The organism is Pseudomonas sp. WS 5532 (genome assembly GCF_012985445.1).
GTDB lineage: Bacteria > Pseudomonadota > Gammaproteobacteria > Pseudomonadales > Pseudomonadaceae > Aquipseudomonas > Aquipseudomonas edaphica.
In genome coordinates, this window is the sequence record NZ_JAAQWK010000021.1 from 1 (window position 1) to 57,671 (window position 57,671).

The 57,671-nt window shown below is 60.2% G+C and carries 46 protein-coding genes and 8 pseudogenes (1 of these 54 running past the window's edge); 26 read left to right on the top strand and 28 right to left on the bottom strand.

The window, feature by feature from the left end; translation table 11 throughout:
- Positions 1-170: 170 nt before the first annotated feature.
- The 5 genes from HBO23_RS26735 to phnC are packed head-to-tail and all read right to left on the bottom strand — an operon-like array spanning position 171 to position 4,576.
- Positions 171-1,040, bottom strand: a complete 870-nt coding sequence (locus HBO23_RS26735) for a LysR family transcriptional regulator (protein WP_010466239.1) — start codon at positions 1,038-1,040, stop codon at positions 171-173.
- Positions 1,034-2,044 (bottom strand): phosphonate dehydrogenase PtxD, encoded by a 1,011-nt coding sequence (ptxD, locus tag HBO23_RS26740; RefSeq protein WP_003118429.1) that lies wholly within the window; start codon positions 2,042-2,044, stop codon positions 1,034-1,036. The genes HBO23_RS26735 and ptxD overlap by 7 nt, the downstream gene beginning before the upstream one ends.
- Positions 2,045-2,052: 8 nt before the next feature.
- Positions 2,053-2,880: a phosphonate ABC transporter, permease protein PhnE gene (phnE, locus tag HBO23_RS26745; RefSeq protein ID WP_010466252.1), complete on the bottom strand. Its 828-nt coding sequence runs from the start codon at positions 2,878-2,880 to the stop codon at positions 2,053-2,055.
- 8 nt (positions 2,881-2,888) lie between these two features.
- On the bottom strand, positions 2,889-3,752 hold the full coding sequence (phnD, locus tag HBO23_RS26750; RefSeq protein WP_010466255.1) for a phosphate/phosphite/phosphonate ABC transporter substrate-binding protein: 864 nt from the start codon (positions 3,750-3,752) through the stop codon (positions 2,889-2,891).
- Positions 3,749-4,576 carry a phosphonate ABC transporter ATP-binding protein gene (gene phnC / locus HBO23_RS26755; RefSeq protein WP_003118432.1) on the bottom strand — a complete coding sequence of 276 codons (828 nt, stop codon included), beginning with the start codon at positions 4,574-4,576 and terminating at the stop codon, positions 3,749-3,751. Before phnC ends, phnD begins: the two co-directional genes overlap by 4 nt.
- A gap of 461 nt (positions 4,577-5,037) precedes the next feature.
- Between phnC and HBO23_RS26760 the strand changes: the two are divergent.
- The 5 genes and pseudogenes from HBO23_RS26760 to HBO23_RS26780 all read left to right on the top strand — a co-directional run.
- Positions 5,038-5,550: pseudogene (locus HBO23_RS26760) on the top strand (IS5-like element ISPre1 family transposase); the annotation flags it as partial.
- A gap of 519 nt (positions 5,551-6,069) precedes the next feature.
- A complete protein-coding gene (gene ltrA, locus HBO23_RS26765) occupies positions 6,070-7,338 on the top strand; it encodes a group II intron reverse transcriptase/maturase (protein ID WP_010466266.1) in 1,269 nt (422 codons plus the stop codon).
- A 59-nt stretch (positions 7,339-7,397) separates the two neighbouring features.
- Positions 7,398-7,868: pseudogene (locus tag HBO23_RS26770) on the top strand (IS5 family transposase); the annotation flags it as partial.
- A gap of 167 nt (positions 7,869-8,035) precedes the next feature.
- Positions 8,036-8,518 (top strand): annotated as a pseudogene (locus HBO23_RS26775) (OprD family outer membrane porin); the annotation flags it as partial.
- A 355-nt stretch (positions 8,519-8,873) separates the two neighbouring features.
- Positions 8,874-9,111: pseudogene (locus HBO23_RS26780) on the top strand (transposase); the annotation flags it as partial.
- 46 nt (positions 9,112-9,157) lie between these two features.
- Here the strand turns inward: HBO23_RS26780 and HBO23_RS33975 are convergent.
- The 3 pseudogenes from HBO23_RS33975 to HBO23_RS33980 all read right to left on the bottom strand — a co-directional run.
- Positions 9,158-9,376, bottom strand: a pseudogene (locus HBO23_RS33975) (site-specific integrase); the annotation flags it as partial.
- Positions 9,370-9,585: pseudogene (locus tag HBO23_RS26785) on the bottom strand (chromate transporter); the annotation flags it as partial. The pseudogenes HBO23_RS33975 and HBO23_RS26785, both read right to left, overlap by 7 nt.
- Positions 9,586-9,682: 97 nt before the next feature.
- Positions 9,683-9,811: pseudogene (locus HBO23_RS33980) on the bottom strand (Na+/H+ antiporter NhaA); the annotation flags it as partial.
- 289 nt (positions 9,812-10,100) lie between these two features.
- On the opposite strand from HBO23_RS33980, the gene HBO23_RS26795 reads away from it, so the two are divergent.
- From HBO23_RS26795 to HBO23_RS26820, 6 genes are all read left to right on the top strand, one after another.
- The gene (locus HBO23_RS26795) at positions 10,101-11,096 is read left to right on the top strand and encodes a zinc-dependent alcohol dehydrogenase family protein (protein WP_032902064.1); all 996 of its coding nucleotides are present in this window, start codon (positions 10,101-10,103) and stop codon (positions 11,094-11,096) included.
- A gap of 189 nt (positions 11,097-11,285) precedes the next feature.
- Complete coding sequence (locus tag HBO23_RS26800; RefSeq protein ID WP_170040370.1) at positions 11,286-11,588, top strand: antibiotic biosynthesis monooxygenase; 303 nt, start codon at positions 11,286-11,288, stop codon at positions 11,586-11,588.
- 166 nt (positions 11,589-11,754) lie between these two features.
- A complete protein-coding gene (locus tag HBO23_RS26805) occupies positions 11,755-12,879 on the top strand; it encodes an alkene reductase (protein ID WP_032902060.1) in 1,125 nt (374 codons plus the stop codon).
- 106 nt (positions 12,880-12,985) lie between these two features.
- On the top strand, positions 12,986-13,291 hold the full coding sequence (locus HBO23_RS26810; RefSeq protein WP_017735055.1) for a helix-turn-helix transcriptional regulator: 306 nt from the start codon (positions 12,986-12,988) through the stop codon (positions 13,289-13,291).
- Between the two features lie 64 nt (positions 13,292-13,355).
- Positions 13,356-14,324 (top strand): LLM class oxidoreductase, encoded by a 969-nt coding sequence (locus tag HBO23_RS26815; protein ID WP_044275553.1) that lies wholly within the window; start codon positions 13,356-13,358, stop codon positions 14,322-14,324.
- A 44-nt stretch (positions 14,325-14,368) separates the two neighbouring features.
- Positions 14,369-15,451, top strand: coding sequence for an MDR family oxidoreductase (locus tag HBO23_RS26820; RefSeq protein WP_170040372.1), 1,083 nt, complete (start codon positions 14,369-14,371; stop codon positions 15,449-15,451).
- Here HBO23_RS26820 and HBO23_RS26825 read toward each other — a convergent pair.
- The 7 genes and pseudogenes from HBO23_RS26825 to HBO23_RS26850 all read right to left on the bottom strand — a co-directional run.
- A pseudogene (locus tag HBO23_RS26825) lies at positions 15,358-15,684 on the bottom strand (erythromycin esterase family protein); the annotation flags it as partial. The gene HBO23_RS26820 and the pseudogene HBO23_RS26825 overlap by 94 nt on opposite strands.
- A gap of 141 nt (positions 15,685-15,825) precedes the next feature.
- On the bottom strand, positions 15,826-16,053 hold the full coding sequence (locus HBO23_RS33695; protein ID WP_222938113.1) for a hypothetical protein: 228 nt from the start codon (positions 16,051-16,053) through the stop codon (positions 15,826-15,828).
- Positions 16,054-16,164: 111 nt separating this feature from the next.
- On the bottom strand, positions 16,165-16,530 hold the full coding sequence (locus HBO23_RS33700) for an NAD(P)H-dependent oxidoreductase (protein WP_222938114.1): 366 nt from the start codon (positions 16,528-16,530) through the stop codon (positions 16,165-16,167).
- Positions 16,527-17,330, bottom strand: a complete 804-nt coding sequence (istB, locus tag HBO23_RS26835) for an IS21-like element helper ATPase IstB (RefSeq protein ID WP_010466203.1) — start codon at positions 17,328-17,330, stop codon at positions 16,527-16,529. The genes HBO23_RS33700 and istB overlap by 4 nt, the downstream gene beginning before the upstream one ends.
- Complete coding sequence (gene istA, locus HBO23_RS26840; protein ID WP_170040466.1) at positions 17,323-18,822, bottom strand: IS21-like element ISPman1 family transposase; 1,500 nt, start codon at positions 18,820-18,822, stop codon at positions 17,323-17,325. The genes istB and istA overlap by 8 nt, the downstream gene beginning before the upstream one ends.
- A 395-nt stretch (positions 18,823-19,217) precedes the next feature.
- Positions 19,218-19,769, bottom strand: a complete 552-nt coding sequence (locus HBO23_RS33645; protein WP_178131764.1) for a hypothetical protein — start codon at positions 19,767-19,769, stop codon at positions 19,218-19,220.
- 86 nt (positions 19,770-19,855) lie between these two features.
- Positions 19,856-21,310, bottom strand: a complete 1,455-nt coding sequence (locus HBO23_RS26850; protein WP_170040374.1) for a site-specific integrase — start codon at positions 21,308-21,310, stop codon at positions 19,856-19,858.
- Positions 21,311-21,723: 413 nt separating this feature from the next.
- Here HBO23_RS26850 and HBO23_RS26855 point away from each other — a divergent pair, with 413 nt between their 5' ends.
- Positions 21,724-22,365, top strand: coding sequence for a glycoside hydrolase family 25 protein (locus HBO23_RS26855; RefSeq protein ID WP_170040376.1), 642 nt, complete (start codon positions 21,724-21,726; stop codon positions 22,363-22,365).
- 5 nt (positions 22,366-22,370) lie between these two features.
- Here HBO23_RS26855 and HBO23_RS26860 read toward each other — a convergent pair whose 3' ends face one another.
- Positions 22,371-23,000, bottom strand: coding sequence for a CatB-related O-acetyltransferase (locus tag HBO23_RS26860; protein WP_017138700.1), 630 nt, complete (start codon positions 22,998-23,000; stop codon positions 22,371-22,373).
- 167 nt (positions 23,001-23,167) lie between these two features.
- Here HBO23_RS26860 and HBO23_RS26865 point away from each other — a divergent pair, with 167 nt between their 5' ends.
- The 13 genes from HBO23_RS26865 (at position 23,168) to HBO23_RS26925 (ending at position 40,985) form a co-directional block, all read left to right on the top strand.
- Positions 23,168-25,573 (top strand): TonB-dependent receptor, encoded by a 2,406-nt coding sequence (locus tag HBO23_RS26865; protein ID WP_170040378.1) that lies wholly within the window; start codon positions 23,168-23,170, stop codon positions 25,571-25,573.
- Positions 25,574-25,849: 276 nt separating this feature from the next.
- Positions 25,850-26,770: a Fe(3+) dicitrate ABC transporter substrate-binding protein FecB gene (locus HBO23_RS26870; RefSeq protein WP_170040380.1), complete on the top strand. Its 921-nt coding sequence runs from the start codon at positions 25,850-25,852 to the stop codon at positions 26,768-26,770.
- A 2-nt stretch (positions 26,771-26,772) separates the two neighbouring features.
- Positions 26,773-27,762 carry an iron-dicitrate ABC transporter permease FecC gene (fecC, locus tag HBO23_RS26875; RefSeq protein WP_170040382.1) on the top strand — a complete coding sequence of 330 codons (990 nt, stop codon included), beginning with the start codon at positions 26,773-26,775 and terminating at the stop codon, positions 27,760-27,762.
- Complete coding sequence (locus tag HBO23_RS26880; protein WP_138450896.1) at positions 27,759-28,727, top strand: iron chelate uptake ABC transporter family permease subunit; 969 nt, start codon at positions 27,759-27,761, stop codon at positions 28,725-28,727. The genes fecC and HBO23_RS26880 overlap by 4 nt, the downstream gene beginning before the upstream one ends.
- Before the next feature lie 4 nt (positions 28,728-28,731).
- A complete protein-coding gene (fecE, locus tag HBO23_RS26885) occupies positions 28,732-29,523 on the top strand; it encodes a Fe(3+) dicitrate ABC transporter ATP-binding protein FecE (protein WP_170040384.1) in 792 nt (263 codons plus the stop codon).
- A 488-nt stretch (positions 29,524-30,011) separates the two neighbouring features.
- Complete coding sequence (locus HBO23_RS26890) at positions 30,012-32,405, top strand: TonB-dependent receptor (RefSeq protein WP_170040386.1); 2,394 nt, start codon at positions 30,012-30,014, stop codon at positions 32,403-32,405.
- Between the two features lie 25 nt (positions 32,406-32,430).
- Positions 32,431-33,396, top strand: coding sequence for an amino acid ABC transporter permease (locus HBO23_RS26895; protein ID WP_017138707.1), 966 nt, complete (start codon positions 32,431-32,433; stop codon positions 33,394-33,396).
- Entirely contained in the window at positions 33,389-34,162 is a 774-nt protein-coding gene (locus HBO23_RS26900) for an amino acid ABC transporter ATP-binding protein (RefSeq protein WP_138450888.1), read from the top strand. The genes HBO23_RS26895 and HBO23_RS26900 overlap by 8 nt, the downstream gene beginning before the upstream one ends.
- Positions 34,163-34,180: 18 nt before the next feature.
- Entirely contained in the window at positions 34,181-35,104 is a 924-nt protein-coding gene (locus tag HBO23_RS26905) for an ABC transporter substrate-binding protein (protein ID WP_099549947.1), read from the top strand.
- A gap of 10 nt (positions 35,105-35,114) precedes the next feature.
- Positions 35,115-36,698: an FAD-dependent oxidoreductase gene (locus tag HBO23_RS26910; RefSeq protein ID WP_170040388.1), complete on the top strand. Its 1,584-nt coding sequence runs from the start codon at positions 35,115-35,117 to the stop codon at positions 36,696-36,698.
- Positions 36,699-36,709: 11 nt separating this feature from the next.
- Positions 36,710-37,132, top strand: a complete 423-nt coding sequence (locus tag HBO23_RS26915) for a RidA family protein (RefSeq protein WP_017138711.1) — start codon at positions 36,710-36,712, stop codon at positions 37,130-37,132.
- A 358-nt stretch (positions 37,133-37,490) separates the two neighbouring features.
- Positions 37,491-39,641 carry a phospholipase C, phosphocholine-specific gene (locus tag HBO23_RS26920; RefSeq protein WP_170040390.1) on the top strand — a complete coding sequence of 717 codons (2,151 nt, stop codon included), beginning with the start codon at positions 37,491-37,493 and terminating at the stop codon, positions 39,639-39,641.
- 159 nt (positions 39,642-39,800) lie between these two features.
- Complete coding sequence (locus HBO23_RS26925) at positions 39,801-40,985, top strand: EAL domain-containing response regulator (RefSeq protein ID WP_170040392.1); 1,185 nt, start codon at positions 39,801-39,803, stop codon at positions 40,983-40,985.
- 32 nt (positions 40,986-41,017) lie between these two features.
- On the opposite strand, the gene HBO23_RS26930 is transcribed toward HBO23_RS26925, so the two are convergent.
- Both HBO23_RS26930 and HBO23_RS26935 read right to left on the bottom strand, forming a co-directional pair.
- Positions 41,018-41,584, bottom strand: coding sequence for a hypothetical protein (locus tag HBO23_RS26930; protein ID WP_017138715.1), 567 nt, complete (start codon positions 41,582-41,584; stop codon positions 41,018-41,020).
- Positions 41,581-42,495, bottom strand: coding sequence for an NAD synthetase (locus HBO23_RS26935; protein WP_170040394.1), 915 nt, complete (start codon positions 42,493-42,495; stop codon positions 41,581-41,583). The genes HBO23_RS26930 and HBO23_RS26935 overlap by 4 nt, the downstream gene beginning before the upstream one ends.
- Positions 42,496-42,680: 185 nt before the next feature.
- Here HBO23_RS26935 and HBO23_RS26940 point away from each other — a divergent pair, with 185 nt between their 5' ends.
- Entirely contained in the window at positions 42,681-43,169 is a 489-nt protein-coding gene (locus HBO23_RS26940; RefSeq protein ID WP_170040396.1) for a type VI secretion system tube protein Hcp, read from the top strand.
- Positions 43,170-43,184: 15 nt separating this feature from the next.
- Here the strand turns inward: HBO23_RS26940 and HBO23_RS26945 are convergent, their stop codons facing one another.
- The 10 genes from HBO23_RS26945 to HBO23_RS26990 all read right to left on the bottom strand — a co-directional run.
- Positions 43,185-44,021: an HAD family acid phosphatase gene (locus HBO23_RS26945; protein WP_170040398.1), complete on the bottom strand. Its 837-nt coding sequence runs from the start codon at positions 44,019-44,021 to the stop codon at positions 43,185-43,187.
- 245 nt (positions 44,022-44,266) lie between these two features.
- Positions 44,267-46,777, bottom strand: coding sequence for a fimbria/pilus outer membrane usher protein (locus HBO23_RS26950; protein ID WP_170040400.1), 2,511 nt, complete (start codon positions 46,775-46,777; stop codon positions 44,267-44,269).
- 85 nt (positions 46,778-46,862) lie between these two features.
- Positions 46,863-47,603 carry a molecular chaperone gene (locus tag HBO23_RS26955; RefSeq protein ID WP_170040402.1) on the bottom strand — a complete coding sequence of 247 codons (741 nt, stop codon included), beginning with the start codon at positions 47,601-47,603 and terminating at the stop codon, positions 46,863-46,865.
- Positions 47,604-47,678: 75 nt separating this feature from the next.
- A complete protein-coding gene (locus HBO23_RS26960) occupies positions 47,679-48,281 on the bottom strand; it encodes a fimbrial protein (protein WP_017139590.1) in 603 nt (200 codons plus the stop codon).
- 194 nt (positions 48,282-48,475) lie between these two features.
- Positions 48,476-49,123: a response regulator gene (locus tag HBO23_RS26965; protein WP_099549954.1), complete on the bottom strand. Its 648-nt coding sequence runs from the start codon at positions 49,121-49,123 to the stop codon at positions 48,476-48,478.
- Between the two features lie 23 nt (positions 49,124-49,146).
- The gene (locus HBO23_RS26970) at positions 49,147-52,320 is read right to left on the bottom strand and encodes a hybrid sensor histidine kinase/response regulator (RefSeq protein WP_017139587.1); all 3,174 of its coding nucleotides are present in this window, start codon (positions 52,318-52,320) and stop codon (positions 49,147-49,149) included.
- 82 nt (positions 52,321-52,402) lie between these two features.
- Positions 52,403-53,596: an EAL domain-containing protein gene (locus HBO23_RS26975; RefSeq protein ID WP_017139586.1), complete on the bottom strand. Its 1,194-nt coding sequence runs from the start codon at positions 53,594-53,596 to the stop codon at positions 52,403-52,405.
- Positions 53,583-56,381 (bottom strand): ATP-binding protein, encoded by a 2,799-nt coding sequence (locus tag HBO23_RS26980; protein ID WP_170040468.1) that lies wholly within the window; start codon positions 56,379-56,381, stop codon positions 53,583-53,585. The genes HBO23_RS26975 and HBO23_RS26980 overlap by 14 nt, the downstream gene beginning before the upstream one ends.
- 59 nt (positions 56,382-56,440) lie before the next feature.
- On the bottom strand, positions 56,441-57,424 hold the full coding sequence (locus HBO23_RS26985) for a fimbrial protein (RefSeq protein ID WP_026013883.1): 984 nt from the start codon (positions 57,422-57,424) through the stop codon (positions 56,441-56,443).
- 23 nt (positions 57,425-57,447) lie between these two features.
- On the bottom strand, positions 57,448-57,671 hold the end of the coding sequence (locus HBO23_RS26990) for a molecular chaperone (RefSeq protein WP_225933001.1). The gene runs 460 nt beyond the window's last position; only the last 224 of its 684 coding nucleotides appear in the window; its start codon lies beyond the right edge, outside the window — the gene reads right to left on this strand; the stop codon is at positions 57,448-57,450.

Below are 57,671 nucleotides of genomic sequence, written 5' to 3' on the forward strand. Positions count from 1 at the left end.
CTCCTTGCGGGTTTGCTTGCGCTTGCCAGCGTACTCGGCGTCGGCGAAGGTCATCTGCTTCATCGGGAAACTCGGTGGGTGGGGTCGCGGTATTTTGCCAAATCAGAAAGTCTTTTTCAGAGTTTCCCTAGGCTGACAAGCCAAGCGCTGGATCGCAACCATCCATCACCTTATCCAGCTAGATCTGCCTCCTCCAATAAGTGCCGCACAAATCCCGGCGGGTGCAGATTTCCGGGAGGTTTGCGCCAGATCAGTTGGAGACGCTTTTCAAGCCCCGGGATGGGAAGAGCTACCAGCGCGCCACTGCGAACTTCGTCTTGTACTGCGGAAGCCATCACCAACGACACGCCGAGTCCCGCCCTCACTGCTTGTTTGACTGCCTCGGTGCTGCCTAGCTGCATACCGCTGCGAGGCACGCCCAGTTCGCCAAAGTATTCGGTCAGAAGCCGTCCGGTACCGCTACCCGGTTCACCTCCCAGCATCGGCAGGTCCACCAGACGATCACGTTCTATGCACCCTGCTTCAGCCAGCGCATGGTCGGGGCTGACGATAAGCACCAGCGGCTCGACCCGCCAGAGGCGGTGTTCGAAGTCGGGGTGAGGTAGCCACCATTCCATGATCGCGGCGTCGAGCTGGCCCGCCAGTAGCTGGTCGGCCACATCCGGGTTGGCGGCGATGCGCAGATCCACCTCGCCCCTCTCATTTGCGGTCGTCAGATAGTTGCGCACGAATGGCTGGAGAAGGTAGGTGCCGATGTTGGAGCTGGCCCCGACGCGCTCACGATTGCCATGCAGGGCTTCTAGCGCCCGGGCGTGCATGTCGAGCAAGGCGGTCGCATGCGGCATGAAGGCCAGCGCCCGTGTGGTAGGCTGGCAGCCGCTACGACTGCGCTGCACCAGCGTTACGCCGACCTGCTCTTCAAGCTTCTGCAAGTGCTGCGACACCGTCGGCTGGGCCAGCCCCAACGCCCTCGCCGCGCTCTGAAAACTGCCTGTTTGAACGATCGCTACCAGGCTCTTCAGCCAGACCGGATTCAACATGCGGCAGGCTCGGCCTTGGGCAGACGGTTCGCAGCGTTGATTGGGCGCGCACCTGCCAATACCTGGATGATGTTCTGCGCTGCACAACGTTCAATCTCCAGGCGCACCGCGCGCACTGCCGACCCTATGTGCGGAGTGAACAGCGTATTCGGATGCGCGAGCAGCGCAGGATCGATCAGCCGCGGCCGGTCCGCGCGAGCCCAGTCTTCCATTTCGAATACATCCGCCGCATACCCGCCGAGCTGGCCTCGCTCAAGCGCCGCGAGCACGGCGGCTTCATCCACTACCGAACCACGACAGGGGTTTACAAGCAGAGCGCCCGGCCGTACGAGGGCAAGCAGCTCGGCGTTGACCAGATGCTGGGTATCGGCATTCAAGGGAAGCGCCAGCAGGATGAAGTCCGAGCTGGCGAAGAGTTCGCTGCACGCCACCTGGCGCAGGCCGAGCCGTTGCTCGGTTTGTGTATCCAGAGCCTTCGCCTCGTGGTACTGCAGGGTCGCGCCCCATCCCTGCAAGCGATCAGCCATGGCCAGTCCGATGGCGCCCATGCCAAGGATGCCGACCGTAGCGTTATCCAGCCCCGTGCCGTAGAACTGTGGTTGCCAGCCCTGGAACTCGCCAGAGCGGACGAACGCATCTGCTGCCCGCAGATGCCGCCCCAGCCCCACCGCCAGTCCGATCGCCAGCTCGGCAGTCGGGACCGTCAACAGATCAGGCACGAAGGTCAGCCAGACCCCGCGGGCAGTACAGGCGTCCACATCGAAATTGTCGAAGCCCTTGAGCGCGCAGCCGACTACACGCAGCTCAGGGCAGGCTTGAAGAAAGTCTGCATCGACCCGATCGGGCATGAACGCCATCATCGCCTGGGCATCGCGGCAGCGGCGCAGAATTTCCTCGCGCGTCAGCGTGCTGTCGGTCTGGTTGGTCATCAGCTCGCAATGTGGCGCCAGCAGTTGCAGGATCTCATCGTGTACTCGGTGAGTTATAACGAGTTTCGGCAGCATGGTTTGTCCTATTTGAAACGTTTGCGCAGCACGCCACTGAAGGCGTCTACTAGCGTGACCATGGCCAGGATGACCAGCAGGATTGCTGCAACCTCCTGGTACTGCATGATGCGCAGCGAGCCCATGAGTTCGAAGCCGATACCGCCGGCGCCAACCATGCCCATCACGGTGGAGGCGCGAAAGTTGTATTCCCAGCGGTAGATCGCCACGTCGGCGAACTGCGGCGTCACCTGTGGCAAAACCGCGTGCAGCAGCACTTGCATCGGCGTAGCCCCCGCCGCCCGAGCGGCTTCCACCGGCGCTTCGTCGACGTGCTCGATGGCCTCGGCGAAGAACTTGCCGACCATGCCGACCGAATGCAGACCCAGGGCAAGCACGCCCGGCAAGGCGCCGAACCCTACGGCTGCAACGAAGATGATGCCCATGATCAGCTCCGGCACCGACCGCAGGGCATTGAGCAGCACCCGGGCAACACCGAACACAAGGGGGTGCGGCGCCGTATTGCGCGCTGCAACGAAGGCCACCACCAGCGAGAACACCACTGCGATGGCCGTACCGGCGATGCTCATCGCCAAGGTGTCGATCAAGGGGCGAATCCAGCTTCGATAGCCCGAAAAGTCTGGCGGCATGGCCTCGCCTGCCAGGGTCGCGATGGAGGGCAGCCCGTTCAGCAGCGTGGTGGCATCGAGCAGCCCCACGTACCAGCAGGCCAACAGCACCACTCCGAATACAATCGCCACCTGCCCCAGCTGGCGCCACCAACCGAGGCCGAAGCCTCGAAGGATGTGCTCGCGTTGCTCTGCAGGCAGCGCCTGCACGTCGTAATGAGTAGACATATCGGTGCTCACATCGTGGCGAAGTCGAGGCCGAGCAGCGATCCCATGTTGCGGATCACATCGTAGTCGGCGTCGGTGATTGGCGCGAAGGCCTCGGCCTTGAAGTTGCGCAGCACTTCGGGATCGTCGATACCGACGAATACATCCCGCACCTTGGTTTTCAGCTCGGGGCTCAGGTTCGAGCGCATCGCCCAGGGGTACTGGGGGTATTCGCCGCTGTAACCAAGTACTTTCACCTTGCTCGGATCGATTAGGCCACGTTCGGCTACGTGATTGAAAATTACCTCCGACAGCCCACCCGCATCGGCGTTGCCGTTCGCCACGTTGACGGCAACGGCGTCATGCGTGCCCACAAAATGTTGTTCGTAGTCCTGCCCACCCGTCAAATCGGCCGTCTCAAGAAGCACGGTTTTGGGAATCAAATGGCTGGACGTCGATGCCCGGTCACCATAGGCCATCTTCTTGCCCTTAAGGTCGGCATACTCATTCACGCCTGACGCCACATTGGCGATAATCACCGAGCGATAGGTCGGCTTGCCGTCGATGACCATGGCAGCGAAGGGCTCGATGTCGCTTTTGCTTTTGGCCATGACGTAGGACAGCGGACCGAAATACGCCAGGTCGATACGGCCAAAGCGCATCGCCTCAATCATCGAGGAATAGTCGGTGGTTACGATCAGCTGCACCTTCTTGTCCAGATGCTCTTCCAGATAATCCTTCAGCGGCTGGTTACGCTTGATCAGCTCGGAGGCGTTTTCGTCCGGCAGCAGGGCAACCTTTAGCACATCCGGATCGGCATCGGCCGCTAGGGCGGACAAACTTGAAACAGCGGACAGCAAGCAAGTCAATAAGAGCGCGGATAAGCGTTTCATCGGGACATCTCCAGTGAAGGTTCGAGCATGACAGGTGGTTCAGCCGGAGCATTCGCTGGCTGAGTCGTAGAGCGGCCTGCATAGATGCGCTCAAGCTGCGCATCGGTGAGTTCCGAGGGCGCGGCATCGAAAACAATCTGAGAATCGGCCAGCCCGACGACGCGATCGGCGAAGCGGCGGGCATATTCGAGTTGATGCAGCGAAACGATGGCGGTGATGCCGTCTTCCTTGCAGATGTCGCGCAGCAATCCGAGAACACGGACCGAAGTGGCCGGGTCGAGACTGGCTACCGGCTCATCGGCCAGAATGATCGCCGGCTGTTGCGCTAGCGCACGCGCGATGCCTACCCGCTGCTGCTGGCCACCGGACAGTTTGTCCACCCGGCTTAGCGCCTTGTCTGCCAGACCGACCCGAGCGAGGCAACTGAGCGCAATCTCCTGATCGGCACGCGGCAGAGGAAACAGCGAGCGGAGCGTGTTGTGAAAGGCCAGCCGACCGGTAAGCACATTAGCCAGTGCGCTTTGACGTTCGATTAGCTGGTGGTGCTGAAAGATCATGGCGGTACGCCGACGATGCTGACGCAAGGCCGAGCCGCTGCCGAGTTCACCGAGTTCGCTGGTGACACTGCCGCCAGTGGGCGTGACGAGTCGATTGAGACTACGGAGCAAGGTCGACTTGCCTGCGCCCGAGAGACCAAGCAGCACGGTGAACTCACCACGCCGAAATGCAATCGAGGTATCGCGTAGGGCTGTCACGCCGCCTGGATAGACGACGCTCAACCGGTCGACCCGCAGCACGGCGTCCTGTATCGGATGGGGCGTCATTTGATCACCTTTCGCAATATTGCTGGCCGCACAATTGCGGTTCGCGATGCAAAGGGTAGAAATTCCTTGTTACCGCACTGCTTCTAAAGGATGACATTTCGATGAATACTTCGAATCTGCCGTAGCGGGGCGGCAAGCGAAGCCGTGGAAGAACGGGCGCAACGTAGCGTCTTTCTTCACGCGGGATACAGGAGGCTTTGATTGATACTGCTGCGGATTCGCTACAGTAACGTTGGGCCAGAACGTAATGCCATCCAAGCAAGAGAGCGCACACTAGCGGACTATAGGAGACATTCTATTCTTGCCCGTCGATTGACCTAGGCCGTTATGTGGCTGGTCGAAACCTTCAGGTGCCGCCCAACTAGACGTCTGTTGTCGCGCCCAGCTTAATGCTAGGGAAACTCTGAAGAAGACTTCCAGATTTTGGCAAAATACCCGGATTCCACCCACCGAGTTTCCCGATGAAGCAGATGACCTTCGCCGACGCCGAGTACGCCGGTAAGCGCAAACAAACCCGCAAAGAGTTGTTCCTGATCGAGATGGATCGGGTGGTGCCGTGGAAGGGTTTGATTGCCTTGATCGAGCCGCATTATCCCAAGGGTGAAGGCGGTCGTCCGGCCTATCCGCTGATGGCGATGCTGCGCGTGCACCTGATGCAAAACTGGTTCGGTTACAGCGATCCAGCGATGGAAGAGGCGCTGTACGAGACCACCATCCTGCGCCAGTTCGCGGGGCTGAGCTTGGAGCGTATCCCCGATGAAACCACCATCCTCAACTTCCGTCGTTTGCTGGAGAAGCACGAACTAGCCGCCGGCATCTTGGCTGTCATCAATGGCTATCTGGGCGACCGAGGGCTGTCGCTGCGCCAAGGCACGATCGTCGATGCCACGCTGATCAATGCGCCGAGTTCGACCAAGAACAAGGACGGTAAGCGCGACCCGGAAATGCATCAGACCAAGAAGGGTAACCAGTACTGTGTGTCACGAACACAGGTCAGATGACCTGTGCTGCTGTGCCGAAGATGGAAGTAGGCCTTCCGAAGTCGGCTTGCAGGAGCGGACTTCAAACCACCCGGTGCTGCGGCATCCAAAAGGTGTGGTGGTGAGCGACCGAGGAAAAGTCATCCCTGAGGATGGCAGGTGAGTATGGAGAAGATGAGCGAAAGCAAACCGTCCGATGACGCATCGTTATGCCCAAGGTGCTGCCGAAACTGAGGTGGAGTACTGGCTTCAGGACAAGTCGGGGCGTTACCTGCTTACGGACCCGATGGCAGCCGGTGTATAGGCGGCATGATCTTCATACAGGCTTTGGTACGGAACGTGAGAACCTTGTTCCAGATGCGAAGGAAAATGACAAATGGCCAACACCATGAGGAAGAATACCGATGCTGGAACGAGGGGCGGAGCCTCCCGTAGTAGCGATGAAGCCTCTGTAATGGAGGTGGAGCGAAGGGGCGGCGTTATCCGGCCGACGAGCGTTGCCAACCTCCGGGGATGAGTGGCGTGAGCTCGGCGAAACCTTATGACATAGCGAAACGCACGGTATGGGACGCCTACCAGCAGGTCAGGGCCAACCGCGGTGCTGCCGGCATCGACGATGAAACCATCGCCGATTTCGAGCGGGATCTGTCTAAGAATCTCTACAAGCTGTGGAATCGGATGTCGTCGGGGTCGTACTTCCCGCCTCCGGTCAAGCAAGTAGAAATTCCCAAGGCATCGGGAGGCACGCGCAAGCTGGGAGTGCCCACGGTTGGTGATCGTGTCGCGCAAACCGTGGTCAAGCTTCTCATCGAGCCGGAGCTGGACTCGATCTTCCACTCGGACTCCTATGGGTACCGGCCGGGACGATCAGCGAAGCAGGCGGTGGCGATCACGCGTGAGCGCTGCTGGCGATACGACTGGGTGGTGGAGTTTGATATCAAGGCAGCCTTCGATCAGATCAATCATGGGTTGCTGATGAAGGCGGTGCGCCTGCACATCAAGGAGGACTGGATACTTCTGTACATCGAGCGGTGGCTGGTTGCGCCGTTCGAAACGGATCACGGTATGCGCGTCCGACGCGAACGCGGCACCCCGCAAGGTGGAGTGATCAGTCCCCTCCTGATGAATCTGTTCATGCACTATGCCTTCGACACCTGGATGCAACGTACCAGCCCCAACTGCCCGTTTGCCCGCTACGCCGATGATGCGGTGGTGCACTGCCGCAGTCGAAAGCAAGCGGAGTACGTGATGCGCTCCATTGCTTCACGGCTGGCTGCCTGTGGCTTGACGATGCACCCCGAGAAATCGAAGGTCGTGTACTGCAAGGACAGTAACCGTCGCGCAGGTTATCCGCATGTGAGCTTTACCTTCCTCGGCTTCACCTTTAGGCCGAGGAAGGCGCTCAGCAAACAAGACCAGCTCTTCACGAGCTTCCTTCCGGGAGCGAGTGCGGATGCCTTAAAGCGGATGCGGCAAGCGGTACGCAGGTGGCGACTCAATCGCCAAACCCACGTGACGCTGGTCGACGTGGCTCGGCTCTACAATCCAGTGATACAGGGGTGGTCGCAATACTATGGCTCGTTCTATCGGACAGCCATGCTTGGCATCTTCCAGCACATTGACCGCGCGCTTGAACGCTGGGCCCGACGAAAATACAAGGCTCTTCATAGGCGCAAGCGGCGCATTAGCCAATGGCTGGACAAGATGCGGACTGTGGTACCCCGGCTGTTTCATCACTGGCGAGTGACCGGGCAGCAAGGTTGGATAACGGGAGCCGTATGACGCGAGAGTGTCACGTACGGTTCTGCGAGCGGCTGCGGGGGCAGTTCCCGCGGCCGACTCACCACTTCGGCATGAAGGCGCACATCGGTGTCGATGATGAGTCGGGCTTGGTGCACAGCGTGGTGGGCACGGCGGCCAACGTGGCCGATGTCACCCAGGTCGATAAGCTGCTGCACGGCGATGAGAACATGGTCGGTGCCGACGCGGGTTACACCGGCGTCGAGAAACGCCCTGAACATGAAGGCCGGGGGGTCATCTGGCAGATCGCCGCCCGCCGTAGTACTTACAAGAAGCTTGATAAGCGCAGTGCTTTGTACAAAGCCAAGCGCAAGATTGAGAAGGCCAAGGCTCAGGTACGAGCCAAGGTCGAGCATCCGTTCCGGGTGATCAAGCGCCAGTTCGGTTATGTGAAGGTGCGCTTCCGTGGTCTGGCGAAGAACACGGCGCAACTGATGACGCTGTTCGCGCTGTCGAACCTGTGGATGGCGCGCCGACATTTACTGGCGAATGCAGGAGAGGTGCGCCTGTAATGTGGAAAATGGCTGCCGCGAGGTGCTCGCGGCGGCTAAAAACACAGAAATAAGCGGGTGATCTGAGCGTTTTTGATCGATTTGCCGCTTTTAAAATCGGCAGGGGCTGAAGTCAGCCAGAAATACACAACTACTTCAGACCATCCCTAAGCGGTACGTTGGCACAGTATGATGCTGTTGAAGATGGTGATCACCTAATCGGGAAGGTCGATAACCGCGCTCTGTATGGCACACTCGGGGTGGCAAGGTCCGGGCATGCTGTGACCGTAGGGTACCAAAGAATGTACGGTGACACCGCGTTCCCCCGGGTGTTCGCCAATATTGCGCCCTTGGCCAATGAACTGCCCACTTATGACTTTTCATCACAAGACGAGGTGTCTTATCAGGTGCGTTACGACTATGACTTTGCGGCGGTGGGGGTACCGGGCCTGCTGTTTTCGACTAGATACGTCGTGGGGAACAACGTTGAGACAGGGCGCGGCTATGAAGGTAAAGACAGCGAACGCGATATCGATATGTCTTATGTTTTCCAGAGCGGGCCTGTCAAGGGATTCGGCATCAGGCTTCGCGACGCGGTAGCGCGGTCTAATTACAGAACTGATATTGACGAGTATCGCGTCGTCCTCAGTTATACCTGGAAGCTCCTATAGCGTTGCGTTCGCCCCAGCCCTGCGTGCCAACATCAGGCTTAACCCCAGGACCCGTGCGCGGTCACTGTGGGTCTTCTGCTCAGCCCCCCCCCCTCGCGGCTGCACCCCACTACTTAGTGGGGGGAAGGTTTTGCAGGAGCTTGACCTTGCTTGTTAGCACGGTCAGTACAGTCGATATCCACGCGCGATCCTGGGACACCCAAGGAAACTGTGAGCACTGTCTGGATGTGTTATCCCACAAAGTTTTGACTGGCTCTGGTACGAGTTCCGGGGGAAACACGACCCAAGAATGGCAGTCGTGGATTTCACGCTAGATGTCCGCTTCTCGCGGATTTCTATAGCTAGATAGGCCGTCCGTCCGTCGATTGATCTTGAACTGATGATCTGCATGCTGGACGTGGGCTATTGCTACGGCATTCGCTCAGAGCCGCGATTGTGCGAAGGCCCATTGAATATGGCGTATCGCTGGTTCTGCCGGTTGAGCCTTGAAGATGAAATACCCAATCATTCGACGTTTTAAAAATCCACACGGCCGTTTTCGCGACAGCGATCTCTTTCGCTGGTTGTTTAATGAAGTGCTGGGTCGCTGCATGGACGTAATCTACGAATCTATGAGAACTCAGCACTAATGATGCCGGCTTATGAAAGTGGTAGTGATCCAGTGGCGGCGTACGCTGGAAAAGACATCATTGATTCGGTCGGTTGATGATCGTAAGTGGAGGACAAAACTGCACTGGGTCGATCACCCAGCAGGTTCCAAGCGCGCTTCTTTTCTTCGGCGTAATCATGATACAGGTAGTGACGTCTCACCCGAGATCCGGCCAGTACATGGTTTTGGCACCGATCGATAACATCCAGATCTGACTGCTTGCAGGCCCTGGCAGGAATTGGCACAGTGCCAACAAGTCTGCATAACTGCGTTCGGACAACCAGCGCCGTCGTGTGACGAACTCGTCACGGAAATAGCCTAAGTGCACGATGGGGCCGCCGAAGGAGCTCAGTCCAAGGCGCAGAAAGATGAGAAAGACAGACCACGGGCTGTGGTGGTCAGTGTGGGTGTTTGTCATGCGTTTGCCTTCGTGCATGAAAGTAGCCGAAGGTTTGCCAGGTACCCGGCCGTCCGAGTGAGGCAAACCTGCTGGGCTGAATAGCTGGCGCTCTTGCGCCCAGGAGCAGTGCCAACGACACACCGAGCATGACCGTCAAAGAGCCTTCATTGGCCAGATTGACGCCATCAAGGCTTACGCCGGCATTGGCGAGCGCAAATAACGGCATGATTACATAGGCGACCCAGATGACCGGCGAAGAGCGAACCACGCCGTGGCGCACTTAGCGGATGGCAGCATTTTTTTCGACAGGGAGAGTTCATAGGCAGCGTAGATAGGGGGAGCAGGGACGGGCATAAAATTATTAAAATTACATATTTACAAATCTATATATGGCGAATAGCATTTGCATGTCCGTGAAGTAGCCACGCACCGGACACACAGACCGAAGCGACGTTGTAACGCGCGGGGCGGCTAACCTGCGCCAGCCAAGGGCTGGCTCGCTGCTCCCATCCCTCAATAGAAGGAGACCCAAAATGACCCGTGTTGTCCGTTTTCATCAGATCGGCGGCCCCGAAGTCTTGCAGATCGAAGAGCTCGAAGTTGGCGCACCGGGCTCCGGCGAGCTGCGCATCCGCGTCGAGGCGATCGGCCTGAATCGCGCGGAAGCCATGTTCCGCTCGGGTGTGTACCTGGAGCCGACGCATCTGCCGGCCCGGCTCGGCTACGAAGCTTCCGGCATCGTCGAGGCGCTGGGCAGCGGCGTTCACGGCTTCGAGGTTGGCGAAGCGGTCAGCGTGATTCCGGCTTTTTCCATGAACAAGTTTGGCGTCTATGCCGAGCAGGCGATCGTGCCGGCCACGGGGGTTCTGAAGCGGCCGGCGGGCGTCGGCGCGGTGAAGGGGGCGGCGATCTGGATGCAGTATCTGACCGCCTATGGCGCACTGATCGAGATTGCCCAACTCAAGCGCGGTGATGCGGTGATCATCACGGCGGCTTCGAGCAGCGTCGGCTTGGCCGCGATCCAGATCGCCAACAGCGTCGGCGCCATTCCGATCGCGACGACCCGGACGCGCGCGAAGGAGGCGGCGCTACGCGAGGCGGGGGCGGCGCATGTGATCGCCACCGAGGAGCAGGACCTGGTCGCGGAGGTAATGCGGATCACCGACGGCCGCGGCGCGCGCATCGCCTTCGACCCGGTCGCGGGGCCGCAAGTCGAAACACTGGCGCAAGCGATGAGTCAGCAGGGCCTGCTTTTCATCTATGGCAATCTCAGCGGTCAGGAGACGCCGTTCCCGGCCTTGGTAGCGATGAACAAGGCCCTGAGCGTGCGCGGCTACACGCTGTTCGAACTGACCGGTGATCCGCAACGCTTGGCGCCTGCGCAAGCCTTTATCACGCGCGGCCTCGAGGCCGGACAGCTGAAGCCGATCATTGCCAAGACCTTCCCCTTCGAGCAGATCGTCGAAGCGCACCGTTACATGGAATCGAACCAGCAGTTCGGCAAGATCGTCGTCACGGTATCTCGGTAGAGGCAGTTCGTGAAAGACCAGGAGAGGGCAGAGTCGCCTTTCCCGCGACTGCGGAAATGACTCGACGCTGCCCCTTCATCCCCGCCACGCTGGAGCTGGGCGGCAAATCGGCAAATCGGCGAATATCGCGTTGGGCTTACTGGAATACGTCACGCATGGTGATGTCGTCGTAACAACAGGAGGTACGTCATGGTCAAAGTAGCGTTGTTCGTTCGTCTGGAAGCAAAGCCTGGGAAAGAGAAAGAGGTAGAGAACTTTCTCTTGGAAGGCCTTCCAATAGTGGAGGAAGAGCCAGCCACTACGGCGTGGTTCGGAATCCGCTTGGGGCCGTCCACCTTTGGCATCTTTGACGCCTTCCCGGATGAAGCAGGTCGGCAGGCTCATCTTTCGGGCAAGGTCGCAGCGGCGCTTATGGCAAAGGCTGCCGAGCTGTTTGCCAAACCGCCGTCAATCGAGAAGGTTGACGTCCTGGCGGCCAAGCTACCCGGCTAAGCAAACCCAACAAGGCGCTCCAGTCGCGTCCCTGCCGCTTTGCGGCGGCAGGGACGCGACTGAGCTTGGACGTCCACCGGCCTGTTCTAAACGGAGCGCTCGAGAGGTGCCTGTCCAGGCACTAGCATCTATTTATCTACAAACGCAAATATATAGGTAGTTACACATGAAAGATTCCATTCTTTTCGAAAGCACCACGCTGGGCCCCTACAGCCTGAAAAACCGCATCGTCCTGCCGCCGCTGACCCGTTCGCGTAGCTCGCAGCCAGGCAACATTCCCAATGACCTGATGGCGACCTACTACCGCCAGCGTACCGGTGCCGGCTTCATGGTCACCGAGGGCACCCAGATCGAGCCGCGCGGCCAGGGCTACGCCTGGACCCCGGGCATTCACAGTGCCGAACAGATCCTCGGCTGGCGCAAAGTGACCGATGCGGTACACGCCGAGGGCGGCACCATCTTCGCTCAGCTCTGGCATGTCGGCCGGGTCTCGCACACCTCGTTGCAACCCAATGGCGAAGCCCCGGTGGCGCCATCGGCGATCCCGGCCGAGGGCGTCAGCGTATTCATCGAGACAGGTCCCGGCACCGGCGCCCTGGCGCCGCCTTCGATGCCACGTGCACTGACCACCGCCGAGGTCAAGGAGCTGGTACAGCTCTATGCACAGGCCGCTCGCAACGCCCTCGACGCCGGTTTCGACGGCGTGGAAATCCACTCCGCCAACGGTTATCTGATCAACCAGTTCATTTCCGCGCACAGCAATCAGCGCGACGACGAGTACGGCAGCTCGTTGCAAAATCGCCTGCGCTTCCTCCGTGAGGTGACCCAGGCGGTGGCCGCGGTGGTCGGTAAAGACCGGCTCGGCGTGCGTTTCGCCCCGTTGTTCGCCAGCACCGACGAGGCCCGCGTATATCTCGGCCTGGTCGAAGAAAACCCACACGAGACCTATGTCGAAGCGGTCAAGGTGCTGGAAGAAGTCGGCATCGCTTACCTGTCGCTGGCCGAGGCGGATTGGGAAAACGCACCGGAGCTGCCGGAAAGCTTCCGCAGCGCGGTGCGCGAGGTCTTCAGCGGGCGCATCCTCTATGCCGGCAAATACACCGCCGAGCGAGGCAAGCGTGTGCTCGAGGCGGGCTGGGGCGATCTGGTCGCCTTCGGCCGTCCGTTCATCGCCAACCCGGACCTGCCCAAGCGGATTGCCAATGGCTGGCCGCTGAACCCGGTCGATCCGGCCAGCATGTACGGCGGAACCGCTGTCGGCTACACCGACTATCCGACCTATGGCGGATAGTCCGCTCGAGGTGCCGGCCCCCGAGCGATACGGTTCGGGGGCCGGCGCATTGTCGGTTGAGCGGGCATATCGTAATATAGCAAAAAATAGTTATCGTGCGTGACCTATGAGTATCGACGTAAGCGAAGCGCTGAAGGCGCTAGACAACCCAACACGCCTGAACATCCTCAGTTGGCTGAAGGATCCGCGTCATCATTTCCCCGAGCAGGAGGTGGATCCTGAGCAGGTCGGTGTCTGCGTGAGCATCATCCAGGATCGGGTAGGCCTGTCGCAGTCGACCGTCTCGCTGTATCTCGCTGCCTTGCAGCGGGCGCAACTGGTGACCTCACAACGCATCGGTCCCTGGACTTATTACAAACGCCATGAGCAGAACATCGCGGCGTTCCAGGTGGCCTTGAAAGCGCTGATTTGATGCCTGCTCGCAGGCGTTTTTTCAGCCCTTCAAAATCTATATTTTGAAATATGTAGGAGAGAAGATGTTAACTCCGAATTCCATTCCCTATCAGCAACAACCTGGCTTTCAGCACACCTACCGCCAAGGCCGCCTGAGCCTAGGTCTTTTCTTCCCCCTCGAAGCCTTTACCGGCGATACGCCGAGTATGCTCGACCAAGTGAACCTGGCCCAACGCGCCGAGAAGCTGGGTTTCTCTGCCCTCTGGTTTCGCGACGTGCCGTTACGCGACCCCAGCTTCGGTGATTCGGGCCAGGTCTTCGATCCCTGGGTCTACCTGGGTTTTATGGCGGCACACACTCGCTCGATTGCGCTGGGCACCGCGTCGGTCATCCTGCCAATCCGCAATCCCCTACACACCGCCAAGGCCGCAACTAGTGTCGATCAGCTCAGCGGTGGCCGCCTGTTACTCGGCGTGGCTTCCGGTGACCGTCCAGTAGAGTTTCCGGCATTCGGTGTCGACCCGGAGCAACGCGACAGCCTGTTCCGCGAATACCTCAAGGTATTTCGCGAGGTTCAGCGCAGCAGTTTCGTGCCTTTGACCTGGTCCGGCGGCACGCTTGAGGGGGCCGATCTGATTCCCAAGCCGACGACGGCGGAAATTCCTTTCTTCGTCACCGGCCATAGCCGCCAGACGCTGGAGTGGATCGCCCGCTGCAGTCATGGCTGGATCAGCTATCCGCGTGCACCGAAGACTCAGCAGCTGATTGTCGAGGACTGGCGCAAGGCGGTTCGTGCCGAATGTGGTGAACTGTTCAAACCCTTCACCCAGTCGCTATACATCGACCTGACAGATAACCCGCAGACACCACCTCGGCCGATCCACCTGGGCTATCAACTGGGGCGACATCACCTGATCCCGCTGCTGCACAGCTTGCAGGAGATCGGCGTTAACCATGTGATCATCAATTTGAAATACGGCCAACGCCCCGCAGGTGAGGTCATTGAGGAACTCGGTCAGTTCGTTCTACCTGACTTCGTCATGTCAGCATAAGCCGGCGTGGTGAGGCATCAAATCATTATCCGTGGGGATTGCTCATGAGTTTCAAGGCAGTATTGCTTAACAAGGACCAGCAGGGGTTCTCTGCTCGTGTGACTGAGCTGGAGGATGAGGACTTACCGGCCGGTAGTGAAGTGCTCATCAGCGTTGAGTACTCGACCCTCAACTACAAGGATGCGCTAGCACTGACAGATCACTCGCCTGTGGTACGTCAATGGCCCATGGTGCCCGGAATCGATGGCGCCGGCCTGGTGCTGGAAAGCGACGACCCGCGCTTTCTATCCGGTCAGCGCGTCGTACTCAATGGCTGGGGCGCCGGCGAGCGCCACTGGGGCTGTCTGGCCCAGCGTGCACGAGTACCAGCCGACTGGCTGATTCGTCTCCCCGACAGTTTAAGCACTTGGGCAGCCATGGCTATCGGTACGGCAGGATATACAGCCGCGCTATCGGTCGATGCCGTGCAGAAGCATGGCGTACAACCCGAGGACGGTGAAGTATTGGTTACCGGTGCAACAGGCGGTGTCGGCTCGATCGCCATAGCGCTGTTGGCGGCCCAAGGCTACCGTGTGGTTGCAGCCACTGGGAAACCTCAGGAGCGCTACTACCTCGAGCAGTTGGGCGCCACGGACATTATCGAGCGCGAGGAACTGGCTGCTCCCGGCAAGCCACTCCAGAAGGAGCGCTGGACAGCCGTGATCGATGCGGTCGGCTCGCATACCCTGGCCAACGCCTGCGCCCAGACCCGCTACCGGGGGATAGTCACCGCGTGCGGACTCGTTCAAGGAATGGAGTTTCCCGCCAGTGTCGCCCCCTTCATTCTACGAGGCGTCACCCTTGCGGGAATTGATAGCGTCATGGCCCCCCACGAGTTCCGTGACGCGGCCTGGAAACGCCTGGACCGCGATCTCAACCGAGAGACTCTTTCGTCTCTCGCCGCAACCATTCCCTTGGACCAAGTTGTGGGGGCGGCGCAGAAGATCATCGATGGCAAGCTTCGTGGCCGCTTAGTGGTCGACGTAAATGGATCATCGGTGTTACGCCATATCCAGGTTGGAAAGCGCGAAAAGGCAGACTCATGCCATCCACCGTTTCCCCGCCCCCTGACGCAACGATCGATTTGATCGGCGTCCGGCCAGTCAGCCTCTACCGCGACAATGGAAAAGCCATGGTGCTTGACCAGGTGTCGTGTTATCGCTGCGCGCGCTTGGTAAAACTCGTGCGTGCCATGGCTGGCTTCGCCAATCAGTACCACCTGTGCATCGCCATAACGGTCGAACATTGTTGCAAAGCTTTCGCTGGCAACATCAGGTAGCGGCTCCGCTGTTTCCTGTAGGACTTCGATAAGGTTTTCCATAAGGTTCGCTGTGTTCAACCGTAAGAACGCCCTTCGATTACAAACCATTCGCCAGGGCAATCCTGGTGAACTCTCCCTTTTGCTGTTTGTATGATGGAAAACACCGAGACCAGAGGGTTCCAATGAATCGAAGAACGGCCTTCACACGTTTTCGTTATTTCTGTCGCGGCGCGCGTAATGTGCATCACGTCGGGACAGATTGCCCGTACGCCTTTCTTTCCCCGCATTGACCACTGCCCGCGCCACGTTTCGTACTTCCTCATGCAATTCCAGGTCGGTATCCAGTTCGTCATGGCTGGTAGCGTAGGGATGGTAGTAGCCGATATAGCGATCCAGGCAAGCCATTTTCCCGGCGTCCACAAATCCCATCCAGTCCATCCAGTCGCATTAGGCTCGGCGCACACCTTCGGTACCTGCCACGTCACCATGAACCACCACACCGTAAACTCGTCCTTCGAGTGCTTTGGATAGGACCAGCCATCAAGCTCCAATTGTTTCGCCATGGCAGCATCCTTGCCTTGAGTGGTTGTGGGGAGCGGGATTGCCGCCGTCGGCGCGGACCAGTCGATCGATCATCAACTTCAACGGACTGGGCGCCTGATACCAGTAGACCGGCGTGATCAGCATGATCCCGTCGGCGCCGACCCATTGCGGATAAATGATGTTCATGACTGTAGGCGCTGATTGAAAACTGACCCACCCTGCCGATTGAAAATTGACCCAGGGCGGATTGCTGATTTTGGCATCAGCAATTGTGGATAAGCTTAGCAGTCGTGTCCCGGTGGAAGAGGCATTAAAGCCCCACCGCATGTGGGCATGCGGCAGGGTATTTTCGGTGCGGATCAAAACAGCTCATCGTCCTCGGCACCATCATTGTCTTTGCGCTTTCGTTCACGTGATTTGATCTTGGTCTGGGCGACCAAGCTGCTGTGTTGCAGGCGGTAGGACTCGTTGCCCGTTTCGACGATGTGGCAGTGGTGTGTCAGCCGATCCAGCAACGCCGTTGTCATCTTGGCGTCACCAAACACGCTCGACCATTCCGAGAAGCTGAGGTTGGTGGTGATCACCACGCTGGTGTGCTCGTACAGCTTGGACAGCAAATGAAATAACAGGGCACCACCGCTCTGGCTGAAGGGCAAATACCCCAGTTCATCGAGTATCACCAGGTCTGTTCGTAGCAGCCCTTGAGCGATGCGGCCCGTCTTGCCGTCGTACTTTTCGCGCTCCAGCAGATTGACCAGATCCACCGTGGAGTAGAAGCGCACGCGTTTGTGATGCGTCGTGATCCCGGAAACGGCCAAGGCGGTGGCGAGGTGTGTTTTGCCTGTTCCAGGCCCGCCGATGAACACGACATTCTGCGCGGTATCGGTGAACTCCAGGTTGGACAGATCCCTGATCAGGCGGGCATCTGCGCTGGAAGCGCTGAAGTCGAAGCCGGCCAAATCACGATGCATGGGCAGTTTGGCCATGTTCATCTGATGATTCACTGAGCGCACCGCTCGATCTGCATGTTCTTGTTGAAGCAGATGTTCGAGCAGCCATTTCGAGGATGCCGTCGAAGCTTCTCCTTGCGAGGCTAGTTCTTCCCAGGCGCTGGCCATGCCATGCAGACGCAGTTCTTTGAGTTCCGCCATAAGATCACGCATTGCGAGTCTCCTCATCGGTGGTACGGAGCCGGTCGTAGCGTGCCGTATTGGCGACAGGCGCTATCTTGAGTTGAAGGCTGGTTTCGGCGGACGGAGGGGCTGCTGTCGATGTCAGTCGAGCCAGGACATTCAGGATGTGGTCAGCACTCAAGCTGCCGGATTCAAGTACCAACTCCACAGCCACCAATACGGCGTCGAGCCCGGCGATGGGAACAGCCGCCAGTACTTGAGTCATGACTCGATCACCATTGGTGTGCCGCCTCAGACCGCGTTTTAGCAGTTGCAACGGCTTCGGCAGATCGGCAAACGGAGCGCCATTGCGCAGCGCACCGGGCTTGCGTTCGATGAGCGGGATGTAATGCTGCCAGTCAAAACTGACCTGATCTCGATCAAACAGGCGCTCGTGACTGGCAATCATCGTTTCATCGGCGATGACCACCACCCGTGTGGGATACAAACGGCTGCTGACCCACTGACCGACCCGCTCACACGGCACCGAGTAGCGATTTCGCGCCACGCTGATCAGGCAGGTGCTGGAGACCCGTACGGTGCGCTCGACGTAGCCATCAAAGGCAGTCGGCATCGGCATCAATTCGGCGCGTTCCAGCTCCAGGACGTCCGCCACTGTCAGCCCGTTGTACTGCGGGTGCACCAGTTCGTCCCAGAGCGCACGGCAGCGTTGGCCGAGCCAGGCATTCAATTCCTCGAAGGTATGGAACATGCAGTTTTGAGCATCGAGCCAGATGCGCCGTCGGCTGTCTTGAACGTTCTTTTCAACGATGCCTTTTTCCCAGCCGGAGGCCACGTTGCAGAAGTCCGGATCGAATAGGTAGTGGGCACACATGACGGCAAACCGGGCATTGACTGTGCGGCCTTTGCCTTTGTTGACCTTGTCGACAGCCGTTTTCATATTGTCGTAGATGCCGCGACGCGGCACCCCACCTAACGCGCCAAACGAGCGGGTATGGGCATCGAACAACATCTCGTGGCCTTGGCTGGGATACGCAACCAACCAAAATGCGCGACTGGCGCACAGCTTCATATGGGAGACCTGGATGCGTCGGAACAGGCCGCCGATCAGCAGACCTTCTTCGCTCCAGTCGAATTGAAAGGCCTCCCCGAGTGCAAAGGTCAGCGGCACAAAGGCCCGTAAAGACTTGCCTTGCTCGCCGCGCCACGCGCGTATGAAGGCGGTGAGCTGGCTGTAGCCGCCGTCGTAGCCCTCGGCCTTGATCTGTTCGAAGAGTGCTTTGGCACTCCTGCGGTTGTGCTTTGCCCGAAACGAATCGGCCTTGAGCGCCAGCTCCAGCGTCTCGTGAAATGGACTGAGTTTGTTGAAGGTTGCGCACCGTTGGTACGCCGGCTGGGTGGCTTCGGGTGCTCTGACCCATTTTCGAATGGTGTTTCTCGACAGTCCGGTACGCTTGGCTATCTGATGCAGCGAGAGCTTGTCGCGGAAGTACATCCGCCGGATTTTTCCCAACATTTCCATGCTGATCACCCTGTGTTCTCCTGCTCGAAAAGTGAGCAGAAGCAGTTGAACACCTGGGTCAGTTTTCAGTCGGCAGAACAGCCTTTACTGGGTCAGTTTTCGGTCAGCGGCAACACTGAGTGCCTTCTATTGGCCGATTTTGTTGAAAAAGTCGGTCTGCCCAAACTGCCTGATCATTGAGTGGTGAAAACGCCTTTTTTGCACGCTGCTACGTGAAATCCGAGTCCGGAAGCCGCTGCCAAAAGTAAAGATTTTCAATCTAGGACGCGTACTTTTCTGACGCGTAAACCATGGCCGACTGTTTTCAACAGAATCGGCCATTTTCTGCCTGTCGCGAAGGGCCGCACCAAAAATGTCTGCTTGGATTGCACTTGGGACCTATTCAACTGCGGTTATCACAAACCGGCTTTCTGGCTATTTCCTCCCTTGTAGCTGCTAGGCATGATGAATACGACGATGCCTAGAATTCCCATCATTGCTGAGGACGTCATCAGCTGCACCTCATGCGCGGCTGAAAACGCTTCTTTAGCCGCCTCAATCAGCGCAGTGCTTTGGGGCTCGATCGACGACATTGCTATCGCCAATCGAACGCGCCGCACGCTCTGCCAGGATTTCTCAAGGTCATCGGGTAATTGATAGAGGGCTTCGATCTTCCTCCGGACTATAGGTAAGTTCAAATCAGTGCCAGTCGTGGCGAGCGAGTTGTCAGGGTCGAGCACCTGGAATCGGACCTTGCCATCGACCTGGGGAGGTTTGGGTTTGCGTTGTCGCTGCTTCTCCGATTTGGCCCAGTGGCCACGCCCAGGCAGAGGGATGCCGGCTTTGCGACAAGCTTTGGCAACGGCGACGTCGGAAACACCAATGTCTTGGCCAGTTTGACCATGGGTGTTTGCCACACTTTTTCGAACAGTTCCGCGACGGTGAAGCTCACGAATGTGTACATGCAATCTGCCACCTTTGCTCATCCGAATGTAAGGTCACAATAGGTGGTGTCGCGGATGTTAAATTCCGGAGAGCGCTGGGTGCAACAGCCCTATGAGGGTGTCTGCATCTCTGGCGCCGCGTACGCTGGAAAGGACAACATCGATGTGTTTGGCGTGTGCTCGTAAGTTGAGGACAGCACGGCACTGAGTCGATCGCCCAACAGGTTCCAGGCACACTTCTTCTCTTCGGCATAGTCGTGATGCAGGTAATGGCGTCTCACTCGGGAGCCGGCCAACACATGGTTTTGGCAGCGGTCGATGACGTCCAGGCTGACCCCCAAGGCCTGCATCATGGTCGCACCGGTGCGGCGTAGGTCATGCGGCGTCCAGTCGCCGTTTTGGCCGTGGGCAAGGACCAGGGTGTCGTCGTGACGCCGTCTGGAGAGGGCCTTGCGGTTTTTGAACCGGGCTTGGCGGTCACCCACCTGTTTGCTCACCACCTTCACGTCCACATGCCCATCATCCTGCTTGTTGGGAAAGCACCATTGGCTATGTCCAGTAAGGGTTTTCAAGTCCTGAAAGAAATGCAAGGCGAAGGGGGAGAGGAAAACATGGTGATCCTGTTTTTTGCCCCGGGTGCCTTTGACGTTTTCACTGGGGAGGAACCAGGTCTGCCGGTCCAGGTCGACATTTTTCCATTCGGCCTGCAGTAACTCACCAATCCGGCACAAGGTGCCCAGGCTGATCCAGAGCGCAAGTTGAGTCTCCTTCTTTAATGGACGAATACCTTCGTACTTTTGACCAGCGGGGAGGGCGTTGTAATCGGCGGTCATTTGCTGGAAGCGGTTGTGCAGTTCCAACAGCTCAGCCGGCAAAAGGATGCGGCTTCTTTCTGCCTCGTAGCCGGCGGGGATCAAGGGGGAGATGTCGACCAGTTCGGTCGGATCGCCCTCGATCAATAAGGCCCGCCAGGGCTGACGCTTTCTGGCCCAGCTGAACATCTGAGTTAGGTCGGCGAAGAAACTGATGGCTTGCCGGTGAGCGCCGCGGTTGAGCACGGTGCGGATCAGCGCCCGAACATCGTGTTCGGAGACGCTGCTCACCGCGGTCTTGCCAAGTGCCGGAAAAAGGTCTTTGTTAAAACGGCGTTGTAGTTCGGCATTGCCATCTTTGCGCGCCACGCCATCCAACAGCCAGGCCTTGGCCAGATCTTGGACGGTCAGCGTTTTCACCCTCGCCGTTTTTACTTGTTCGGCCTCTACCTTAGCCGCGGCGTATGCCTGCGCCTTGGCGGTTTTCTTCTGCTCGTTGGGATTGATTTGCTCATCGATGAGCGCTCGGGCCTGGTTGCGAGCCTTGCGGATGTCCGTCAGGGATTTGCGCGGCCAGGAGCCGCAGGAGTACTCTTTGTTCTGGTCACCCCACCGATACCGATAGAAAAAGCTGACTGTCACGCCGTCCTTGCGGACTGAGATTCGACCGGCCAGATTGCCATCCTCCCTGAGGATTCGGCCGGCATCTTCAGCGGTCAGCGACTCGAGTTCTTTGATGGTGATTTTAGCCATAAAATAGGTTCCCCCTACTTTTACCCCCACAAAAACGTCGGCTCTTGATGGACGTTACTGGACTCTCGTAGAGCAGAACACCGCTGGAGCTCAAGTAAATACTAGCTTAGAAAAATCCAGAGTAAAATTTTGGAAGCTTTCAAGAAGTATGAAAAAGGAGATGGGGTGCTAGGGGTCGAGTGTTCGAATCACTCCGTCCCGACCATATTCTCGATCAAGCCCAATCTGAAAAGGTTGGGCTTTTTCATGTGCGCGTTTTTTGGGGAACGCCCCAATTTTTCTCCCTTGTACCGTCTGCCATACCCAAGCGTATCCCTAAGCAGGCAGTACTCTTATACGGTTTTTCGGCGCTTGAGAATGAAAGTATCCGAGATGAAAGGTTGCATAACGCACCCAGCGTCTTGGAGAAACTCATGAGTTGTGAACAGCAAACCCCTACCACCCATGCACGTGGCATTGATGTATCGCGCTGGCAAGGAGAGATCGACTGGCGCCGCGTCGCGTCAGCCGGTGTCACCCATGCCATTGTGAAGATGACCGAAGGGGGCACCTACACTGACCCTCGGTTTGCAACAAACTTTGCCGGGATGCTGGCCCACGGTTTGACTGCGGGGGTTTACCACTACTTTCGTGCACTGAGCAGTACCCCCGGCGAACAACTGGCCAATATTCGGCAGCGGATCTGCGAGGCCAACTTCGAGGTCGGGAAGCACATCCTGGCCATTGATGTAGAAACCTCGCGCAACGAAACGGCGAGCGCGGATCAGATGGCCGATGCCTTGTACGAACTGGTAATGCTGCTCAGCACGCAGGTGCTCGATGGCGCCCATCCATACATCTACACGTCACCCAGCATCTGGGCTGACCGTGTGGCGTGGCGCAAGTACGATTTCAGCCCGTGCCCGTTGTGGATCGCCCACTGGGATGCCAAGCAGCCGACAGTGCCCGAAACCTGGCGTAGCCACGGCAAGCGCTGGCACTGGTGGCAGCACAGCAGCAAAGGCCAGGTCGATGGCATTCAAGGTGCCGTGGATCTGGATTGGATCAAGCGCTGAAGGCTTCAGCCAGCCGAACGCCCGCGCTGGCTGAGGTACTCCACAAACGGCCCGATATCCGTACTGCACAGCAAATGCGCCACCTCACGCACCTCAGCCTCCGGCCAGTCCCACCAGGCGGATTGCTCAAGGATCAGCCGAGTCGGTTCATCAAAACGCCAGCGGATATGTTTGGCCGGGTTGCCGCCGACGATGGCGTAAGGCGCCACATCCTTGGTCACAATCGCGCCTGCCGCCACGACTGCGCCATTGCCGATGGTCACGCCCGACAGAATCTTCGCGTGGGAGCTGATCCAGCAATCATTGCCAATGATCACGTCGCCTTTGCTGCCACCAAAGTCGGTAATGTGCGCGAGGCTTTTCATCTTGGCGGGGAAGGGGTAGCAACTGAGCCAGTCGGTGCGATGATGGCCGCCCAAATACACTTCCACATTGCCGGCAATCGAGGTGTAGGCGCCGACACGCAGGGTCGTGCCTTCATGCCAGTCGTGCACCTTCAAATCGCCGTAGGTGCCTATGCCAAAGCTGTAGTTTGGATAGCGGTTGCGCAGTTTTTGCGTCGAGCGCTCCAGCGGGGAGAGCGCGCGTATTGCCTTGCGCGCTTTTTTTTCGCGCCATTTACGCAATAACTTCATGCGGTGAGCCTTTATGCAGAGATTGAAATCAGGCGACATCGTGAGCAATGGCTGCCCTCTATGCAAGACGAAGGCTTTATCTGCTGAAAAAAATCGCCAACCCCTGTCCCTTTTTTGCGCCTCGCCTGTCATTCCAGGCAAGTGAACAAAATCGAGAGCTTCTCCCCATGCCCGCAGTCCGACCCATGCGCTTGCGCCCGTTGCTGAACCTGAGCCTGATGCTGAGCCTCAGTGCCAGCCCGTTATTTGTCCCGCTCAGCTATGCCGAAGGCAGCACCGCCCGCCGCAGTTACCAGGTGCCGGCCGGTAGCCTGAGCGCCGCATTGACGCGCTTCGCCGGGCTCGCCGGGGTCAACCTGTCGGTGGACCCGGCGCTGGTCAGCGGTCGCAGCAGCGCCGGCTTGTCGGGTGAATACGGCGTGGAGGAGGGCTTTGCGCAGTTGCTGACGGGCTCGGGCCTGCAGTTGCAACCGATGGGCACGCAGGCCTACAGGCTGATGCCGGTGCCGGAAAGCGGCAGCCTGCAACTGGCACCCACGTCCATCGTCGGTACCACTGGGTTGGCCGATGGCGATACCTATGCCGGTGGCCAGGTGGCGCGGCGTGGCTCGCAAGGCCTGCTCGGCTCACGGGACTTTATGGAAACCCCGTTCAGCATGACCACCTATACCGCCGAGGCGGTGAAGAACCAGCAGGCGCGTACCCTCGGCGATCTGGTCGCCAGCGACCCTTCGGTGCGCGCCACCAACCCGGCGGGCGGGCGCTACGAGCAGTTCACCATTCGCGGGTTCAGCCTGTTCAACAGTGATGTGGCCTACAACGGCCTCTACGGCGTACTGCCGACGTACACCATCGACATGGAAATGGCCGAGCGCGTCGACATCCTCAAGGGCCCGAGCCAGTTGATCAACGGCATCTCGCCGCGCGGCAGTGTGGGCGGCGGGATCAACGTGGTGCCCAAGCGCGCTACCGACAAGGACATCACCTCGCTGACCGGCACCTGGGCCTCCGGCAGCCAGGCCGGTGGCGCCGTGGATGTGGGGCGGCGCTTTGGTGAGGACAACAAATTCGGCATCCGTTTCAATGGCGTGAAGCAGTCCGGCGATACCGAATGGGATCACCAGAGCGTCGACCGTGAAATGGCGGTGCTGGGCCTGGATTTTCGCGGCGAGCGCCTGCGCCTTTCCACGGATATCGGCCACACCGAGCGCGACACCGATGCGCCGCAGGAACGTGTACAAGTCGGCGCCAATGCCAGGGTGCCGAGCGCCAATGACGTACGGCATAACTACGCACAGCCCTGGAGCAAAGCCCGTACCGATGACACCTTCGGCACGGTTAACGGCGAGTTCGACCTCAGCGACAGCGTCATGCTGTATGGCGGCGTCGGCGCGCGTAAAAGCAACCACGACTTCTTGCGTCACGCGGTGTCCGTCACCAACAACGCCGGGGATTTCAGCGTATTGCCACGGGATTTCACCCGCGATGAAAACGTGCGCACCGCCACCGCCGGGGTGCGCAGTTGGTTGCATACCGGGCCGGTCAGCCATGAGATCAACCTGGCGGCCAGCTACTTCTATATGGACTTTGAAAACGGCGGCGCCCGTTACGCGGCGGCGCCGAGCAACCTGTACAACCCGGTAGAAACCCCAACCCCTTCACGGCCAACACGCCTGGATTCCAAGGTCTACACCGAGAACCGCTTCAGTGGCGTGGCGCTGTCCGATACCCTGGGCTTTTTCGACGAGCGTTTATTGCTGACATTGGGCGCGCGCTGGCAGCGGGTCAAGGTCGACGACTGGACCAACAACGTCAAAGGCGCTACGGCCTACGATGAGGAAAAGGTCTCGCCCTCCGGCGGCATCCTGTTTAAAGCCACCGACAAACTGTCGCTGTACGCCAACTACATGGAAGGCCTGAGCCAAGGCAAAATCGCGCCGTCGACCTCGATCAACGAAGATCAAATCTTCCCACCGTTTGTCAGCCGCCAGGTTGAAGTAGGCGCCAAATACGACGCCGGCGCGTTTGCCGTGACGGCCGCGGTGTTCCGCATCAAGCAGCCAGCCTACGAAACCAACGCTACTACGCGAGTGTTCGGGCCCAACGGCAAACGCCAGAACGACGGCGTGGAGCTGAGCGTGTTCGGCGAGCCGCTCAAGGGCGTGCGCTTGCTGGGCGGCGTGATGGTTATCGACAGCGAACTGACCCACACCACCAACGGTACTTTCGACGGCAACCGCGCGCCGGCCACGCCCAAGTACAACGTCAACCTGGGCGCCGAATGGGATGTGCCGACGGTGGAAGGCCTGACCCTGACCAGCCGGGGTATCTATTCCAGCTCGCAGTACCTGGACCAGTCCAACGTCAAGGAAATCGACGCCTGGACACGCCTTGACGTTGGTGCGCGCTATGCCTTCAAGGTCGACGATAAGCACATCACCTTGCGGGCGAATGTCGAGAACGTCGCCGATAAACGCTACTGGAGTTCAGCGGGTGCTTCGGATGACAGTGAGCCGGGCCTGACCCTGTCCACGCCGCGCACGTATTTGCTGTCGGCCACCGTCGACTTCTAAACGCAACGATCATGAGGGGAAGACCAATGTGGGAGCTGGCTTGCCTGCGATACAGGCACCTCGGTCTGTCAGTAAGACCCGGTCGATGCTATCGCAGGCAAGCCAGCTCCCACACAAGCCAACTGCCACATAGCCCTGACCACATAAGCCAGCCCACACCACGGACGTGCCGCGTTAATAAGAATGTTTTTTGATTGCATCGCCTCAATATGGAATAGTACCCGCCGTTTTCCCCGGCCCGTCCAGCCGGGGTGTTTTAACGCCGAGGTCTTTGTCATGCGAATGTTGCGCTCCATCCCGACCCTTGCCGCCTGCCTCCTGGCGTTGTCTTCCAGCGTGTTGAACGCCGCGCCCATCGACCTTAATGATGGCCAGCACGCGGTGCACCTGCCGGATGCGCCCAAGCGCGTGGTGGTGCTGGAGTTTTCCTTTCTCGACAGTCTCGCCGCCATAGACGTTACGCCGGTCGGCGCTGCGGACGATGGCGATGCCAACCGCGTCTTGCCGCGTGTGCGCCAGGCCATCGGCCAATGGAAGTCGGTGGGCTTGCGTTCGCAACCGAGCATCGAAGAAATCGCCCGGCTCAAGCCGGACTTGATCGTCGCCGACCTCAATCGTCATCAGGCGTTGTACAGCGACTTGGCGAGCATCGCGCCGACCTTGTTGCTGCCATCACGTGGAGAAGATTACGAAGGCAGCCTTAAATCCGCCGAACTGATCGGCACGGCCCTGGGCAAAAGCGCGCAGATGCACGCGCGCATCGCCCAGAACCGTGAACACTTGCAGGCCATTGCCAAGCAGATTCCGGCGGGTGCCAGCGTGTTGTTCGGGGTTGCCCGTGAAGACAGTTTTTCCGTACACGGGCCTGACTCCTACGCCGGCAGCGTGCTGCAAGCCATCGGCCTGAAAGTGCCGTCGGTACGCGCCAAGGCTGCGCCGACTGAATTTGTCAGCCTGGAACAATTGCTCGCGCTTGACCCTGGCTGGTTGCTGGTCGGTCACTATCGACGCCCAAGTATCGTCGACACCTGGAGCAAGCAGCCGTTGTGGCAAGTGCTCGGTGCGGTGCGTAATCATCAAGTGGCCGAGGTCGATGGCGACAGTTGGGCGCGTAACCGAGGTGTATTGGCGTCGGAGCAAATCGCTGAAGACACCCTGGCGATTCTCAAGGGCGGCAAAGCCGTATTGAGCCAATAACCGTGCAGCGCAGTTTCGCGGCGGCAGGCATTGTGCTGCTGGGTGCCGTGTTGTTCTGGTACTCGTTGTACAGCTGGTCGCCGTTCACCATCACTGCGACGGATGCCTGGAACGGCCTGGTTCATCAGGGCAGCATTGGCGGCAATATGGCCTATATCGTGGCGCAGCTGCGCGTGCCGCGTGCGTTGTGCGCGGCGTTGGTCGGTGCCTGTCTGGGGCTGGCCGGTGCACTGATGCAAGGCATCACCCGCAACCGCTTGGCATCGCCTTCATTGTTTGGCGTGACGGCCGGCGCGGCATTGGGATTGGCCTTGTTTTCCACCGGTTTGGTTGCGCCGCCCTTTGCCGGGGGCGCCTTGTTGATGACCTGCCTGGGCGGCGCGCTGGCCTGGGTCACGGTGTTCAGCCTCGGCGGCGCGTGGTCGCCGACCACCGCGCAAGGTCGGTTGGTATTGGCCGGTGTGGCGGTTGCGGCGCTGTGCGCGGCCTTGACCCGGCTCACGGTGATTCTGGTCGAGGCCCAGGCCCAAAGCGTGCTGAACTGGCTGGCCGGGTCGCTGGCCAATGTGGGTGCGGCCCAGGTGCAATTGCTCTGGCCGTGCACGCTGATCGGCGGCGTGTGGGCGCTGTGGTGTGCGCCGCGCCTGAACCTGATCAACCTCGGCGAAGACGCCGCGCGCTCGTTGGGCGTCGGTATCGCCAGCCTGCGCTTGCAGGTGTTTGTCGCCAGCTTGCTGTTGGTGGGCGCCAGCGTGTGCGCGGTCGGCCCCATTGGCTTTGTCGGGCTGATCGCGCCCAATATCATTCGCCAGTTTCTCGGTAACGACTACCGCTGGCTGATTCCGCTCAGCGCGGTGTTGGGCGCGGTGATCGTGCTGGGCGCCGACTTGCTCAGTCGCGCGGTGGCCTTTCCAGTGGAAACCCCGGCGGGTGTGGTCACTGCTTTGATCGGCGCACCGTTCTTCCTGTTTCTTGCCAGGCGCACCCTATGATTCGGCCACGATTACGTTTATGGCTGCTGCTGGGCTTGCTGCTGGTGGCGTTGCTGGCGAGCCTCAGCGCCGGTACGGTGTGGCTCAAACCTGCCACCGTGCTGGAGCGCCTGCTGGCCCACGATGCCCTCGATTTTGAAGTGTGGAACCACCGCCTGCCACGCAGCCTGATCGCCATTCTGGCCGGCTGCGCCTTCGGCCTGGCCGGTGCGATTGTGCAGGGCGTGATCCGCAACCCGCTGGCCTCGCCGGAAATTCTCGGCGTGACCCAGGGCGCCGGGCTGGCGCTGACCGTGGCGATCATCAGCTGGCCACACCTGCCGATTGCCTGGCTGCCACTGGTGGCCTGCCTGGGCGGTGCCGGTGGGGCCTTGCTGCTGGCGCTGTACAACACCGGCGTGAGTTTTTCCGGGGTGCGTTTTGCGCTGTCGGGGGTGGCGATTGCGGTGACCTTGTCCAGCGTCACCGAGTTTTTGATCCTGTCCCATCCGTTGGATATCAACACCGCGTTGCTCGCGCTGACGGGCAGTTTGTGGAGCCGCAATTGGCACCATGTGGCGCTGGTGCTGCCTTTTCTGCTGTTGATCCCGCTGGGCCTGTGCCTGGCTAAACCCCTGAACCTCATTGCTCTCGGCGATGAGGCCGCCCACAGCCTGGGCACTGCGCTTGGCCGTACCCGCTGGTGGGCGATGGCCTGCGCGGTGGTGCTCACCAGCCTGGGTGTCGGCGTGATCGGGCCGATTGGTTTTATCGGCCTGGTCGCACCGCACATGGCGCGGCGCCTGGTGGGTGGGCATCACCAGTACCTGCTGCCGGCTGCGATGCTGATTGGCGCGTTATTGCTGGTGCTGGCCGACACGCTTGGACGCACGTTGATTGCGCCCAGCGAAATCCCGGCGGGCGTGCTTACGGCGGTGATTGGTGCGCCGTATTTTCTTTGGTTGCTGGCACGGTTCAAGGGTTGATGACATGAGTATTTTGCAGGCACACCAACTCGACATCGGCTATGGCGCCACGCGCATTGTGCAGGGCCTCTCGTTCGTACCGCCGACAGGTCGCGTCACCGCGCTGATCGGCCCCAACGGCTGCGGCAAATCCACCTTGCTCAAGGCGTTTGCGCGCATCCTCAAGCCGACCCAGGGCGAGTTGACCCTGGATGGCCACGCCTACGCCAGCTTGTCCGCTCGGCAACTGGCGCGGCAGATCGCATTTTTACCGCAGGTATTGCCGGTGCCGGAAGGTGTCAGCGTGCGCCAGTTGGTCGCCTACGGCCGCAGCCCGCATAACTCGTTGTGGGGGCGCCTGAGCGGCAACGATCAAGCCCAGGTGACCCAGGCCATGCAGCGCCTGGAGCTGGACAGCCTGGGCGACCGCGCGTTGGCGGATTTGTCCGGCGGCCAGCGCCAGCGCGCCTGGCTGGCCATGGTGCTGGCACAGAATGCGCCAGTGGTGTTGCTCGACGAACCCACCACTTACCTCGACATCAGCCATCAGGTGGAACTGCTCGACCTGATGGGCGAACTGGCCGCCGAGGGCAAAACCGTTATCACCGTACTGCACGACATCAACCAGGCCTGCCGCTACGCCGACCACTTGGCGGTGATGCACGCCGGCAAGCTGGTGGCTGACGGCCCGCCCGCCCAAGTGATCAGCGCCGAGCTGATGCGCCAGGTGTTCGACGTGCAAGTGCAGATCATGCAGGAGCCGGTTGCCGGCACGCCAATGTGCCTGGTGGAAAAAAGCACTCGCATCCACGCCTGACCCTGTTCGCTCTCACGCACTAATGCTCGTTCCCACGCTCCGCGTGGGAATGCAGCCCGTGACGCTCCGCGTCACAAGGTTGCAGGGCGGGACGCGGAGCGTCCCATGAGGCATTCCCACGCGGAGCGTGGGAACGATCAGCAGGAAAACATTATTTATATGAATAAAGTTATTCGCTAATAATGAAAGTAGAGAATATTAGCTTATACCCAAATAGCATTATATTTTTAAAATCCATTCCGTTATGTTTGATCGCAACAGCCTACCCCTGACCTCGGATGGTACCCAGCGTGATTCAGATTCTGCGCGCCATAACCGGGTAAAGACCCCGCGGCAGAATCGTTGGAAGGGAGTTCAACGTATGTTGCCGATTCAAAACCCTCGCTCACTCCACACCTAGTTCCCCATCGCAGCGACACCCTGAAAAACGAGCACCGCGCCCGCCGCGCGACTGCCCGACTTCGCGATTCGGAAAGCCTGGAGTGGTCATGAAGCAAGTTTTACCCCCCACCGCCGCACTCACGCTGGCCCTGTTGGCCGGCACTGCATCCGCCCAGGACGACAGCACCTTGTCCACCGTGGTGGTCACCGGCAACCGTGGCGCCGAGCAGCGCACCGTCACCAGCAGCCCGGTGCCGATCGATGTGGTCAGCGCCAGGCAACTGCAAAGCACCGGTAAGCCTGGCTTGATGGAAGCCTTGAGCGCGGTGATCCCGTCGCTGACCCTGCCTGAAAAAACCGGCTGGGACGCCAGCGGCATTGCCCGTGCGCCCAACCTGCGCGGCTTGAGTGCTGCCGAAGTGCTGGTGCTGGTCAACGGCAAACGTCGCCACACCAGCGCCACGCTGAACATCAATGGCATCAACACCGGCGCGGCACCGGCCGACCTGGATTTGATCCCCATCAGTGCCATCGACCATGTGGAAGTGCTGCGCGACGGCGCCGCCGCCCAGTACGGCTCGGATGCCATCGCCGGGGTCATCAATGTGATCCTCAAGGCTGATACCAGCGGCACCGCCGTCACCAACGTCGGTCAGGGCTACGACGGCAAGAAGCAAACCGTGCAACAAAGCCTCAACAAGGGGTTTGAAATCGGCAACGGCGGCGTTGTGCAGTTGGCCCTGGATGCGCGCAGCCAGAATGACGACAACAAAGCCAGCGCCAACGGCTACACCTATGAGCAAGCCTACAACCAGGCCGGCAGATCGACCTACGGCGGTTACGGCACGCCCAAGACCAATCTGCTGACCCTGGGCTACAACGCCGAGCTGCCGATTGATGACAGCCTCAGCCTGTATTCCTTCACCACCTACTCGCGGCGCAAGGCCGAGCAGGGGCAGAACTACCGGCTGCCGACCATCACCAACACCATCACCACCGGGCCGAATGGCTACCCGGCCGGGTACACGCCGACCTGGTACATCGACGAGGACGATTTCCAGGCCGCGTTCGGCGGCAAAGGCACCGTTGGCGCGTGGGACTGGGATTTGTCCACCACCTACGGGCGCAACGAGGCGGAACAGGGCACCACCCACAACCAGAACCCGTCGCTGGGCGAGTACACGCCCAACAGCTTCACTTCTGGCACCTGGATTTCCACCGAGCTGACCACCAACCTCGACTTCAAGCGCGGCTTTGATGTCGGCCTGCAAAAACCGTTGGACCTGTCCTACGGCTTCGAACATCGGCGCGACACCTATGAGGTGCAGGCGGGTGACTACGCGTCTTATGCCAATGGCGGCTACTGCGTGGCGCCCGGCAACTGCGCGTCATCCGGGGCGCAGGTCACCAACGGCATTTCGCCGGATGAAGAAAGCAGCGCCTCGCGCAACAGCCTCGCCAGCTATGTCGATGTGGGCTTCAACCCGCTGCCGGACTGGTACATCGGCACCGCCTTTCGCTACGAGCATTACAACGAAGGCATCGGCGCCACCCGCAGCGGCAAGCTGACCACACGCTACGATTTCACCCCGCAATTTGCCGTGCGCGCCACCGTCAGTAACGGCTTTCGCGCGCCGTCCCTGGCGAATAGCCTGTTCAGTGCGCGCTCCACCACTTATGGCGTGGTCGACGGCGTGTATCAGTCGATCAACTACGGCGTATTGCCGGTGGGTTCGGCGGCGGCCAAGGCCCTCGGCGCCCAAGAGTTGAAGCCCGAGCGCTCGACCAACTTCAGCCTGGGTTTCACCCTTACGCCCACCGACCGCCTGAACTTCACCGCCGACGCCTACGTGATCAACCTGCGCGACCGCATCACCCTGACCGGCACCTTGCTCGGCCCCGAAGTCACTCAGGTACTGCAAAGCAACGGCATCAACTCCACCTCCGGCGGCCAGTACTTTATCAACGGCGCCGACACCCGCACCAAGGGCGTGGATCTGGTCAGCAACTACAACCAGGACCTCGGCCAGTTCGGCGCCTTGAAGTGGACCGCCGCATTCAACTGGAACCAGACCAAGATCCTCAACTACAAGGCGTCCACCGATATCCTCGGCACGCCCTATGACCTGATGGACCGCCAGGCCCGTGGCCTGATCACCGATGTGCAGCCCAAGACCAAACTCATCCTCGGCGGCGACTGGAGCATCGACCGCTTCAACCTCAACCTGGCCCTGACCCGCTACGGCGCCTACAAAGAGGTCAATTTCTCGGCCAATCGCGACCTGGACCGGGTTTACAACGCCCGCTGGATCACTGACCTCGACCTTGGCTACAACCTCACCAAAGCCCTCAACATCGCCGTCGGCGCCAAGAACCTGTTCGACCTTTACCCCAAGAAACAAGGCGTGCCGAGCAGCACCATGCTCGCCAGCTACGGCACTTATTCGCCCTACGGTTTTACCGGCGGGTACTACTACACCCGGCTGACTTACGCCTTCTAAGGCCGCAACCCGCGAGGAATAGAACATGCCCATTGTCGCCAAATCCTATGACCTGATCGAAGACGTCAGCCCGGTTCGCCAGCGCCGCGTTGCAACGCCCATCAAGGCCCTGCAAGTGGTTCCCGCCCGCCACCCGTGGCGCTGGGCCGGGTCGATCTTCGCTGCGCTGGTGCTGCTCGCCATCGTGCATTCACTGGCCACCAACCCGCGTTGGGAGTGGGGCGTGTTCGGCCAGTGGTTCTTTTCCGCCTCGGTGCTGCGCGGCCTCGGCCAGACGCTGCTGCTGACGCTGCTCAGTACCGTGTTCAGCATCCTCTTCGGCACTGCATTGGCGCTGGCACGGCTGTCGGGCTCGCCATTGCTGGCGGCGTTGGCCTGGGGCTATATCTGGTTTTTCCGCTCGATGCCGGCGCTGCTGGTGCTGATCATCCTCTACAACTTTGCCTACCTGTATGACCACATCGTGCTCGGGGTGCCGTTCACCCGCGTGGTGTTCGCCGAGTGGTCGACCGTGGATGTGCTCAGCCAATTCACCGTGGCGGTGTTGGGCCTGAGCCTGATGCAAGCCGCCTACGCAGCGGAGATCATTCGTGGCGGTTTGATTGGCGTGGATGCCGGCCAGCATGAAGCGGCGGCGGCCCTCGGTTTGCCGGCTTCGCGACGGATTTTTCGCATCATCCTGCCCCAGGCGCTGCGCTCGATTTTGCCGTCGGGTTTCAACGAAATCATCGGCCTGGTCAAGGGCACGTCCATCGTCTACGTGCTGGCCTTGCCGGAGCTGTTCTACACCGTGCAGGTCATCTACAACCGCACCCAGGCGGTGATCCCGCTGCTGGTGGTGGCGACCGTGTGGTACCTGATCATCACCACGGTGCTGACCAGCGCCCAGTACTACGTCGAGCGCCACTTTGCGCGCGGTACGGCGCGGGTACTGCCGCCCACACCGCTGCAACGCCTGCGCGGCTGGCTCAAGGAGAAAACCCATGGCTGAAGCACGCGCCGGGCGCATTCAGATCCAGGGCGTGGGCAAGCGCTTTGGCAACCAGCAGGTGTTGAAAGACATCGACCTGACCATCGACCCAGGCAAGGTCACGGTGATTCTCGGGCCGTCCGGCTCGGGCAAATCCACCTTGCTGCGCACCATCAATCACCTGGAAAAAATCGACAGCGGGCACATCACCATCGACGGTGAATACGTCGGCTATCGGCGCAAGGGTGACCTGCTCTACGAATTAAAAGAACGCGAGATTCTCAAGCGCCGCATTGACGTGGGTTTTGTGTTCCAGAACTTCAACCTGTTCCCGCACCTCACCGCCTGGGAAAACGTCGCCGAAGCACCGCTGGCCCACAAGCGCTGGAGCAAGGCCGAGGCGCAGGCCAAGGCCTGCGAGCTGCTGGCCAAGGTCGGCCTGGCCGACAAAGTCGATGCCTACCCACGCCAGCTCTCCGGTGGCCAGCAACAGCGTGTGGCTATCGCCCGCGCCCTGGCGCTGGATCCCAAAGTGCTGCTGTTCGATGAACCCACCTCAGCCCTCGACCCGGAGCTGGTGGGCGAAGTGCTCGACGTGATCAAAGGCCTGACCCAACTGGGTGTGACCCTGGTGATCGTCACCCACGAAATCGGGTTTGCCCGCGAAGTGGCCGACCACGTGGTGTTCCTGTGTGACGGCCAACTGATCGAAGAAGGCCCGCCCGAACAGATGTTTCGCCAACCCCGACATCCCCGCACCGTGGCCTTTCTGGGCAAGGTGCTTTAGTTCAAGGAGTGACTGCCCATGTTCATCAATACTGCCCGCGTGGCCCTGCTGACGCTTGCCGTCGGTGCTGCGCAAACCGCGTTCGCCGTGCAACAGGTGGATTTCAGCCCCGACCGTGTGCGTATCCATGTACCGCGCAATGAAGCGGCGATTGCGCAGATCCCGCCGGGCTTCAAGTTCGCCCAGCCCGGCAAATTCACCGTGGCCGTGTCCGGCGTGGCCGGGCCGCCGCTGGCGCTGTTGGCCAATGACGACAAGACCACCATTGGCAGCGAAGCCGACACCGCGCAGCTGGTGGCCGACAGCCTCGGCCTGCAACTCAATGTGGTGCAGACCAGTTGGGAGGATTGGCCGCTGGGCGTCAGCTCCGGCAAGTACGACGCGGTGATCAGCAACGTCACCGTGACCGAGGCGCGCAAGAAGCGTTTTGACTTCGCCACCTATCGCCAGGATGTGCTCGGCTTTTACGTCAAGAGCACCAACAAAATCACCGAGATCAAACAGGCCGCCGACATTGCCGGGCTGAAGATCATCGTCGGCTCCGGCACCAACCAGGAAAAGGTCTTGCTGGCCTGGAACGAGGCCAATGAAAAGGCCGGTATCAAGCCTGCGCTCCTGCAATACATCGACGACCAGGCCGCCGCGCAACTGGCGGTGCAGTCCGGTCGCAGCGATGCGCTGTTCGGGCCTAACTCGGTGTATGCCTATTCGGCGGCGGTCACCGGTGGCATCAAGCGGGTGGGTACGGTGAACGGCGGCTGGCCGTTGAAGGCCGATATCGCCGTGACCACCCGCAAGGACAACGGCCTGATCCAGCCGATTCACACCGCCCTGCAAGGCGCGATTGCCGGCGGCCAATACGAACAGGTGCTGCAACGCTGGGGCCTGGACATCGAGCGCGTCGACACCTCGCTGATCAACCCACCGGGCCTGCCGGACTAGGAGCATCGACATGGGACTGACACGCCGTGAAGCGCTGTCGAGCATCGCCGCTGTAGGCGGCGAAAAGGCCGTCAAGGATGCATTGGCGGTATTGGGTTTGGGGCCGTCGTCACATCGCCGCCCGCAACCGCTGAAACTCAACGCGGGCCTGGGGCAGGGCACTCGTGTGCTGGTGCTGGGCGCCGGGATTGCCGGGTTGGTGACGGCCCTGGAACTCAGCCGCGCCGGGTTCAGCGTACAAATACTGGAGGCCCGCAACCGCGTGGGCGGGCGCACCTGGACCCTGCGCAATGGCGACCGCGTGGACTACAAGGACGGCCGCACGCAAACCGTAGCGTTTGATAACGGCCTGTATTTCAACGCCGGTCCCGCCAGGATTCCGAGCCAGCACCGCACGCTTCTCGACTATTGCAGCGAGCTGGGTGTGCCGTTGGAAGTGCTGGTCAACAGCAGCCACGGCGCCCAGGTGCGGCCCGACCTGCAACAGCCGGCGTTCACCGTCGGCCAGGCGATCAATGACACCCGCGGGCATTTGTCCGGCTTGCTGGCCAAAGCCGTGCAGCGCGATGCCCTCGATGATGTGTTGAGCAGTGAAGAGCGCACGCGCTTGCTGGCGTTTTTGCAGGTGTATGGCGATCTGTCGCAGGAACTGGCCTTTGAAGGCAGCTTGCGCTCCGGTCACCTGGAGTCGCCTGCCCACCCCGGCGCGCTGCCCGCCAGCCGCAGCCCGCTGGCGCTGGACCGGCTGCTGCATCCGGAGTTGTGGGGCGCGTTATTGCACACCGAATTCCCGGAATTTTCCGCCACCATGTTCCAACCCGTCGGCGGCATGGACCGCATCACCGACGCCTTCTACCAGCGCGTGCGTGAGCACGTGCAACTCGGCGCCCAGGTGCGGCAGATCCGCCAGCTTGAAGACGGCGTGGCGGTGACCTACCACGACCAGCTAAGCGGCCGCGAACAGGTGGTGCGCGCCGATTACCTGGTCTCGACCTTGCCGTTGCCACTGTTGGCCAAACTCGACACCGACTTCAGCGACCGGGTCAAAGCCGCCTTGCTCAGCACCCGCAGTGATCAGGCGACCAAAGTGGCGTGGCAATCGCCGCGCTTCTGGGAAACCGACTATCGCACCTACGGCGGCTTGTCGTGGATCGAACACCCGGCGCGCCTGCTGTGGTACCCCAGCAACGACCTCAACACCCGCGACGGTTTGTTGGTGGCCGGCTACGTGACCGGGGAGGGCGCCGACGTGTTTGGCGCCAAGCCGTTCGACCAGCAGTACGCCACGTCCAAAGAAGCCGTGGAACTGCTGCATCCGGGTTATTCAAAACACCTGCGCCACCCGCTGGCGGTGTCCTGGGAACAGATCCCCTACAGCGAAGGCCCATGGCTGCAACGCGAACACTTCCCGGCCGACGCCAGTGCCTTGCTGGAACAGGCCCACGGCCGCGTGTACTTCGCCGGCGACGGCCTGGTGCAAAGCGGTGTGGGCATCTGGCAGGAGTCGGCAGCCAACTCGGCGCGGCATGTGGTCGCGCAGCTGGCCGAGCGCGTTACCCAACAACAACAGATTGCGGCACTCGCCGCCTCCTGAGGAGCATCACCATGAGCGACAGCATCCAACGCACCAGCGTCGGCGATTTTCCCATCTCGCAAACCGTCACCGTACCGGCCTCCGCCAGCCTGATTTTCGTCAGTGGTACCTTGCCCGACCTGGCCGACCCGAACGTGCCAGGGGTTTACGGCAACACCGAAGTGCAGACGGTGTCGGTGTTCAACAAGCTGCGCAAGATCCTCCAGCAGCAAGACCTGGACCTGGGCGATATCGTGCAATTGCGCGTGTTTCTGGTGGGGGCCGAAGAGACCGACGGCAAGCTCGACTTTGCCGGGTTGCAGCGTGGTTACACGCAGTTCTTCGCCACGCCAGAGCAGCCGAACAAGCCTGCGCGCACGGCGTTGCAGGTGGTGGCATTGCCGTTGCCAGGGGCGCTGGTGGAAGTGGAGGCGATTGCGGCCAGAACGGCCTGACTCTATTGAATGCGCTGTTGTGGATAGCTTGCTTGCTGTGGCTTGTTGTGGCGAGCAGGCTTGCCCTGCGTTGGGGCGCGCAGCGGCCCTGAAACCAGGCGCTGAGTTCCTTCAGGAGAATCCCGGTGCCTTTACTGGGGCTGCTGCGCAGCCCAACGCAGGGCAAGCCTGCTCGCCACAACAAGCCTGCTTGCCACAATAAGCCACTAGCCACAACAAGCTGCTCACCACCATTGGTGGCAGGCCCGTGAACAGATCATCGGATTGTCAGTAACCGCATGTCACCTTTTTGTCGCTTGCAGTCTCTACTTTGTCTTGAGCGTTTTTATCTCAAGCACCCCAGGGATTGATTAGTGCCATGCCAACTCTCACCCGCCGCACCCTGCTGAAGGCCGCCGCCATCGGCTCCGCCTACACCCTGCTACCCGACTCCATCCGCCAGGCGCTGGCGATCCCCGCCAACAACCGCACCGGCACGATCATGGACGTCGAACACGTAGTCATCCTGATGCAGGAAAACCGCGCGTTCGACCACTACTTCGGCACCTTGCCCGGCGTACGTGGTTTCAGCGACCGCTTCACCATTCCGCTGCCGGGCGGCCGCAAAGTCTGGGAGCAACAGGGCAAGGGGCGGCGCGTATTGCCTTATCATTTGGACAGTTCACGCGGCAATGCCCAGCGTGTCGACGGCACGCCACATTCCTGGGTTGACGAACACGCCGCCTGGGGCAGCGGCCGCATGAATGCCTGGCCAACCTACAAGACCAACACGTCAATGGGCTATTACCGCGAGCAGGAATTGCCGTTCCAGTTTGCGTTGGCCAACACCTTTACCCTGTGCGATGCCTACCACTGTTCGGTGCACGCCGGCACCAACCCGAACCGGCTGTTCCATTGGACCGGCACCAACGGCCCGACCGGCGCCAATGTGGCTGCGGTGGTCAATGAATGGGACGGCCCTGGCGCAGTGAGCGTGGGTTACACCTGGAAAACCTACCCTGAGCGCCTGGAAGAGGCGGGCGTGAGTTGGAAGGTCTACCAGTTCTTGCCGGATAACTTTGGCGACAACCCGCTGGCTGGTTTTCGCCAGTACCGCGCCGCCAGCGTTGCGGCCGGCAACCCGGCGGAACCACCGAAAGACTTCAAGGCCTTTGTGCCCTACAGCGATCAACTCAACGCCCGTGTGCCGTTGTACAAAGGCAACGGCAACACACTGCCATCGGCAAACGGCAGTGACCTGGAAGCGATCATCCAGGGCTTTCGCGATGACATAAAAAACGGCCGCTTGCCTCAGGTGAGCTGGCTGGTCGCCCCGGCCAATTACTCCGAACATCCTGGGCCTTCCAGCCCGGTGCAGGGTGGCTGGTTCACCCAGGAGATTCTCAAGTCGCTGACTGAAAACCCGCAGGTTTGGAGCAAGACTGTATTGCTGGTCAACTACGATGAAAACGACGGTTTCTTCGACCACGTCCCTTCACCGTCAGCCCCGTCCAAGCGTGCCGATGGCAGCTTTGCCGGCAAATCCACGGTCAAGTTCGACAGCGAAATCTTCACGCACCCGGCGCCGCCCGGCACCACGCAACAGCCTGCGCCTGACGGTGGTGTTTACGGCCCTGGCCCACGGGTGCCGATGCTGGTGCTGTCGCCCTGGAGCCGCGGCGGTTGGGTCAACTCCCAGGCGTTCGATCACACCTCGGTGCTGCAATTTCTGGAGAAGCGCTTCCAGGTGCGCGAGCCCAATATCAGCGCCTGGCGCCGCGCCGTATGCGGCGACCTCACCTCGGCGTTCAACTTCGTCAACCCCAACACCGAGTTGTTGCCGCCACTGCATGAAACCACCCGCCGGGCGGCGGATTTGCTGCGCCAGCGCCAGGAACAACTGGCCCAGGTTGTGGTGCCTGCTGAAGGTCGGCAACAGGCGCCGCATCAGGCGCGCATGGCTCGACCATCCCGTGCGTTGCCATACCAGTTGAACGTCGAAGGTGACGTTGATCGTCGCGCCGGTGAGCTGACGTTGAACTTCTTCAACCATGGCGAACAGGGCGCGGTCTTCCACGTCTACGACCGACTGCACCTGGAAGACATCCCGCGGCGCTACACCGTGGGCGCCGAACAGCACCTCAGTGATACCTGGCCAGTGGCTGGCGGCTATGACCTGTGGCTATTGGGGCCGAACGGCTTTCACCGATCATTCAAGGGTGATCTGCAACGCCGCGAACCCGAACTGTCAGTGGCTTACCAGGGGGACAGCGTTCAACTGACGGTGATCAACCCCAGCAAGCATCCAGCCTCGGTGACGATCAAGCGCTGCCCTTACACCCATCAAGGCCCATGGCTGCTGGAGATTGCTGGCCACAGCTCGCAGCAACGCACATTCTCCCGTCAGCCGAGCGGTGGCTGGTATGACTTCACCGTGCGTAATGAGCATGGCTGGGTGCGCCGTGTGGCGGGGCGGGTTGAGACGGGGGCGCATAGCATCAGTGACCCGTTGATGGGCAAGCCGGTGTAGCAAACCCTGAGGCGGCGGATAGCGTTGAACCGATCCGCTGCCTTTGGCCGGGAGTTAGTATTTTGAGAAATATCCTACGTTCATAAAGGATTAAACATCCGCGCTTTTTCCGGGCAGTTTTAGACAATCGTTGGGTCCACCACCCACGAGCCCACGCCAATGACGAGCCAGCCTTTACGCGTCCTGATCCTTGAGGAGCACGCCTTTCAGCGCGCCGTCGTCGTGAGCCAGTTCAAACGGTTGGGGCATGCGGTGATCGAGGCGACGCATGCCACTGAAGCCTTGGCCCTCCTGGAAAGCGTTCACGGGGTGGATGTCGTACTGTGCGACTTGTCCATGTCCGGCATGGATGGGCTGGAGTTTTTGCAACATGCCGCGCAACAAGGGTGGCTGCATGGCGTGATTGTCAGCGGCCATCAGCCGACCGGGATCAGCCAAGCCCTGCAACAGTTCACCAGCCTGCTCGGCGTGTGTTTGCTTGGCCATGTCGAAAAGCTGGCGACCCTCAATCAGCTCGAAGAGGTATTGCATCGTCATCAGCCTGTTGGGGGGATCGTGCCTGCGGTTTCACCTGCGTTGCCATTGTTTACTCAGGCGCAAGTATGCGACGCATTAGCTGCCGGCCAGCTGCACGCGTACTACCAGCCCAAATTCAGCCTGTGGACCAACGAGATGATCGGCGTGGAAGTGTTGAGCCGCTGGCAGCACCCGCTTTACGGTCTGTTACCGGCAATGGCCTTCATGCCGGTGCTGGAGCGTTGCGGGCTGCTCGACCCATTGTTGTTTGCGCAGATGCACCAGGCCTTGACCCTGCAACAACACGTCAGGGCAAGCGGCATGACCTTGAACCTGGCGTTCAATCTGCACGCCAAGCAATTGGCTCAGGGTGGGTTGGGCAGGAAGATCAAGGACGTCATGGCGCCGTTCAAGGCACCGCGCTCCAGCGTGACTTTCGAGCTGACCGAAAGCGGCATGCTGGAAGCCTCGGCGAGCAGCCTGGCGTGCCTGATGCGTTTGCGCATGCTCGGTTGCAACCTGTCCCTGGATGACTTCGGCGCCGGGTTTTCATCCTTGCAACGCCTGTGTCAGCTGCCGTTCAACGAGATCAAGCTGGATGCCGAGTTTGTGCGCGGCATGACCACCGACCCACGTTGCCGTGCGGTGATCCACAGCACCCTGGCGCTGGGCGACAGCCTGGGCATGAGCGTGGTGGTGGAAGGCATCGAAACCCAGGAGCAGCAGCGGCAATTGCTGGCGATGGGCTGCAGGGTGGGCCAGGGGTATGTGTATGCGCCGGCGATGAGTGGCGAGCAGTTGTTGTGGCGGTTGCAGAACGTGGCTTGATGGGCGTTGAGCGAATACAGGTGGCAGGGCGCTCACCACCATTTCCAGCGGCCCTGTTTTTTCAGGGTGGCGATGATGTCTTCGCGCTTGAGGCGGATTTCGACCATCTTGTGGCGCAGTTCGCGGCAGCGGTTGCTGTTGAGGATCAGCAGGCCGGTCAGTGGGCTAAGCAATGACATAGCGTAGAGAAAAAGCGGCGGGCGGTACGCAATTGCGGGTAGGGATATCAGCAAGCAAATTAAGTAAATACCGACACTGATCCATACCGCGCGGATATGCCCATAGTTGACCTGAGCCTTGGAAAAAAACAGGACAAGGCCTGCTGCGATGCTGCCGAGAAAACAGATCTTAATTGCAAGGTCTTCCGGAAGTCTGGAGAGAAAGGTCAGCAACAGTAAGACGGCAGTCATTGCAATCGTGGAGCAGCCGGTAATTAGATCGGCGCCAATCACTAGCGCGTAGCGTCTCCTGAACGTTTGTGGGTTCTCAAAATAGAAGTATGCGTAAGCGCGATCCTCAGAGGTCAGGGCTTTGCGATCTTCATATATTTCATCCTTTTCGGATCCGCTAAGACCTTTTTTTGGTACATGCTTGCTCACTGGCTGACTTCCTCGTAGATACCAATAGCCCACGTCTTGATATTTCCTGGCATCGAGCTGCTCGCGAAACCCAGGGTTGCAGCCAAGGTGTCTTTTATGTGATTGGCGGTAGCAAGTTGCATTTCTGTGGCACTGATTCGTTTTGGTAATACGCCGGTGGCTTGTTTCACCTTGAGGATTTTTAGGGTTAATCGAGGATCACGAAGCCTGAGCAATTCATCATTCAGTCTCGCTCGTTCTTGCCGGTTCAGACCTTTGAGTACTTGTTTGAGAGGTTTGCCAGTGACTCTTGTTGCTGTGTTTATTGTTTTGATTGTGGTCAAGGCAGAAGTGGCGACGCCAAGTAATGCAATGGCATCCAGCGTCGTAACAACGGCCTGATACCAGGTTTCGTTATCCAGAAGATCAAGGTATTGGGGCGCAAACGCTTCTACACTGGTTCGACCTAACCCGATGGCGCATTGGGTCATACTGGCAGCCAGAGCAGCCTTGCCGATAAACGTAATTACCGCGCTCGTCCCCGCCGTAAAGGGCATCAACATCACGCCACTGGTAATGACTACCCAACTCAGAATCGCCCCCGTACAGGTCACCGCCGTGCCAAGCGCTTCAGCCACCCATTCCGACTCGCGCGGCTCATGCTCCAACATCCGCTTGAACTCCACCGGCCCCACATACTTGGGCGCCTCACGCAGCACGACCTTGATCGGTCGCACACTGCAAATCGCCTGAAACTCACGCAGTACCACCACGTTAAACATGTCATCGATATACACCACCCCCGCGCCAATCAGCGCCGGGTCGCTATCGATGGTGAAGAACAACTTGCGCAGATCAATACTGCTTTCAATCCGCTGACGCGTGGTGCGGTGGGCCGAAGGGAATCCATCTTTGAGCAGGGAAGCCGTCATCCTTAACTCCTGTTATTGCGGGAGTCGAGAGCGTAAAGATGAGGCGGTGCCGCTGAATGTCGGAAGGTTCGCCATTTAACGTCGGGTGCGTCTCTAACCGGCGTTAGCGTCTTGCGTGCACCGCGGTGGCTGAGGAAAAGTGCGCCCCACGTCACTACCGACGTATACCAAGGCAGGGAGCAAACATGGCAGTCGATATGTTTTTGAAGCTGGGTGATATCAAGGGTGAATCAAGGGACCAGGCCCATCGCGACGAGATCGACATCACCCAATGGGCGTGGGGCATGTCGCAGTCGGGTTCGATGCACAGCGGTACGGGCGGCGGTGCGGGCAAGGTCAATATCGCCAACCTGAACCTGACAAAACCACTGGATAAGTCCAGCCCCAACCTGATGATGGCCTGCGCCAGCGGCAAGCATTACCCCGAGGCCAGGTTGGTGGTACGCAAGGCCGGCGGTGCGAGCCCGGTGGAGTATCTGGTGATTACCCTGAAGGAAGTCATGGTGGTGTCCTACAGCACGAATGCTGAAAGCAACACCGACGTCGTGCATGACAGCGTCGCTCTCAATTTCGCCAGCGTCGACGTCAGCTACCAGCCGCAGAAGGTCGACGGTACCAAGGACGGCGGGCCAGTGAAGTTTGGCTGGAACATTCGGCAGAACATCAAAGCCTGAGCACCAGCCAGCCTCTTATTGTTCCAACTGCAATGCCTGCTGTTTGAGCCTGCGTTTTTGTTCAAACGGCAACTTCTCATCATCCCCATACGGCGCGCTGTACCAGTTGCCGTAACTCGGGTTCGGCAGCAGGAACCAGCGTTGCCCCAGCCAGCTCACATAGGGTTCCACCGCTTTGCGTTGGGCGGCAAGGGTGTTGTGTTCGGCCTGCACGAAATCACCCAGCGAGTCCCCGGCCATCAGCAATACGCGGGCATGGCTGGCGACCCACTGACGGCGACATGTCTTGCCGTAGCCGGCGCTTTCGCAATGGCCGATGGGCGTGCTGGCGGCCAGGACCTGCGTGTCGCTGGCCACCGGAAACCCGCGCAGGCGCAGGTTGGCGACGGTGGCCGCGACCTGGCTGTGTTCGCGGTTGGTGAGGTAGTAAACCTTGATGCCTTTTTGCTCGGCGGCGTGCAGGAAAGCCACTGCGCCCGGCAATGCCTGGGCCTTGGCCTGGTCGACCCAGGTGTTCCAGCGATCGTAGGAATAGATTTGATTATTGATGATATCGCGCGCGTTCAGCGGCACGTTGTCCAGCAGGGTTTCGTCGATATCAACCACCACCGCTGGAGGCAAGCCGTTCAGGTTGCGGGGTGGAAAGGGCAGGGCATCCCAGGTCGGGTCGGCCAGGGCCACGTCGAGTTGGCGGGTGGCGTTGGCGAACAGCTGGCGGTAGATCAGCTCGTGTTCGATGGAGGTCTGGGTCCAGAGCACGGCGTCGAGTTGGTCGTTGGCCGGCGGGGTCTGCTGGCAGCCGGTCAGGGCGGTGGTCAGCAGGCAGACACTGGCGAAAATCAGGTGGCGCATGGGATGCCTCGGCGGTGGACGCGTGTGGGCAGCACCTTAGCCTAATCAGGCTATACATCAATCCCGAATGTGGGAGCTGGTTTGTTGATGTAAGGGCCAGAGCAACGTCAGCAGCAGAGCCATACTCGGTCAACTGTGGGAGCTGGCTTGCCTGCGATGGCATCAACTCGGTGTATCAGGCACACCGAGTTGATGCCATCGCAGGCAAGCCAGCTCCCACAGAAAAGCAGACGAGCCACCACCCCTCAAGGCCCACACACCAACGCCTGCCGCTCATAGTTCAACGCCTTGTTCTGCGGCGGTAGCGCATAGCTTGCACTGCAGCGCTGCTCGCCCCACTTGATGATCAGCGTGCCCTGATCCTGCTCCACCAGCGCCAGCGCATTCCCGTTCGGATCTGCAATCGCCAGTTGCTTACCCGCCGAGTCTTCCAGCGAAGCCCCGAACGACAACGGCTTGTGCTGCGCATCAAACAACTCGAACAACACCCGTCGCCCGGTGGTGCCGCTGTAACGCGCAACTACAATAGCGCCACGGCGCGGCACCAGTTGCTGGGTGGCGTTGGTGATTTCCACATCGCCGCCCAGGTCGCGGGTGTCCAGGCTGATCCAGTTCACCCGGTAAGGTTGCGCCGTGGGGATCACCGCATAGCCGTTGTAGCCGGTCTCGACGCCGCTGTAGCTGCCGATTTTAGCCCCCGAGATACCCGGCACTTCAGCCAGGGCGAAGGTTTCGCTGACGGTCTGCCCCAGGTTGACGCCACCTGCGTGCGCCACCACGGAGCCGGCGAGGTTGAGGTTCTGCGAGTTGTAGCCCTGACCCTGGCTGTAACCCAGGCTCACATCCGCCATAGAGGTGCGGCTGTTGATATTCACCGAGCCGGAGTCGCCGCTGGTATCGCTATGGCCCGCCTGCACCGAATAGAAGGTGTCACTGGTATCGGCGACGTAACCGTTGATACCCGCTTGCGTGGTGGTGTCGCCGCGCTGATGGCTGGTAGTGACAAAGGCTCGCGGCGCACGAGCCTGGCTGCCCAGTGGGAATGAGACGGACAGGTTCACTTGGGTGTCGCTGCTGGGCTCGCCATAGGTGACGATTTGCTGGGTGCGCGTCACGCCAAGGTTGTAGCTCAGGTCGCCCCAGTTACCGGTGTAACCGGCAGACAAACTGCGCGAACCGCCACGGTTCCAGTAGCGCTGGTCACTGGCATTGACGTACAGGCTGCCGAACTGGCTGTTACGCCCCAGGCTCTGGTTGATGGTCAGGTCGGTACGGGTTTTCGAGTGGCCGGTGCGCACGCGCACGTCTTCACTGTTGTCTTCCACGTGGTCGGTGAGGGTGCGGTAGCCTTCGGTGGAGTAACGGTAGGCGGCCAGGGTGAAGTTGGTGTCGGTGCCGGCAAAGGTCTTCGCGTACAACGCCCGCACGCTGCTGCCCTGATGGGTTTGCCCGCGCGCTTTGCTGGACGAGTGCGTGGTATCCAGGGAGAAGGCGCCGAACGCAGTGTTCCTGCCAGCGCCGATCGACAGCGCGCTGTAGTCCTCGCTGGCTTGCAGGCCGACGATGCCGCTGAGGTTGCTGGTCAAGCCATATGCCAGCGTGCCGCTGAGAAAGCGTGGGCTCCCCAGGCCGTCGGCATTGCTCTTGAACGTGCCCGCCGAGAGGCTGTACTTGACCTGGCCTTCACGCACCATGATCGGCAAACTGGAAAACGCCTGCATCGTCACCCGCCGGCTGCCGTCGGCTTCGATCACGGTGATTTGCAAGTCGCCGTTGGAGCCGCTGGGGTAGATGTCGTTGATCTCGAACGGGCCGGGCGCGACGTTGGCGGTGTAGAGGATGTAGTCGTTCTGGCGGATCTCTACGGTCGCGTTGGTCTGCGCCACGCCACGAATCACCGGCGCGTAGCCGCGCTCGCTGTCGGCGCGCATGCCGTCGTCGGAGGCCAGTTTGAGGCCGCGATAGCGCACACTGTCGAACAGGTCGGTGTCGGAGAAAATCTCACCGGCGCTGAACTGGCCCTTGATCGCGGTCACGTCGTGCTGCACGTAGGTGCGGTTACTGGTGAAGGTGTTCGAGCGGTCGGTGCCGCTGCTCATGTTCGATTCGTTGCGCAGGCGCCAGGCGCCCAGGTTGATGCCGTTGCGCAGCCCGAGGTTATTGGCGATGCGGGTTTTATAGTCGCCGGCGGTGCGGCTGCTGTTGAGCTGGTAGTTGATGAACGCGGCCGGCACGCCGTCGTCCCACAACTCTGGGTCGACATACCCGCGCAAGCCGCGCTGCATGGCCACTTGCGGAATACTTGCCAACAGGCGCAGGCGGCTGCTGTCGTAACGCACGCTGGCGTCTTCGATCATGTCCGCGAGGGCATAACACTCTTGCGGTTGTTGCGGGTCGAGTTTGCCTTCGGCCTGCAACCGGCCCATGTCGACGCCCAATTGCTTGAGCAGGTCGAGGGTCAGGCAGGCTTCGACCCGGCCGTTGTTCGGGTTGCGTTTGAAGTCGATATCACGCCGGCCCACCAGCACTTCGTTGCTGTACAGGTCGACCCGGTAATTGCCCGGCAGCACGCTGTTGGCTGAGAGTAGTTGCTGCAAATCGACTGGCGACTGCGAGCCCTGCAGGAACGTGGTGTTGAAGCTTTGCGCTGCGTCATCGGCCACCGCCCAGGTCGGCAGGCTGGCAGCCATCGCGAGCGACAGCGTCTTCAACTTCAGTACGCCACGTGCGGGCCTGTTGCTGGAAAGAAAAGACATGCGAAGACCTATGACATCCCTGATTGACGGACAGCCGGGCACGCAAACACGCACGCGAAGTGAGCCTGTGGGTTAGAGAAGCTACTTAGGGTTTGAGGCGCGATTCAGTCGCGTGCGCAGGTAGCGCAGCGCCGCTCGACAGGGGCGCGCTGTAGTGGTTTTGCGCGCCATAGTCATTGATGCTGGAAAACGACAGTTGCACCGGGCCGTTGGCGATGGCTGCTGCGATCGGGAACTGTTTTTGCTCGTCAGGCGCAATCATGGTGGAGTCGCTGGCCAGCACCGACTGTACTTTGATGTCGGCCATGGACACGTGATACAGCGTCGGGTTTTTCACCTGCAGCAGGGTCTGGCCGCCGTGTTTGGCAAGTGTCCATTCAAGTTGCGCAGGCGCTTGCAGCGCGCTGCCGGTAAGGCCGGCAGGGCGGTAGAAAATCTTGATGCGCTGGCGGATGGCCAACTGCAAGGTGTTCTCGGCGGCGCTGGCCTTGGGGATTTCCTGCACGTTGAGCCACACCACCGACTCGCGGTCCGTGGGCATGCCTTTGCCTTCGTACAGAATGCGCAGCAATTGTTGTTCCTTGGCGAATACCCGCGCCAATGGCGGGGTGACGGCAAACGGCGCGCGGCTGGCGCTGGCGTCGTTCATGTCGACCCAGGATTGAATCAACACATCCTGGTTGCCGTTGCGCACGGTGATATTGGCTTCCTTGTGGTCGCCATCAAACACGATGCGGGTGGCATTTAATGAAATGCTGGCGGCGGCCTGGGCAGCCATAAGCAAGCCCAGTAGCCCCAAGCATGCGGCGATAGAACGAGGCGGCATGAGGGTTATCCGGTGTAATCAAAAGACAATGGCGAGGCCGCAGGGCCTCGCGCGTTCGGTGCCGGGGGCGCCGAGTTATTCGTATTGCAGGATGAACGGCAGGGTGGCATCACCGCGACCGGCGGTGGACGAACCGGCGGCTGCGGTGGTGACGTAGGCGGCCGCGAAGCTCAGGGTTGCGTCGCCGCCAGTAGTGCCGGCGCCGTGCATGGTGCTTTCGATGCGCGCGGTGCTGGAAGAGCTGAGGTCGATCAGGCTGCCTTTGCTGTCGAGCAGGGCGATACCGACGTTCTGTGCAGTGGCCGAACCCGGGTTCAGGGCCAGGACTTTTTTGCCGGTGACCAGGCCCGAACCGCCGTTGTTGGCGTCAAAGATCATCGCGACTTTGGTGCCCTGGTTGCAGTTGACGTTCAGGTTGAAGTCTTTGGCGGTGACACGGCCTGCGGTTGGGTTTTCGGCGGTGCCCATGTCCTTGATCGACACGTTGCCCATGTCCACCGAAATGGTGCGGTCGGAGTTGGCGCCGTCGACCGAGCAGGCATCGTTGTTGATCACGCCGGTGAAGGTGATTTTACCGCTGCCGCCCAGGGTCGGCGTCGGTGCCGGGTCGACGGCAAATGCACTGCCGGAAGCGGCGATAATGGCCGAGGCGATAACAGCCAGGGAAAACTTCTTCATGATGATGTCCGTTAGTGTTAGTTGGAAAATGCTGTTGTTGAACTGCGAGAGGAGAATAAGCGGCGAGGGCAAGCGAGCGAATAAGACGATTCTTATAAGTCAGGAAACGGACGGTTTAGAGCGGTGAAAGGGCGTGTGAATACTCAGAAAATAAAGGGCGAAGCCATTGTTTTAAATGGCTTGCTAGTTGTCGGTTAGTTGAAAATGTTACGTGCCAGGCAATAAGCGAGCAGGTCCTGGTCACTGCTCACTTCAAGTTTGCGCATGGCCGAGATCTTTTGCGCGCTGATGGTCTTTGAACTGCGGTTCTGGCTGCGCGCAATATCACTGACGCTCATGCCGGAAATAAATAAGCGCAGGATCTCGAACTCTTTGGGCGACAAACTGGTAAAGCGCTCGTCAATAGCCGTAAGGGTCTCGATCACCGAGGTTTTTGGCGGTTCCAGGCTGCGATAGGCGCTCTGCTGGGCGATCGCCTTGAGTGCCAATTGAATCTCGGTGTGCAACTGGCTTTTCTGGATGATGCCGACCACACCCAGCTCTTGCAGGCGGGTGAGGATCAAGTGATTGGAAATCATCGTCAGGATCAGGATCTGCACCTGCGGAAAATGCCGCTTGAGGTACTCCACCAATTTGAGGCCGTCGCCGTAGGGCGAGTCGCCCGGCATGTTGTAGTCGGTGATCACTATGTCGGCGCCCTGGTGCTGCAACAGCGCGATCAGGCCGGCCGAGCACACGGCCTCGCCGACCACCTGGAAGCGTGTGTCGCGCTCTACCAACTCGCGAACACCCAGCAATACGATCGGGTGATCGTCCGCGATTACCACGTTGAATTTTTTCATAAAGGGCCGTCCGTAGTGCCAGTTCAAGTGAGTGAAGAGTGCCCGGGCTGGAGAGTTTCCAGAACGGCCGACAGACGCTGCATCACCGCCTTCACCTTGAGTTCAAGTGCCGTGTCGAGGCTGCCGCGGTTAAGTGCGCTTTCCAGTTCGATGCACGCTTGGGCCAGGTTCAGCGCCTGGACTGCGCCCAGGGCGCCGGCGACCGAATGCAGCAATTGGCCCAGGCCGTGGGCATCACGTTGCGTCAGGGCGGTATCGATACGCTGCAAGTCCTGCTGCACGCTGCTGATGAACAGCGGGCGCATCTTGTCCGACAGCTGCACGCTGTCGTCGCAGGACGCAGTGGCAGGCTCCGGCGCCGGCTTGACCTTGCACAGCTTGATCAACTGCCCGCGCAGGGTTTGCAGGCTTAACGGCTTGACGATCCAGGCGTTCATGCCCACCGCCAGGCAGCGCACGCCTTCCTCGCGCATGGCGTTGGCGGTCACGCCGATAATCGGCAGGTGCGGGTCATGCTCACGCAAGGTCCTGGCCAGTTCATAGCCATTCATCAACGGCATATTCACGTCGGTCAGCACCAGGTCAAATGCCTGGGGTTGCCACTGTTGCAGCGCCTGCTCGCCATTGGCGGCCAGGCTCACCGAACAGCCGAGCGCTTCGAGCTGTTCCTTGATGATCGCCTGGTTGACCGGGTTGTCCTCGGCCACCAGGATGCGCAAGCCCAACTGCCCGATGCTTTGTGGCCGGGCCGCTGCGGGTTGCTCATGCTTGCCGTGCTGCGCCAGGGACACGGTGCTGGCGATGCTGCGCACATCGTGCAGGTCGACCACCCAACCTTGCGCCGTGTGCAGCGGCGGGCTGTGTGCGCCCGGCAGGCACAGCACGCGTTGGCCGCCCCATGGCTTGGCGGGCTCGCTGGGCAGCAGGTCCACCAGCACCGCGTGGCGGCTGTCTTTTTCCTGGGTGGTCGCCGCCAAGGCCGCTGCGATGCCTAGCCGATTGAGCCAGTCACTCATCGACTGCGCCAGTTCGCGCACCGGCGCCTGCACGTACACCGGCGTCGGGCTGGGTTCGATCAGCGGCAGGTTGGTCAGCGTGCCGCAGCACAGCGGCAGGCGCATTTTCAGGGTAAAGCTGCTGCCCAGCCCCGGCTCGCTGACCACCCGGATCTCACCGTCCATCATCTGCGCCAGCCAGCGGCAAATGGGCAGTCCCAGCCCGGCGCCGCCTTCGCTGGCGGTGTCCGGCGCCTGGTAAAACAGGTCGAACAGCTTGGCCTGCTGCGCTTCGGGAATGCCGACGCCGGAGTCGGTGACTTGCCATTCCAGGTCGACATGCTCGGCGTCCAGCGCCATCACCCGGGCACGAATCACCACGCGCCCGATGTCGGTGAACTTGATCGCATTGCTCACCAGGTTATTGAGGATCTGGCGAATGCGCATCGGGTCGCCCATCAGGCAGTCCGGTAACTGCGGGTCAATGCAACTGTAGAGTTGCAGACCCTTGCGCTGGGCGAAAGCGGCGTAGGTATGCAAGGTGTCTTCGAGCATGTCCAGCGGGCAGAAGTCCACGGCTTCTATTGCCATTTGCCCGGACTCGATCTTCGACACATCCAGCACATCGCTGATCAGCTGGAACAGCGTGGCGGACGAACGTTGAATGGTGTGCAGGTAAGTCTTCTGATGCGGATCCAGATCGGTCAGGCCGAGCAATTCCAGGGTGCCAAGCACGCCATACAACGGGGTGCGGATCTCATGGCTCATGGTCGCCAGGAACAACGTCTTGGCCTCGTTGGCGGTATCGGCGGCGTGACGTGCCTCTTCCAGCGCCTGGGCGTCTTCGATGTGCCGGGTGATGTCGTTGAAGGCATACAGGCGCACGTCCTCGGCCTGATAACGGGTCGACACGAAGCCGATTTGCAGGTGCCGGCCTTCGATCTCCAAGTGGCTTTCGCCGTTCTCGACGCCGTCGTGTTGACCGGCCATGGCCGCCACCAGACGTGCGGTGCCCGGCCACTGCTGGGCGCGCTGGTTTTCGATCAGCACCTTGCCGTCGCTGCGCCGCACCACGCACAAGCCGGTGGGCGCGGTGTCGATGATCACGCGGCTGAACGCCACGCTTTCGGCGATGCGTTCGTGGGCCAGGCGCGCCGGACTGATCACCTGGCGCCGGTACCAGCGGCTGCCGGCCCAGCCCAGGGTTATCAGGCTGACCAGCAGCAGCGCCAGGGTGCTCAATGGCCATAAGGCCGAGTGGAAGAAGTGCGAGTAGTTCAGGCCATAGACTGCGCTCCAGGGCCGGTCGCCAGCCTGGGTAATCTTGAATTCAAAGCCATGTGCCGTGAAGTGCACGCCATTGCTGAGCGACGGCTCGGTGGCTGGCCCTACCAAACGGGTGCCGTCGGGCGCAAACAAGGTGAAGCGATCAAACGCGGAGTGATCCAGCGCGCGCTGCACATCGTCGACCTGCGACAGGTCGAGCAGGGTGCCGATCACCGTCTGGCCCTGGCCGTCGAGTGACAGGCCAATGTAGGCCAGCAAGTGCTCGGGCTCCGGCCCTGCTTTCCAGTACACCCAATCCTGCTCCAGTACCTGTGGCGTCTGCGCAAGGCTTTGCTGCACAGCATTGACCAGCGCCACCTGGTTGCCGGTCTCTTCAGTGCTTTCGCGACGCTGATAGCCCACGGAGGGAATGGTGATGGTGTAGTGGGTCTGGCGATTGAACAGAAAAGTTTGCGGTGCCTCGTACGGTGACGAAGACCAGAAGGCGCTGTAGTAGCTGGTCAGGTGTGCGCCCAGGGCAAAAATCGGTGGCCGGGCAGCTACGCCGACCTGCTGCTCATCGAACTTGACGTCGAACGGTACCGAAAACGAGTACTTCTGGCCTTCATATAACGTGCGGCGGTTCTCGACCATTCGGCTCTTGAGGCTGACCTGCACGCTGGTTGCCCGCAGCAATTCGGCCTGGATGCCTGGGTGCGTCAAGCTCTTGAGATAGGTTTGCTGCTCGCTGAGGTTTTCCATTAGCCGGGCAAAATGAAAGCGCGTTGCGCCATAACGGGTTTCGATCCCGCGTTGCAATGACCAGTAGTTGGTGAGGAGCAGCAGCAACGCGATTCCAATCAGCACCATCAGGCCTTTGTTCAAGCGTACGGAGCTGCGGGTAAAGGCTTCGAGTATCGCGTTGTTGTGCTTCATCAGGGGTTTCCGCAGGCGCAGGACAAATCGGCACTGGATGGAGCTTGCGCTTTATAAAGGGCAAATAATCCGGGGCCTCCAGCTAGTGAGATGTCGCGGGGCCATCATTGTTCAGTAGTTGCTGAAATTGGTCCGAAGACACCGCGTGGGAGATCAGGAAACCCTGCACCTGATTGCAGTCGATTTTGCGCAGCAGCGCCAATTGCGCTGGCGTTTCCACACCTTCGGCGACCACTGTCAGGCCGAGCTTGCGGCCCAGCGCGATGATGCTCGCCAGCGCCTGGGCGATGCCTTCGTTGTCATGGCTGCCCTGCACCAATGCCTGGTCGATCTTCAGTTCGGTAAACGGCGTTGAGACGAGGTTGAGGTATGAGCTGTAGCCCTTGCCAAAATCATCCTGGGACAAGCCGAAGCCTTTGATGCGCAAGCGGCAGGCCCCGGCGTAGAAGTTGCTGATGTCCTGTGGCACCGAGCATTCCATCAACTCGAAGCAGATCATTCCGGGAATGCCGTCGTGGTGCAGCACAAACTCCAGCAGGCGGTCCGCCAGGTCATGGCTGTTGAGCAGATGGGTGGGCAGGTTGATCGCCACCGGGATTTCATAGCCGCGTTGGCGCCACTGCTCCTGGGCGTGAATCGCCTGTTTGAGTACCAGCCACAACAGCCGTTCTTCCAGCTCGAAGGCCTTGATCGCCGGCAGGAACGCGGCCGGCAGCATCACGCCTTGCTCGGGGTGCATCCAGCGCACCAGGGCTTCGGCGGCGACGATGCGCCCGTTGGCGAGGGATTTTTTTGGTTGGAACCAGGCCTGCAACTGGCCGCTGCTCATGGCCTGCACCAGCGTATGGCGGTCGATGTCCATGTGCTCGGGCAGTTCGGGGGAGGGCTTGCGCACCGTGTTCCTCAACTGATCGACCAGATTGCGTAAGGCCTCGGCGTTAACGGGCTTGGAGATCAGCCCGATCACTTCCACATCGAGGTTTTTCGCCACCAGGCTGGCTGCCATCAGCATGCGCCGCGAGGCGGCGCTCATGATCGCCAGGGCCGGCTTGCTGCGCAAGTTGGCCAGGCACTGGATAAATTGCACGCCGTCCATGCCGGGCATCAGCAGGTCGGTCAGTACCAGGTCGAAATCGCGCTGGCGTAAACGCTCCAGCGCTTCTTTGCCGTCCTCGGCGGTTTCCAGCCTGAAATCCCCCAACTCACTGAGCAAGTGCTGCAGGTAGATGTGCTGCAGGGGATGGTCCTCAACAATCAAAATACTAAGGGGCTTCATGGGTGATCCGTGCATAAGGCGCCAGGGAGTTGAATAGAGCCCGCAACGCAAAGGGTTTGACCAGGCAATGGTTCATGCCGGCGGCCAGGCACAGGTCGGCCTCGCCGCGCATGGCGTTGGCGGTGGCCCCGATAATCGGCAACGGGCAGCCTTGGCGGCGCAGTTCGCGTGCCAGTTCATAGCCGTTGATGTGGGGCATGTTCACGTCCGTCAACACCACGTCGAAGCTACCGGCGGTGTACAGCTGCAACGCTTCCTGACCATCGGCCGCCAGCTCCACGGTGCAGCCGAGTTCTTCGAGTTGGTCACGCAAAATCAGCTGGTTGATGATGTTGTCCTCGGCTACCAGCAAGTGCAGGTTGAGTTTGTTCAGGTCGCGCTGGCGTGTTTGCTCATCGGCACGGGCCACCCACAGCCCTTGCGCCTGGCTCACGGCCTGATGAATCGCACCCAGGTGGTTGAGGTTGACGTGCCAGGCGCCGGCCTCGGCTTCCACGGCGGTGCAGGCATTACTGCTCACGTGAATCACCGGCCCCGGCCATTCGGGCGCCAGCAATGGGTCGACGCTGCCGGGGTGCACTTGCAGCAGCAGATGCGTGTCCGGCAACGTCGGCAGGCCGGCCTGGGCCCTGGCACCCCAGCGGCGCAGCCAGCCGCTGACGGAGTTGGCCAGTTCCGGGATGGGCGACGCTACATAGATGGTCTCGGCCAACAGCGCGGTCATCGGCGTGGTCGGCGCTTCTTCCAGCGGCAGGATCAGGCTGAAACTGCTGCCCAGGCCCAGCTCGCTGACCATGCGGATGTTGCCGTTCATCAATTCGGTCAGGCGTTGACAGATCGGCAGGCCCAGGCCGGTGCCGGCGACCACATTGGTGTTGCCTTCACTCTGGTAGAACGGCTCGAAAATCATCGCCTGGTCTTCCTGGGCGATGCCTTTGCCGGTGTCCGAGACCTGCCACAACAGGCTGGAGCGTTCACCGTCACGGCCAAGTACCTTTACCCGCAATACCACGCGGCCGTAGTCGGTGAACTTCACCGCATTATTGAGCAGGTTATTCAGAATCTGGCGAATGCGCGTCACGTCGCCGATCAGCCGTTCGGGCAGCTTCGGGTCGAAGCAGGCATACAGCTGCAAGCCTTTGCCTTGAGCGGCTGCGGCATAGCCCTGAATGATTTCATGCACCAGCTCCAGCGGTGAAAACTCGCTCATTTCCAACGCCAGTTGCCCGGCTTCGATCTTCGACACATCGAGCACATCGCAGATCAATTGCAACAAGGTCGACGACGAGCCTTCGATGGCATGCAAGTAGTCCCTTTGCTGCGCATCCAGTTGTGTGCGCGCCAGCAGTTCGAGGGTGCCGAGCACGCCGTACAGCGGCGTGCGGATTTCATGGCTCATGGTCGCCAGGAACAGGGTCTTGGCGGCGTTGGCAGCGTCCGCCGAGTGGCGTGCTTCTTCCAGCGCTGCTTCGACTTGCTTGCGCGCACTGATATCGCTGAACGCGCAAAACAGCACGTCCTCGCCTTTATAGCGGGTGGGGGCACTGCTCAGGTACAGGTGGCGGCCGTCGATGGTTTCAAAGTAATCACTGCGTTCGCATGGGCCTTGGGCGAAGGCTTGCTCGATCCAGCCGGCCCGCAGTGCCTCGCGCTCCGGGCCGTTGCCCAACCATTGCTGGGCCAGGGTGTTTTCCAGCACCACCTGGCCGTCGGTGCGGCGCAGCACGCAAAGGGCCACGGGCGCGATCTGGATCACATCGCGGCCAAAGGCTTCGCTTTCGATCAACGCCTGGATGCGATGGATCGACGGAATAATGAAACGCTGGTCGACGCGGCGCATCACCAGCCAGATCAGCGTGAGGCTGAACAGGCAGAACAACAACGAGCCGAGCAGCTGTTTCCACAGGCCGGTGACCACCGCGCGCAGGTCGATGGAATACATCAACTGCCATTCCGAAGACTTCAAGTGCTTGCGAATCACCAGGTGGTCGGGCAGCAAACCGTTGCCGACAAAGCCAAAAAAGCTTTCCTCGCCGGGCCGCAGGTGTTGCTGTTTGAGCTGGGTGTCGGTGCTGTTGGTAAACACCAGCATGCCCTGGGAATTGAGCATCATGAACTCACCGGCACTCTGGTCGCTGAGGGTTGAAGACACTTCACGACTTTCCATCTCAAGGCCGAGCCAGCCGGACTCAGGGTCGCGCTCGTCGAGGCGGATGAAAATGTAGAGGTGCGAATGGCCTTCGGTGTTGTCGCTCAGCCACAACTCGTTGAGTGTGGCCGGGTCGCTGTGCTGCAGGGCCTTGAGGCGGTTGAGCATGCACTTGGAAATCGGCAGTACCTGCGCGGTAGCGTCGTACAGCCGCGTCACCTGTGGGCTGGGGCCGGCGTTCACATACAGCAGGTTGAGCTGCTTGGCCTTGAGGTAGTCGCGCATGCGTGCGGTCAGCCAGATGCTCCACTGGTTGCCGGGTGTGTTGCCCAGTTCCAGGTGTTGTTCTTCCTCGGAGGAGGGGTAGAGCCTGGACTGTTTGCGCACCGCCGACAGGCTCAGGCTTTGCAGTAGCGCCTCGCGGTTGGTGAAAAAAGTATGGGCTTCGGCGATGGCGCTGCTCATGTAGCCGCGGCGCTGGGAGATGTCGTTGTTGAAGGTCGACAGCAGAAAGGTATAGACCCCGCTCAGGATGCCCACGAGCAGCACGCTCGCAAAAATACGAAGCAGCCTTCTGGCTGCTTCGGGTCGGGAGAGGACGGGGTTGATCTGGAGCAGGTAACTTTTCAATCGCATCGGCGCAGAGTAGTGGCATATCAATGCCAACGGCATAAGACGATCCTTAAAGTCGTCGGCTACTTGTAAAACATGTCCACCACCACTGCGGCTTCGAAAGCCCCCGGAATCGGCAGGGTGCGCCAGCTCAGGTCGGCGCGAAAATCATTGCGTGCCTGGCCGGAGCCCATCAGTGTCTGCAACGTAAACCAGTCATTGAAGGGCAGGCGCTGATCGCTGTCGGCGCGAGACAATGAGATGCCCACCGAGCTGTTGTTGGCCGGCACCAGCAAGCCGTTGATGACACTGCCGCCACCTGGGGTGGTGGCGAAGCGTGCATTGACGGTGTAGGGCGTGTCACAGACTTTGCGCAGGCTGAGGTTGAAGTTCGCGGTGCTGGCCACGGCGCCGACCTGCGCCTTGCGTGATGGGGTGGGGAAGTTGACGACACTGGGGGTAATGGTCAGTTCGGGCGCGCAGGGCACGAAGCGGATGTCGTTCATGCCGGTGACGATGTAGTTGAGGTTGCTGTTGGGGTTGGTGTTGAGCCCGCGTACGCCGTCGAGTTGGAACACGCGATATTGAGCCAGGGTGCTGGCTTGACCGCTGGGCGGTGTCTTGCCGTATTTTTCGATGAATACACTGAAGTTCAGGGTAAAGCGCGCTTTGTCCCAGCCTGTGCAATTGGACCAGTTGCAACCGCGGTCCGAGTAAAAACCGGTGCCGACCTTACCGGTGCTTTGGGTGATGGGCGCGTTGTTGTAGCGGATGCCTACGCGGATGCCTTGGCCGATGCTGACGTTGGCCGGGTTGACGTAGAAATACACTTCTTCGCGGCCGTGGTTGCGGTCGTCCTTGCACAACACATTCGTGGAGCGTGGGCCCGACTCCCAGATGATCGTACCGTCCGGTGCATCAGCCGCAACCGCCAATGAGGTGCCAAGCGGGTTGATATCGACATAGGCGCCGCTGCCATCTTCCACGCACGACAGTGCATAGCTTGTGGCAGGAAGGGCCGCGCAGCCGCACAGTAGAAGGGGCAGTAAACGTTTGGTGAGAGACATAAATGCAAGTTTCCCGCGATTGATCACTTGAGCACCGCGCTATGGCGGGCCTGCAAACCGATATCGTTGATGTCGGTGAAGTGAAGGGTGGATCCTGTAGGCAAAGCGGTCGCTGTACTCAGACGCTTGCTCTCAAGGGGTTTGAGCAGCAGGTAGTCGCTGAGCTGCTGGGTGTCCGTCTGCACATTGATCAACGACAGGTGGAATGCGCTTGGGTTGTGGGCGATGACGCTGTGATCATCGCGGC

What these genes read in the sequence shown, in the direction of transcription:
- HBO23_RS26735 (WP_010466239.1), bottom strand. Translation starts at nt 1,040, where the DNA reads ATGTTGAATCCGGTCTGGCTGAAGAGCCTGGTAGCGATCGTTCAAACA.
- ptxD (WP_003118429.1), bottom strand. Translation starts at nt 2,044, where the DNA reads ATGCTGCCGAAACTCGTTATAACTCACCGAGTACACGATGAGATCCTG.
- phnE (WP_010466252.1), bottom strand. Translation starts at nt 2,880, where the DNA reads ATGTCTACTCATTACGACGTGCAGGCGCTGCCTGCAGAGCAACGCGAG.
- phnD (WP_010466255.1), bottom strand. Translation starts at nt 3,752, where the DNA reads ATGAAACGCTTATCCGCGCTCTTATTGACTTGCTTGCTGTCCGCTGTT.
- phnC (WP_003118432.1), bottom strand. Translation starts at nt 4,576, where the DNA reads ATGACGCCCCATCCGATACAGGACGCCGTGCTGCGGGTCGACCGGTTG.
- ltrA (WP_010466266.1), top strand. Translation starts at nt 6,070, where the DNA reads ATGAGTGGCGTGAGCTCGGCGAAACCTTATGACATAGCGAAACGCACG.
- HBO23_RS26795 (WP_032902064.1), top strand. Translation starts at nt 10,101, where the DNA reads ATGACCCGTGTTGTCCGTTTTCATCAGATCGGCGGCCCCGAAGTCTTG.
- HBO23_RS26800 (WP_170040370.1), top strand. Translation starts at nt 11,286, where the DNA reads ATGGTCAAAGTAGCGTTGTTCGTTCGTCTGGAAGCAAAGCCTGGGAAA.
- HBO23_RS26805 (WP_032902060.1), top strand. Translation starts at nt 11,755, where the DNA reads ATGAAAGATTCCATTCTTTTCGAAAGCACCACGCTGGGCCCCTACAGC.
- HBO23_RS26810 (WP_017735055.1), top strand. Translation starts at nt 12,986, where the DNA reads ATGAGTATCGACGTAAGCGAAGCGCTGAAGGCGCTAGACAACCCAACA.
- HBO23_RS26815 (WP_044275553.1), top strand. Translation starts at nt 13,356, where the DNA reads ATGTTAACTCCGAATTCCATTCCCTATCAGCAACAACCTGGCTTTCAG.
- HBO23_RS26820 (WP_170040372.1), top strand. Translation starts at nt 14,369, where the DNA reads ATGAGTTTCAAGGCAGTATTGCTTAACAAGGACCAGCAGGGGTTCTCT.
- HBO23_RS33695 (WP_222938113.1), bottom strand. Translation starts at nt 16,053, where the DNA reads ATGGGATTTGTGGACGCCGGGAAAATGGCTTGCCTGGATCGCTATATC.
- istB (WP_010466203.1), bottom strand. Translation starts at nt 17,330, where the DNA reads ATGCGTGATCTTATGGCGGAACTCAAAGAACTGCGTCTGCATGGCATG.
- istA (WP_170040466.1), bottom strand. Translation starts at nt 18,822, where the DNA reads ATGGAAATGTTGGGAAAAATCCGGCGGATGTACTTCCGCGACAAGCTC.
- HBO23_RS26850 (WP_170040374.1), bottom strand. Translation starts at nt 21,310, where the DNA reads ATGGCTAAAATCACCATCAAAGAACTCGAGTCGCTGACCGCTGAAGAT.
- HBO23_RS26855 (WP_170040376.1), top strand. Translation starts at nt 21,724, where the DNA reads ATGAGTTGTGAACAGCAAACCCCTACCACCCATGCACGTGGCATTGAT.
- HBO23_RS26860 (WP_017138700.1), bottom strand. Translation starts at nt 23,000, where the DNA reads ATGAAGTTATTGCGTAAATGGCGCGAAAAAAAAGCGCGCAAGGCAATA.
- HBO23_RS26865 (WP_170040378.1), top strand. Translation starts at nt 23,168, where the DNA reads ATGCCCGCAGTCCGACCCATGCGCTTGCGCCCGTTGCTGAACCTGAGC.
- HBO23_RS26870 (WP_170040380.1), top strand. Translation starts at nt 25,850, where the DNA reads ATGCGAATGTTGCGCTCCATCCCGACCCTTGCCGCCTGCCTCCTGGCG.
- HBO23_RS26880 (WP_138450896.1), top strand. Translation starts at nt 27,759, where the DNA reads ATGATTCGGCCACGATTACGTTTATGGCTGCTGCTGGGCTTGCTGCTG.
- fecE (WP_170040384.1), top strand. Translation starts at nt 28,732, where the DNA reads ATGAGTATTTTGCAGGCACACCAACTCGACATCGGCTATGGCGCCACG.
- HBO23_RS26890 (WP_170040386.1), top strand. Translation starts at nt 30,012, where the DNA reads ATGAAGCAAGTTTTACCCCCCACCGCCGCACTCACGCTGGCCCTGTTG.
- HBO23_RS26895 (WP_017138707.1), top strand. Translation starts at nt 32,431, where the DNA reads ATGCCCATTGTCGCCAAATCCTATGACCTGATCGAAGACGTCAGCCCG.
- HBO23_RS26900 (WP_138450888.1), top strand. Translation starts at nt 33,389, where the DNA reads ATGGCTGAAGCACGCGCCGGGCGCATTCAGATCCAGGGCGTGGGCAAG.
- HBO23_RS26905 (WP_099549947.1), top strand. Translation starts at nt 34,181, where the DNA reads ATGTTCATCAATACTGCCCGCGTGGCCCTGCTGACGCTTGCCGTCGGT.
- HBO23_RS26910 (WP_170040388.1), top strand. Translation starts at nt 35,115, where the DNA reads ATGGGACTGACACGCCGTGAAGCGCTGTCGAGCATCGCCGCTGTAGGC.
- HBO23_RS26915 (WP_017138711.1), top strand. Translation starts at nt 36,710, where the DNA reads ATGAGCGACAGCATCCAACGCACCAGCGTCGGCGATTTTCCCATCTCG.
- HBO23_RS26920 (WP_170040390.1), top strand. Translation starts at nt 37,491, where the DNA reads ATGCCAACTCTCACCCGCCGCACCCTGCTGAAGGCCGCCGCCATCGGC.
- HBO23_RS26925 (WP_170040392.1), top strand. Translation starts at nt 39,801, where the DNA reads ATGACGAGCCAGCCTTTACGCGTCCTGATCCTTGAGGAGCACGCCTTT.
- HBO23_RS26935 (WP_170040394.1), bottom strand. Translation starts at nt 42,495, where the DNA reads ATGACGGCTTCCCTGCTCAAAGATGGATTCCCTTCGGCCCACCGCACC.
- HBO23_RS26940 (WP_170040396.1), top strand. Translation starts at nt 42,681, where the DNA reads ATGGCAGTCGATATGTTTTTGAAGCTGGGTGATATCAAGGGTGAATCA.
- HBO23_RS26945 (WP_170040398.1), bottom strand. Translation starts at nt 44,021, where the DNA reads ATGCGCCACCTGATTTTCGCCAGTGTCTGCCTGCTGACCACCGCCCTG.
- HBO23_RS26950 (WP_170040400.1), bottom strand. Translation starts at nt 46,777, where the DNA reads ATGTCTTTTCTTTCCAGCAACAGGCCCGCACGTGGCGTACTGAAGTTG.
- HBO23_RS26955 (WP_170040402.1), bottom strand. Translation starts at nt 47,603, where the DNA reads ATGCCGCCTCGTTCTATCGCCGCATGCTTGGGGCTACTGGGCTTGCTT.
- HBO23_RS26960 (WP_017139590.1), bottom strand. Translation starts at nt 48,281, where the DNA reads ATGAAGAAGTTTTCCCTGGCTGTTATCGCCTCGGCCATTATCGCCGCT.
- HBO23_RS26965 (WP_099549954.1), bottom strand. Translation starts at nt 49,123, where the DNA reads ATGAAAAAATTCAACGTGGTAATCGCGGACGATCACCCGATCGTATTG.
- HBO23_RS26970 (WP_017139587.1), bottom strand. Translation starts at nt 52,320, where the DNA reads ATGAAGCACAACAACGCGATACTCGAAGCCTTTACCCGCAGCTCCGTA.
- HBO23_RS26975 (WP_017139586.1), bottom strand. Translation starts at nt 53,596, where the DNA reads ATGAAGCCCCTTAGTATTTTGATTGTTGAGGACCATCCCCTGCAGCAC.
- HBO23_RS26980 (WP_170040468.1), bottom strand. Translation starts at nt 56,381, where the DNA reads ATGCGATTGAAAAGTTACCTGCTCCAGATCAACCCCGTCCTCTCCCGA.
- HBO23_RS26985 (WP_026013883.1), bottom strand. Translation starts at nt 57,424, where the DNA reads ATGTCTCTCACCAAACGTTTACTGCCCCTTCTACTGTGCGGCTGCGCG.